We start from the raw sequence: 57014 nt of genomic DNA on the forward strand, positions 1-57014 counted from the left end.
GAAGGCCGTCACCGCCAGCACGGTCAGCCAGCGCAGCGGCCCCCAGATCCCGGCGATCGCCCCCAGGCCCAGGGCCTTGAAGGCGATCGGCGCGGCGATCAGCACGCCGGCCAGGATCGCCGCATAGACCAGGGCGCTGAAGGTGAAGACGTAGGTCAGGGCGGTCTTGGCGACGAAGTGGCGCTTCTCGTCCTCGTCATAGGCGATGTTCAACCCGTCGAAGAGCGCCTTCATGCTGGCGTTGGCGCTCCACACCGACAGCAGCAAGCTGATGGCGAAGGCCGCGCCCAGCTTGGTCTGTTCCTGGCTGGCCAGGCGCAGCATCTGCTCGCCGACGATCTGCACGACGCTGGCGGGGAAGACGTTGGACATCTCCTGAAGTTGCTTCTCGACCGCTCCGACGTCGGCGAACAGGCCGTACAGCGAGACGAAGGCGCCGATCGCCGGGAAGATCGCCAGCAGGGTGTAGAAGGTCACGCCGCCGGCCACGGCGGGCAGGCGATCGACGCTGACCTCGCGGCCGGTGCGCCAGAGGATGTCGCGCCAGCCGCGCCACGGGATGAAGTGCGGATGGCGGGCGGCGCGGCCGCGCTTGGGCTCGGCCTCGTCGAACTCGTGCGGCGGCATCGCCCGGTCCTCGCTCAGGCCGGGCGGATGCTCGATCGGGGTCTCGTGCGAGACCGGCGCGCGCCGGGGGAAGGCGAAGGGCGCCAGGGCCAGCAGCACGATCCAGGGCGCCAGGTGATAGGGCCGCGAGGCGATCCACGACCGTATGGGACGTCGTGGCGTATTGTCGGTCATGCGCGGTCTCCCGCATGGGAAATCCCGCAGCGGCGCCCTGGTTCCTAGAGGAGAATGGTCTTGGACTGAACCTCCCGCCCCAAAATTCCGTTTCCCCGGCGAAGGCCGGGGCCCAGATCGTAGGGCGGTGTGTTTCGGATAATCGTCCAATACGACGGCTGAACCTGGGCCCCGGCCTTCGCCGGGGAAACGGATCAAAACGGCGCTTCAGCTGTCAGTCGTTACGCTCGAGAAGGGCAAGTTGTTCGCCGCCGAGCCTTGCTTTGGCCTGCGTCCTCGCCGACCTTGCGGGCATGCAATCCCAGGTCACCGCCCTCTATCGCCACCCCGTGAAGGGGTTCACGCCCGAGCGGCTGGACCAGGTCCAGCTGAGCGCCGGGGCCTGTTTCCCCTGCGACCGGCTCTACGCCGTCGAGGACGGGCCCAGCGGCTTCGATCCGGACGCGCCGGCCCATATCTCGAAGATGAAGTTCACGGTGCTGGCCAAGATCCCGCGGGTCGCCAAGGCCCGCACCGCCTATGACGAGGCGACCGGCGTGCTGACCGCCGCGGCCGAGGGGCAGCCCGATTTCGCCGGCGACCTGCGTGGCGCGGCCGGCCGGCGCGGCTTCGAGGCCTGGCTGGCCGGCCTGCTGGGCGACGAGGCGTCGGGCCCGCTGCGCGTGGTCGAGGGGCCGGGCGACTACCGGTTCATGGACAGCCGGTCGGGCTATGTTTCAATCGTCAACCTGGCCAGCGTCCGCGACCTGGCGGCCAGGCTGGGCCGTCCCGTCGATCCTCTGCGCTTCCGCGCCAACCTTTATGTCGAGGGCTGGCCCGCCTGGGTCGAGAACGACTGGACCGGGCGGGCGATGCGGGTGGGCCAGGCCCGGGCCGAGGTGCTGAAACCCATCGTCCGCTGCGCCGCCACCCACGTCGACCCGGTGACCGCCGAGCGCGACATCGAAGTGGTCAAGGCGCTGTTCGAGCACTACGGCCACATGCTCTGCGGCATCTACCTGAACGTGGAAGAGGGCGGGGCGGTGCGCGAGGGGGACGGGGTGGCGGTGGTTTAGGTCGGTGGCAGGCGGCTCGTGGCGTCCATGTTCTGGTGAAGGATGCGGACGATCTCCACCAGGCCGCCTTCCAACCGATAAAAGATGACGTGCGATCCGACCGGGCGTTTTCGAAAGGAGGCGTCCGGCCCGTCAAGCGCTCGCCCGATATCGGGACGTTCGGCGATCAGAACGATCGCGGCCTGCAGGTCACGAAGATAGCTGGCGGTTCGCCGCGCGCCCCACTGGCCTCGCGAATAGTCCCAGATGTCGTCGAGGTCTCGCCGAGCTTCATGGGCGAGCCTGTAGGGCCTCACTCCGATACGCCTTCGCCTTGCAGCTTCTCCTCGATGAAGGCGTCGAAGTCGAAGTCGTCGATGAAGCCGCTTTCCACGCCCTTGTTCAGCGCCGCCCTCAGCGCCGCCATCCGCGCCTCATGATTTTCCAGCAGCCGCAGGCCCGCCCGCACGACCTCGCTGGCCGAGCCGTAGCGCCCGTCTGCCATTTGCGCTTCAATGAAGGTCTGGAAGTGCTCGCTGAGAACGATCGAGGTATTCTTGCTCATCGGATCCTCCGATCCCGACGATACCAAAAACTGGTACCACACTCAATCTCGCCCCGACGGCGATGACGCGCTATGGGAGCGTTCATGACCCTGACCCTCGTCAAAGCCTGGACCGCCGCCAAGGAACGTCTGAAGGACGTCCAGATCGACCAGCCGGCGATCGACGCCCGCCTGTTGCTGGAAGTGGCCGCCGACGTCACCCGCACCGACATCATCGCCGACCCCTACCGGGTGCTGACCGACGCGCAGATGGCGACCCTGGAAAACTTCCTCGAGCGCCGCGCCGCGCGCGAGCCGGTCAGCCACATCATCGGCCGCAAGGGGTTCTGGAAGATCCTGCTGCAGGTCAACAAGAACGTCCTGACCCCGCGCCCCGAGACCGAGGTCATCGTCGACGAGGTGCTCAAGGCCTTCCCGGAGGCCATGAGCTTCAACATGCTCGACCTGGGCGTCGGCTCGGGCACGATCCTGCTGGCGGTGCTGGCCGAGCGGCCGGCCGCCAAGGGGCTGGGGATCGACGTCTCGGAAGAGGCCCTGGCCGTGGCCCGCGAGAACGCCGCCAACCTCGGCCTCGACAGTCGCGCGGCCCTGCTGCGCGGCGACTGGACCGCCGGCCTGGGCGACGACAGCTTCGACCTGGTGGTCTCCAACCCGCCCTATATCGCCACCCACGTGATCGAGACCCTGGAGCCGGAGGTGCGCGACCACGAGCCGCGCCTGGCCCTGGACGGCGGCCCCGACGGCCTGGACGCCTACCGCCTGCTGGCCGGCGAGATCCTGCGGGTGCTCAAGCCCGGCGCGATGTTCGCGGTCGAGATCGGCTACGACCAGTCCCAGGACGTCGAGGCGCTGTTCCGCGAAGCGGGCGCCCACGACGTGCGCACCGTCAAGGATCTGTCCGTGAACGACCGTGTTGTCACGGGGGTGAAAAATCCCTTGGAAACCCCGGCGTGAGGCGGTAGACGAATAGGGCCTCCTTCCAAATCGCCGGGTGAAGGGAACAGCGGTCATCCTCGATGATCGCGAGACTCCCCCGGCAGGCGCGAACGGCCGATCGGCTGATCGCCGCGCCCGAACCGGACGAAGGCTCTACGGAAACCAGCGTCTCAAGAACATCCAAGGCAGAACCGCAGGGTTCCACCCCGCTCAAGAGGCCAAACAGCCGGACGCGACAGTGATCGCCGCCGGACAGGTTCAGAAGAGAACATGAGAGATTTCAAGGGCATGAAGCGCCAGCGCGGCCGCAACAATCGCGGCGGCACGGGTAGCGGCGGCAAGCCTCAGCAGCACAACGCCAACCGGGCTTTCGATTCGAACGGTCCCGACGGCGTGAAGGTGCGCGGCGCGGCCCAGGGCGTTTACGAAAAGTACCAGCAACTGGCCCGCGACGCGACGTCGTCCGGCGACCGGGTCCTGGCCGAGAACTACCTGCAGCACGCCGAGCACTATTTCCGGGTCCTGCGCGCCATCCAGCCGAATCGGCCGGTCAGCGACATCATCGGCAAGGACGCCTATTCGGCCTACGAGATCGATTTCGAGGCCGAGCCGGAAGAGCAGCCCGAGGCTCCCGAAGTGGCCCAGGCCGAGACCCAGGGCGACGGCGACAACGCCGACGGCCAGAACGGCGAAGGCCGTCGCGACCGCTTCGAGAACCGCCAGCGCGACGACCGTCCTCGGGACGACAACCGTCCGCGCGAGGATCGCCAGCGCGACGACCGTCCCCGCGACAACAACCAGAACCGCGACCGTTTCGAAGGTCAGGGCCAGGGCGGCCAAGGCCAGCAGGGCCAAGGCCAGGGTCAGGGCCGCCGCGACCGTTGGCGCGACCGCGACGACCGTCCCCGTGACGACAACCGCCCGCGCGACGACCGCCCGCGCGAAGATCGGCCTCGTGACGACCGTCCGCGTGACGACCGCCCGAGAGACGACCGTCCCCGTGACGACCGTCCGCGCGAAGACCGTTTCCGTGACGAGCGCCCCCGCGAGGACCGCGTTCGCGAGGACCGTCCGGCGGTCGCCGCCGAGGCCGTCGAGTCCGCGCCGGTTGGGGCCGCGCCGGCCGAGGCCCCCCGCCGCGAGCGTCCGCGCCGCGAGCGCGCCCCCCGCGACCGTGATCCGCTGGCGGTGATCGAACCGCAGGCCACGCCGCTGACCGAATCCGCCGGCCAGGGCTCGCCCCTGTTGCGCGGCCAGGACGGCGACGTCAGCCACGCCCCGGCCTTCCTGGGCCGCAAGTCGCCGCGCGCCGAAGCCGCCCCCGACACCGGCCCGGTGTCCACTTCGTCGGTCTTGGCCGCCGAGGCCGAGGCCGCTCCCGCCAAGCCCAAGCGTCGCCGCGCCCCGCGCAGCTTCGAAGGCAATCCGGCTCCGGAGTCGGAAGAGGTCTAGGCTTCTTCTTCGGGTCCCCTATCCGTTGTCATCCCGGAAGCGCGTAGCGCTGTCCGGACCCAGGGGCGGTGCGCACGGCCCCTGGGTCCCGGCTCTTCGCTTCGCTACGGCCGGGATGACAACGGATTTGGGCCTACCTGAGCGCCGCCCCATTGCGCTCGACGCCGAACCCCGCCTAGCCTCGCCCCCTTACATCCCGGGGGCGACCATGCGCGGCAGATCCAAGACCATCCTGATGACGGCGGCGGCGATGTCCGCCCTGGCCCTGACCGGCGCCGCCCGCGCGCAAGGCGCGCCCCTGGCCGCTGATGAGACCGCCTTCCGCGGCCTCTACAAGGAGCTGGTCGAGATCAACACCACCGCTTCGGCCGGCAGTTGCACGGCGGCGGCGCAGGCCATGGGCGCGCGGCTGAAGGCGGCGGGGCTTCCCGAGGCCGACGTGCGCGTGCTGGCCCCGGCCGAGCATCCCAAGGCCGGCGCCCTGGTCGCCACCCTGCGCGGCAAGGACCCCAAGGCCGGCGCCATCCTGCTGATGGCCCACATCGACGTGGTCGAGGCCAAGCGCGAGGACTGGGTCCGCGATCCCTTCAAGCTGGTCGAGGAAGACGGCTATTTCTACGCGCGCGGAGCCAGCGACGACAAAGCCATGGCGGCGATCTTCACCGACAGCCTGGTGCGTTACAAGCAAGAGGGCTTTCAGCCCAAGCGTGACATCAAGCTGGCCCTGACCTGCGGCGAGGAGGGCGGCCAGTTCAACAGCGTGCCCTGGCTGCTGGAGAAACATCCCGAGACCATGAAGGCGACCTTCGCCCTCAACGAGGGCGACGACAGCCGCCTGGACGACAAGGGCCAGCCCAAGCTGCTGTCCATCCAGGTCGGCGAGAAGGTCTACATGGACTATGACCTGGAGGTGACCAATCCGGGCGGCCACTCCTCGCGGCCGACCAAGGACAACGCCATCTACCACCTGGCCAACGGCCTGGGGCGGCTGGGCGCCTACGACTTCCCGATCGCCCTGAACGACGCCACCAAGTCCTATTTCGAACAGAACGCCAGGATCGAGCCCGGCGCCGAGGTGGCCGGGGCGATGGCGGCCCTGGTCAAGAACCCTTCCGACGCCGCGGCCGCCGCCATCCTGGCCCGGGATCCCGCCCGCAACAGCATGATGCGCACCACCTGCGTGGCGACCATGGCCGAGGCCGGCCACGCGCCCAACGCCCTGCCGCAGCGCGCCAAGGCCAACGTCAATTGCCGCATCCTGCCGGGCAACGACCCCAAGGCCGTCCGCGATCAGCTGGAGCAGATCGTCGCCGACCCGGCCATCAAGATCACCCTGGCCGCCGAGCCCGACCCGGTCAGCCCGCCGCCGCCCCTGACGCCGCAGATCATGGGCCCGGCCACCAAGGTCGCGGCGAAGATCTGGCCGGGCGTGCCGTTCATCCCCGCCATGCTGACCGGCGCCACCGACGGCCGCTTCACCAATGCCGCCGGCACCGTGACCTACGGCCTGTCGGGCCTGATGGCCGGGCCGGACGGCGACAACATCCACGGCCTGAACGAGCGCATCCAGGTCAAGGCGCTGATGAACGGCCGGCGGTTCCTGTACGAGGTGGTCAAGCTGTACGCCGACGGGAAGTAGGGGGCGACGCGGGCCCCTATCGGAAAAGACAAGTCCATAGGCGCGTTGCAACTATAGGGGTATGGTCGAGTTTCGCAGGGGCGAAGTCGGCCATGACTGAACTGAAGGAAAAGAAACGCCGCGCCAAGATCGTCTCCCGAGCGCCGGGAGGAGTCGAAGCGCGGTACCGGGCTATCGTCGACACCGCGGTCGACGCGATCGTGGTGATCGACGAGATGGGGCAGGTCGAGGCCTTCAACCCCGCGGCCGAGCGGCTGTTCGGCCATCTGGCCGAGGAGGTGGTCGGTTGCAATATCCGCATGCTGATGCCCGAGCCCTACCACGGCGAGCACGACGGCTACCTGGACCGCTACCGCCAGACCGGCGAGCGCCGGATCATCGGCATCGGCCGCGAGGTCTCGGGCCTGAGGCGCGACGGCTCGACCTTTCCGCTGGAGCTGTCGATCGCCGAATGGCGGGAGGACGGCAAGCGCTTCTTCACCGGAGTGATGCGCGACATCACCGAGCGGCGGCGCGCCGAGGAACTGCAGCGCCTGCTCGTCAACGAGCTCAATCATCGCGTCAAGAACACCCTGGCCACCGTGCAGTCGGTCGCGGGCCAGACGCTGCGCAACGCCACGGACCTGGAGGGCGCGCGCGACTCGCTGACCACGCGGTTGCTGGCCTTGGCGCGGGCGCATGACATCCTGACGCTCGAGAGCTGGGACGGCGCCGAGCTGCGCGACGTGGTCGCTTCGCTGATCTCGTCCCACGGCGACGCGGAGCGGTTCGCGGTCGAGGGGCCCGCGTTCCGTCTGGCGCCCAAGGTGGCCTTGTCGCTTTCCCTGGCCCTGCATGAGCTGATGACCAACGCCACCAAGTACGGCGCGCTGTCCAACGAGGCGGGACGCGTGGCCCTGAGTTGGGCGCGGGTGAACGACACCGACATTGAACGGCTGGATCTGCGGTGGGAGGAAATCGATGGCCCTAGGGTCGCCACGCCAAGTCGCCAGGGTTTCGGTAGCCGCCTCATCACGGGAGGGCTGGCGCGGGAATTGGGCGGTGAGGTCCGGCTCGAATATCCCGAGACCGGAGTTGTCTGCACGATCAGTTCAGCGATCTCCAAGCCTGGAGAGCCCTCCCGCTTCATCCGAGGTTCCGCCTGAGCCGCTTCGGGTCCTGATCGTCGAGGACGAGCTGTTCGTCGCCATGCTGGTCGAGGACATGCTGGGCGATCTGGGCTGCGCCATCGCCGGATTCGCAACGTCGGCGGTCGAGGCCGAGAGCATCGCCCGGACCGCGCTGATCGATTTCGCGCTGCTGGACGTCAATCTCGACGGTGAGACGTCGTTCGCCGCCGCCGACGTCCTGCGCCATCGCGACATCCCCTTCGCCTTCGTCACCGGCTATGGCGAGCAGGGCGTGCGCGGCGACCTGCGCAATGCGCCCATCCTGTCGAAACCCATAGATCCGCGACATCTGGCCCGGGTGATCAACGCCGTCGGCCGGGACTGAGGTCAGGCGGCCCGGCTTGCCGCCCCATCCGGCCGCCCGATGGACAATCGGGTCTCCGATGCTTCACTGTAGCGGGCCAAGGTCATCCGCCTCGCCGGAGTTTCGATTTGCGTCCCGTTTTTCCGATCCTCGCGGCCTTGGCCCTGGGCGCGTGCGCCTACAATCCCGACCTGGGTCGCCAGCAGATGGCCATCGTCAACGACGCCGGCCTGTCCAAGGCCGGCGAGCAGGCCTGGAACCAGGCGCTGCGGACCCGCAAGGTCAGCAAGGATCCGGCGATGAACGCCCGGGTGCGCGCCGTGGGCCAGAAGGTGATCGCCGCCACCAACCTGTGGGACCGGCCCTGGGACTACGCGGTGTTCGAGGACACCGCCCCCAACGCCTTCGTGCTGCCCGGCGGCCATGTCGGGGTCACCTCGGGCCTGCTGAAGATCGTCGACAACGACGACCAGTTGGCCGCGGTGATCGGCCACGAGGCCGGCCACGTCGTCGCCCGCCACGCCGCCGAGCGGCAGTCGCAGACCGTCGCCTCCAGCCTGGTGCTTGGCGTGCTGGGCGCGGCGGCCGGCTCCAGCGACACGGCGCGGGCGATCTCCGACTATGGCGGGGCGGGGGCCAAGTACGGCTTCCTGCTGCCGTTCTCGCGCAAGCAGGAGCTGGAGGCCGACCGGCTGGGCGTCGACTACATGCGGCGAGCCGGCTACCGGCCGCGCGAGGCGGTGGTGCTGTGGCGGCACATGCAGGCCCAGGGCGGCTCCAGCACCCCGCAGTTCGCCTCGACCCACCCGTCGGACTCCACGCGGATCGTGGCGCTGGAAACCTATATCGCGACGCGCGGCTGGTGAGCCTTGTGTGGCGTATCGGCCACACCTACATCCCTGCCCAGGAACGTTCGTGCTTGATCAAGGCGAACGGGCCACATCCGCCTTTGGAGGGGATCCCGCATGAAAATTGACCTCTATTCCGACCGCGCCAAGCAGGCCGTGCAATCGGCTCAGAGCCTGGCGCTCGCTCGCGGCCACCAGCAGCTCGGTCCCGAACACCTGCTGAAAGTCCTGCTCGAGGAGAAGGACGGCCTCAGCCGCGCCCTGATCCAGAGCGCCGGCGGCCGGCCCGACGCCGCCGACGCGGCGACCGACGCCCTGCTGGCCAAGACCCCGCGCGTCGACGGGGCCGGCGGCCAGCTCTACATGAAGCCCGACACGGCTCGCGTCTTCGACGCGGCCGAGACTGGGGCGAAGAAGGCCGGCGACGCCTTCGTCACCACCGAGCGCCTGCTGATCGCCATCGCCAAGGAAGGCGGCGACGCGGCCAAGATCCTGAAGGACGCCGGCGTCTCGGCCCAGGCCCTGGAAACCGCCGCCGCCGCCGTCCGCAAGGGCCGCACCGCCGACAGCGCCAGCGCCGAGGAGGGCTATGACGCCCTCAAGCGCTACGCCCGCGACCTGACCCAGGCGGCCCGCGACGGCAAGATCGACCCGGTGATCGGCCGCGACGAGGAAATCCGCCGCACCATCCAGGTGCTGTCGCGACGCACCAAGAACAACCCGGTGCTGATCGGCGAGCCCGGCGTGGGCAAGACGGCGATCGTCGAGGGCCTGGCCCAGCGCATCGTCGAAGGCGACGTGCCCGAGAGCCTGAAGGACAAGAAGCTGCTGTCGCTGGACATGGGCAGCCTGATCGCCGGCGCGAAGTACCGCGGCGAGTTCGAGGAGCGGCTGAAGGCCGTGCTGGGCGAGGTCACGGCCGCCGAGGGCTCGATCATCCTGTTCATCGACGAGATGCACACCCTGGTCGGGGCCGGCAAGAGCGAGGGGGCGATGGACGCCTCCAACCTGCTCAAGCCCGCCCTGGCGCGGGGCGAGCTGCACTGCGTGGGCGCCACCACGCTGGACGAGTACCGCAAGCACGTCGAGAAGGACGCCGCCCTGGCCCGCCGCTTCCAGCCGGTGTTCGTCAGCGAGCCGACGGTGGAGGACACCGTCTCGATCCTGCGCGGCCTGAAGGAGAAGTACGAGGTGCACCACGGGGTGCGCATCTCGGATTCGGCCATCGTCGCCGCCGCCACGCTCAGCAACCGCTACATCGCCGACCGCTTCCTGCCCGACAAGGCCATCGACCTGATCGACGAGGCCGCCAGCCGGGTGCGGATGGCGATCGACTCCAAGCCGGAAGAGCTCGACGAGATCGACCGCCGCCTGGTGCAGCTGAAGATCGAGCGCGAGGCGCTGAGCAAGGAGACCGACGCGGCCTCCCGCCAGCGGCTGGAGAAGCTGGAAGACGAGATCGACGACCTGCAGGCCCAGTCCGACGCGATGACCGCCCGTTGGAAGGCCGAGAAGGACAAGGTCGGCGGCGCCGCCCAGGCCCGCGAGGCCCTGGACCGCCTGCGCGCCGACCTGGCCGCCGCCCAGCGGGCCGGCGACTTCGCCCGGGCCGGCCAGATCCAGTACGGCGAGATCCCGGCCCTGGAGCGCCGCCTGGCCGAAGCCGAGGCCGGCGAGAACGGCGGCGGCGCGGCCCAGAAGTCGCTGACCCCGGAAGTGGTCGACGCCGAGCAGATCGCCGCCGTGGTCAGCCGCTGGACCGGTGTGCCGGTCGAGAAGATGCTGGAAGGCGAGCGCGAGAAGCTGCTGCTGATGGAGGACGCCCTGCGCGGTCGCGTGGTCGGCCAGGACGAGGCGCTGGAGGCGGTGTCCGACGCGGTGCGCCGCGCGCGGGCCGGCCTGCACGACCCGTCCAAGCCGATCGGCAGCTTCCTGTTCCTGGGCCCGACGGGCGTGGGCAAGACCGAGCTGACCAAGGCCCTGGCCGAGTTCATGTTCGCCGACGAGCACGCCATCACCCGGATGGACATGAGCGAGTACATGGAGAAGCACTCGGTCAGCCGGATGATCGGCGCGCCCCCCGGCTATGTCGGCTACGACGAGGGCGGGGCGTTGACCGAGGCGGTGCGCCGGCGTCCCTATCAGGTGCTGCTGTTCGACGAGATCGAGAAGGCCCACCCGGACGTCTTCAACGTGCTGCTGCAAGTGCTGGATGACGGCCGCCTCACGGATGGGCAGGGCCGGACGGTCGATTTCAGGAACACCCTGATCATCATGACCTCGAACCTTGGCTCCGAATATCTGGCCAACCAGGACGACGGGGAAGATGTGGAGGCCGTGCGGCCGCTGGTGATGAACACGGTGCGCGGCCACTTCCGCCCCGAGTTCCTCAACCGTATCGACGAGATCATCCTGTTCAAGCGTCTCAGCCGCGCCAACATGGGCGACATCGTCCGCATCCAGCTGAAGCGGGTCGACAAGATGCTGGCCGAGCGCCGCATGACCCTGGCGCTCGACGCGCCGGCCCTGCAGTGGCTGGCCGACAAGGGCTATGACCCGGTCTATGGCGCGCGCCCGCTCAAGCGCGTGATCCAGAAGGACCTGATCGACCCGATCGCCAGGAAGCTGCTGGCCGGCGAGCTGGAGGACGGCGGGGTGATCTCGGTCGGGGCCGGCGACGGCGGTCTGGCGATCGGCAAGGCGACCCTTCAGTAGGGCGACGGGGCCGGCGAATCCGCAATGGGCGCGTCGTCAGGCGCGCCCATTTGGGATTGCATCGGTGGTAGTTTCGCGTAACTTCGAATTACTATTCACACCAAATATTGCAAATATTTCTCGGGAACCGTTGAACCATTTCCGCGTACGCGCGCGTTATTTTAAAGCGGCGCGAAGGCGGTTCCCGGTAGGGCTAAGTTCGTCAAGAACAGGCCCAGAATTCGCCTTTTTCGAATGTCGGTTTCAATTGCTGAAGCGCCGCTGCTTGTCCTGGAACGGTCAAGCTTGGTGTCTCTATGAAGAAACTGATGGAAGGGTGTCTTATGATCAGTGGCAAATATAAGATGTTGGCAGTGACCGCTCTGATCGCGAGTGGCCTGTCTCTCAGCGCTTGCGCGACCAAGGGCTTCGTCAAGGAACAGGTCGGCGTGGTCAACACGCGGGTCGACAGCACCGATACCAAGCTGGCCGAAGTCGACCGCACCAGCCAGGATGCGCTCAAGCGCGCCACCGACGCTGGCAAGTTGGCCGAGGGCAAGTTCCTCTATTCGGTGGTGTTGAGCGACGACAGCGTCAAGTTCCCGCTCAACAAGCACGAACTTTCGCCGGAAGCCCAACAGCGCCTGGCCGAGTTCGCCGGCAAGCTGAAGGAAGACAACAAGAACGTCTATCTGGAGGTCCAGGGCTTCACCGACGCTACCGGTGACACCACCTACAACGAAGAGTTGGGCGGCGCCCGGGCCGAGGCGGTGCGCAAGTTCCTGGCCAAGCAGGGCGTGCCCCTGAACCGGATCGCGACCATCTCGTATGGCGAGGATGATCCGGTGGCCCCGAACGACACGCCGGACGGTCGGGCTCAGAACCGCCGGGTGGTGATCCAGGTCCTGGCCTAGGTCAGACCTGGACTCCAAACGACGTCATCCCCCGCATGAAGCGGGGGATGACGATTTTTTGGTTGTGGCCGGAGCTCAGCCCTTGATGGCCGGGCTCAGCAGGTCTTCCAGGCCGATGCGGCGGTACATCTCGGTGCGCACCCGGTCGGCGACGCCGTTGACGACCTCGGCGCCGTCCTGCGAGGGGTCGATGTGGACCCGGAAGGGGCGCTTGCCGAACGGGGCGTCCACCACCGCGACCATGGCCCTGGCGACGTCGGCGACGTCGGCGTCGGCCGGTTCGAGCGCGGCCAGGCCGCCCAGCGCCTGCTCGGCGACGCCGGCATAGGGGCCGGTCTCGTATTCGGCGGCTCGGGCGGCGTCGGCCGGCTTGCCGGAGTGGGCGAAGTGGTTGGTGCCCTTGGTGAAGGCCCCGGGCACGATGATCGAGGTCTCGATCCCCCAGCGGGACAGCTCGGTCGAATAGCTCACCGCCAGGCTGTCCATCGCCGCCTTGGCCGCGAAATAGGGGCTCAGGTACGGAGGCGTGCCGCCACGCGTCGAGCTGCTCGACACCCAGATCACCAGGCCCTTGCCCTGTTTGCGCAGCCGCGGCAGCGCGGCGCGGTTCACCCTTTGGGTGGAGAGCACGTTGATGTCGTAGAGCTGGGCGAACTGTTCGGCGGTGAAGGCCTCGGCCGGACCAAAGCTCATGTGGCCGGCGTTGTGGACGACAATGTCGAGGCGGCCGTTGTCGGCGATGATCCGGGCGATGCCGGCCTCGACCGAGGCGTCGCTGGCGACGTCCAGCTCGACGGTGCGCAGGTCGACGCCGTTCTCCTTGGCGTAGGCGGCGACTTCGGCGACCTGCGGCGCGTTGCGGCCTTCGGTTTCGCGCATCGAGGCGTAGACGGTGTGGCCGGCATGGGCCAGGGCCTTGGCGCTGAGCAGGCCAAAGCCGCTGGAGGCGCCGGTGATGACGATGACTTGCTTTTCAGCTTGGGTGGTCATGACGATGTTCCTTTGAAGGGGTGCGTTCGAAGGTCGGGCGGGGGCCGGGATCAGATGATCCCGCCGTTGGCGCGCAGGGTCTGGCCGTTGATCCAGGCGCCGTCCGGGCCGACCAGGAAGGCGACGACGGCGGCGATGTCCTCGGGCTGGCCCAGGCGTTCCAGCGGGGCCAGCTTGGCCAGGCGGTCGATGACCTCCCGCGGCTTGCCGTCGAGGAACAGCTTTGTCGCCGTAGGCCCGGGGGCGATCGAATTGACCGTGATGGCCCGGCCGCGCAGTTCCTTGGTCAGGATGCTGGTCATGGCTTCGACGGCGGCCTTGGTGGCGGCGTAGACGCCGTAGCCAGGCTGCAGCAGGCCGGTGACGCTGGACGAGAAGTTGACGATCCGGCCGCCGTCCCGCAGCCGCCTGGCGGCTTCGCGCAGGGTGTTGAACGTGCCCTTCAGGTTGACGTTGATCTGGCGGTCGAACAGGGCGTCGTCGCTGTCGGCGATCGGGGCCAGCATCATGATCCCGGCGTTGTTGATCAGCACGTCCACGCCGCCGAAGGCCGTTTCGGCCGCGTCGAACATCTTGCGGACCGCTTCGGCGTCGCCGATGTCGGCCTGGTGGGCCAGGGCCTTGCCGCCGGCCGCCTCGATCTCGCGGACCAGGGCCTGCGCCGGTTCGACCTTGCCGGCGTAGTTGACGATGACGGTGAAGCCGTCCTTCGCCAGGCGTTGCGAAACCGCCGCGCCGATGCCGCCCGAGGCGCCGGTCACGATCGCTACCTTGTTGGACTGGTTGGTCATCTCGTCTCTCCAGGCCGACCCCGTGTCGGCGGTGATGACAAGATGCTCCTTGGCGATGAGCGGATAATCAGCGAAGATACGATAACATTATTCAGGTATTCGAATAATAGGAGGGCGCCCTTGGACCGCTTCGACGCCATGCGGCTGTTCGTCCGGATCGTGGAGCGCCGCAGCTTCAGCCAGGCGGCGCTGGACCTCAACCTGCCGGCCTCGACCGCCACCGAGGGGGTCAAGCAGCTGGAGGGGCGGCTGGGCGCGCGGCTGCTGCAGCGGACCACGCGCCATGTCAGCCCCACCCTGGACGGCGAGGCCTTCTATCGCCGCTGCCTGGCGATCCTGGCCGAGCTGGAGGACGCCGAGGCCGAATTCGGCAACGCCAAGCCGCGCGGCCTGCTGCGGGTGGACGTGCACGGCACGCTGGCGCGCCACTTCCTGCTGCCGGGTCTGCCGGCCTTCCTGGAGCGCTATCCCGACCTGAAGCTGCACCTGGGCGAGGGCGACCGGCTGGTTGACCTGGTGCGCGAGGGCGTCGACTGCGTGCTGCGGGTCGGCGACCTGAAGGACAGCGCCATGATCGCCCGCCGGGTCGGGATGCTGGACGAGGCCACCTGCGCCAGTCCGGCCTATCTGGCGAAGCACGGCGTCCCGGCCACGCCCGACGACCTGGCCAAGGAGGGGGCTGGCCACGAGATGATCGGCTTCGTCTCCTCGGCGACGGGCGAGTTCTTCCCGCTGGAGTTCATGGTCGACGGCGCCCCGCGCCACGTCACCTTGCCGGCCACCCTGTCGGTGGTCGGGGCCGAGACCAATGTCGTCGCCGCCCGCCTGGGCCTGGGGATCATCCAGGTCCCGCGCTACCACGTGGCGGCCGACCTGGCGGCGGGGACCCTGGTCGAGATCCTGGCCGGTTACCCGCCCAGCCAGACGCCGGTGTCGCTGCTGTATCCGCACAGCCGCCAGATCCCGCCGCGGGTGCGGGTGTTCATGGAGTGGTTGACGCGGGAGTTCGCGGCGCGCTCCTAAAACCCTCTCCCATAGGGAGAGGGAGGGGCCCGCGCCGAAGGCGTGGGAGGGTGAGGGGTTTAGACGTCCGACGGCGTGCCGGCAGGGCGTCGTGAGAAAACGGTGAGGGCGTCACCCCTCACCCTCCCAAGCTTCGCTTGGGCCCCTCCCTCTCCCCTCCGGGAGAGGGCGCTTAGGCCGGCTGCGCCGCCTTCGCCGCCGCGATCAGCGCGTCGTCGATCTCGGAGGCCCGCTTGGCCGCCGGGCGCTGGCTGATGCCGGCCCAGTAGGCCTCGAAGGCCGGGCGCTTCTCGATCGTGCCGAACATCATGCCCCAGCCGATCTGCGAGCCCACATAGACGTCGGCGGCCGAGAACTTGTCGCCCGCCAGGTACTGTTTGCCGGTCACCGCCTGCTCCAGGGCGTTGAGCACGTCCTCGATGCAGCCGTAGCCGGCCGACATCCGTCGCTCGGGCGGGACCTCGAAGCCCATGGACTTGTTGGTCACCGCCGCCTCGATCGGCCCGCAGGCGAACATCAGCCAGCGATAATAGACGCCGCGCTGCGGGTCGCTGGTGGCCGGCGCCAGGCCCGCCTCGGGGAAGGCGTCGGCCAGATAGGCGCAGATCGCCGCGCCCTCGGTGACCGCCACCCCGCGGTGGGTGATGGCCGGCACCTTGCCCATCGGATTGACCGCCAGATAGTCGGGCGCCTTCATCGTCGAAGCGTAGTCCAGCGTCACGGTGCGGTAGGGGACGCCGACCTCCTCCAGCATCCAACGGACGATCCGGCCGCGTGACATCGGGTTGGTGTAGAAGACGAGTTCGTCGCTCATGGCGGGCTCCCTGGAGCATCGTGCGGAAAAGTGGAGGCCGGTTTTCCGCGAAAACGATGCGAAAACCAAAGACCCAGAGCCAGTCGGGCGATTCCTATATCGCCCGACTGGCTCTGGAATTGGGCGCGATCCTAGCGCGCGCGACGGCGGGCGCAACCTTCGGCGACCGATGTTCTTCGATCAGGCCAGCGGTTCCAGGGCCCGGGCGGGCGACGCGGCCATGGCGCTGTTGAGGGCGCTGATTAGGCCGGCGGCGGTCATCGGCTTGGACACCGCGCCGTCGAAGATGTCGCCGGGGCCTTCGGGACGGGCGTCGGCCGAGAAGGCGATGATCGGCGTGCGGGCGTTGGGGCCGCCCTCGGCGCGGATGCGCAGGGCGGCCTGGGCGCCGTCCAGGCGGGGCATGCGCAGGTCCATCAGAATGGCGTCGAACGGCCGGGCCGTCGCGGCGGCCACGCCCTCCTCGCCGTCCGCGGCCTCGGCCACCTCGGCCCCCACGGCGGTCAGGATGGCGTTGACCAGCTCGCGGTTGGCCGGATTGTCGTCGACGATCAGCACGCGGCAGGCGGGCGGCAACAGCGGCAGGGCCACCGGCTCGGCGGGCGAGGCCGACGCATGTGCCGCCGAGCGGGCCAGGATGTCGAAGCTGAACTCGGCGCCCTGGCCGGCCAGGCTGGCCACCCCGATCTCGCCGCCCATCGCCTCGACCAGGCCCTTGCAGATGGCCAGGCCCAGGCCGGTGCCGCCATGCTTGCGGGTCAGGCCGGCGTCGACCTGCGAGAAACGCCGGAACAGCAGGTCGATGTCGTCCGGCGCGACGCCCGGGCCGGTGTCGGCGACCGACAGGCGCAGGCGTTCGCCGGCGACGTCATAGGCCGCCCGCACGGTGATCGACCCGGCCTCGGTGAACTTCACGGCGTTGCCGATCAGGTTCAGCAGCACCTGGCGCAGGCGTCCGCCGTCGATCAGCAGGTCGGCCGGCAGGGTCTCCAGGCCCTCGGCGCGCAGCGCCACGCTCCTGGCCTCGGTGTCGAGCGAGAACAGCTCCAGCGCCTCGCCGATCAGCTGGGCCGGCGCCGTCGGCTCCAGGTTCAGCTCCAGCTGCCCGGCCTCCAGCTTGGAGAAGTCGAGGATGTCGTTGATCGTGGTCAGCAGCGCCCTGCCGCCGCTCAGCACCCGGGCGATGAACCGGCGGGCGTCGGGCGACAGGTCGGGCTCGTCGTCGACCAGCCGGGCGAAGCCCAGCACCGAGGTCAGGGGCGTGCGCAGTTCGTGGCTCATATTGGCCAGGAACTCGCCCTTCACCGCGGCGGCGGCCTCGGCCTCGTTGCGCGCCTCGCGCAGCTGGCGCTCCATGGCCTTGTGGTCGGTGATGTCGCGGACGATGTCGGTGATGCCGGTGACCCGGCCGTTCAGCGGGTCACGCTGCAGGGCTGGACGGGACTCCAGCCAGATCACCACGCCGTCCTTGCGCAGGGCGCGGTACTCGACCCGGCTGGGGCCGCTGCGACGCCTGGCCATCAGTTCGGCCACCTCGTCGATGACCATGGCGCGCACGGCCTCGCGGTCGTCGGGATGCACGGTCAGCATGCCCTCACGGCCGACCAGTTCTTCGGGCATGTAGCCGAGCACCGCCAGGCAGGCGGGCGAGACGTACTGGATGATCCCCCGCATGTTGCTGTGGATGATCATGTCCTGGGCGTTCTCGGCCAGCTGGCGGAAGCGGGCCTCGCTGCGGGCCACGGCGGCGTTGGCCTGCGTCATGCTCTGCAGCATGTAGCGGCGGTGCCGCTGGATCGAGGCGACCGGCAGGCTGATGAAGATCGCCACCGCCAGGAACAGCTGCAGGACGATGGCCTGGTCCTGCGAACCGTTCGGCATCAGGGTGATCGGACCCTTGCCGGCCATGGTGAAGATCACCGCGACGATCGCCACCAGGGTCGCGCTCAGGGCCGCGCCCAGCACCTCCAGCCGCCAGGCGACCAGCAGCATCACCGGCGGGATGACGAACAGCAGCGGATAGCGGGTCTGCGAGAAGATCCCGACGGTGACCGCCAGAAGCACGACCAGGGAGGCGACGCCGCTGATCGACAGCGGCCGCTCGCGCAGGTAGCCGCGCGCTCGCACCAGGGCCAGCAGGCAGGGGGTAATGGTCATCAGGCCCAGGATGTCGCCCAGCGACCAGACGCCGATATTGGTCAGCAATTGGCCGCCGCGCATGGCCGTGTGGATGGTGGCGGCCAGCACGCCGGTGGCGATCGGGGCGGCCAGCCCGCAGATCAGGGCGAAGGCGATCATGTCGCGGGCCCGACCCAGGTCGACCTCTTCCCCGACGACCCGCCGCATGCTCCAGGCGCAGATGAAGATCTGGGCGATGTTGCAGCTGACCAGCACCAGATTGACCGGCACGAGGTCGCCGACATGGGCCCCGGCCGCCAGGCCGCCGGCCAGGCATCCCAGCAGCAGGGCGGGCCAGCGACGGCCCTTGGTCGACAGCAGGCAGGCCACGCCGAAGCCGTTGGACAGCCAGATCGGGGCCACCTGGCCGTAGTCGCGGGGAAACTCGACGCACAGATAGGCCAGCAGGGCGTAGCCCACCGTCGCGACCAGGGCATAGGTCGCCGTCTTCAGAATGTCGCCGCCCGACCAGGCGGGCGCGGAAGTCGTCGTGTGTGCCATCCACCCTGCCTTCGGGGCCGCCCGCCCGCCCGCAAGCTGAAGCTCGAGCTAGGACGTTCGCCCCGACACCACTAGGGCGAACGCCTTAAAGAACAGTGGCTTGGTGCGCGGCTCATCGCCGCGTGCGCCGTGCGTCCTTCGAGGCCCTCCCTTGAAGGGCGCCTCAGGATGAGGAACGTTGTGCTGAATTCCTCATCCTGAGGTGCGGAGCGTAGCGAAGCCTCGAAGGACGCAGGGCGCTCGCCGCCTAAGCTCCGAAGCCGCCCGCCACCACGATCCGCGCGACCTCGGCGATGACGGCGTCGCGCCCGGCCGAGTCGACCTTGGCCTGGGTCAGGTAGGCGGTGATCAGGATCGGCGCGCGGCCCGGCGGCCAGATCACGGCGATGTCGTTGGTGGTGTGCTCGCCGTCGCTGCCGGTCTTGTCGCCCACGCGCCAGCCCGTCGGCAGGCCGGCCCGCAGGCGGGCTCCGCCGGTCTGGTTGGCGACCAGCCACGCGACCAGCTGGGCGCGCGAGGCCGGCGACAGGGCCGCGCCCAGGGTCAGGGCCCGCAGGCTGCCCAGCATGGCGGTCGGCGTGGTGGTGTCGCGCGGGTCGCCAGGGCGGGCTTCGTTGAGTTCGGGCTCGCGGCGGTCCAGCCGGGTGGCCGGGTCGCCCAGGCCGCGCAGGAAGGCGGTCAGGGCCGGCGGGCCGCCGAAGCCGTCGAGCAACAGGTTGGCGGCGGCGTTGTCGCTGAGGGTGACGGTCGCCGCGCAGAGCGCGCCGATCGTCATGCCGTCGCCGACATGCCGCTCGGTGGCCGGCGAATGGGCGACCAGCGCTTGCTTGCCGTAGCGCAGGCGGCGATCCAGCCGCTCCTTGCCCTGGTCGACGCGGGCCAGGACCAGGCCGGCGACCAGGGCCTTGAAGGTGCTGCACATGGCGAAGCGCTGGTCGCCGCGATGGGCGAAGGTCGCGCCGGTCTGGGTGTCCAGCGCCGCCACGCCCAGACGGCCGCCGCTGCGCGCCTCCAGGGCGATGATACTCCGGCTCATGCCACTGGTCAGGCGAACGCTCTGGGCAGCGAGGCCGGCGCGCGGCGCGCCGAGCACGGGAAGGGCGGCGAAGGCGGTGATCAAAAGTCGTCTATCGAGCATGCGGGTCTCCAATGATCGGCAGAATGCGCGAACGGTGACCGCGTGATCAAACGATGATACTTCGCCGCTGACCCTAGGAAAATTTGGGTATTGGACATGAGCCGCGCGCAACTTCCGCTGAACGCCCTGCGAGCCTTCGAGGCCTCGGCCCGGCATCTGAGCTTCACCCGCGCGGCGATCGAGTTGTGCGTCACCCAGGCCGCCGTCAGCCACCAGGTCAAGGGGCTGGAGCAGCGCCTGGGGGCGAGCCTGTTCCGCCGCCTGCCGCGCGGCCTGGCCCTGACCGACGAGGGCCTGGCCCTGCTGCCGGTGCTGCGCGACAGCTTCGAGCGGATGGGCGAGGTGCTGGAGCGGTTCTCGGGCGGCCGGGTGATGGAGGTGCTCAGCGTCGGGGTGGTCGGCACCTTCGCCGTCGGCTGGCTGCTGCCGCGCCTGCCGGCCTTCCGCGAAGCCCATCCGTTCGTCGACCTGCGGCTGTTCACCAACAACAACCGCATCGACATCGCCGGCGAGGGGCTGGACTGCGCCGTGCGGTTCGGCGATGGGGCGTGGCACGGCACCGAGGCGGTCGCCCTGTTCGCCGCCCCGATGACGCCGCTGTGCGCCCCGGCGATGGCCGATCGGCTGAGGGAGCCCGGGGCCCTGAGTTCGGAGGTGCTGCTGCGCAGCTACCGCGCCGACGACTGGCCCGACTGGTTCGCCGCCGCCGGCCTGGCCCCGCCGCCGATCAGGGGGCCGGTGTTCGACAGCTCGTGGGTGATGGTCGAGGCGGCGATGCAGGGCGTCGGCGTGGCCCTGGCCCCCTCGATGATGTTCGCCCGCGACCTGGAGCAGGGCCGGCTGGTTCGACCGTTCCCGCTGGAGGTGTCGGCGGGGCGGTACTGGCTGACCTGGCTGAAGTCGCGCGCGCCGACGGCGGCTCTGGTGGCGTTCCGGGACTGGATGGAGGTGCAAGCCCTCTCCCRCSGGGAGAGGGTGTCTTCTACGCGATCAGCTCCGGATCGTTCCGCTTCAGCCAGGCCGCCGCATAGCCGCACAGCGGCACGATCTTCATGCCCTCGGCGCGGGCGGTCTCGGCGACCCTGGCCATCAGGCGGCCGGCCGCGCCCGTGCCGCGCAGGGCGGGGGCGGCCTCGACGTGGGGGATCACCAGGGTCTGGCCGCTGCGCTGGTAGTCGGCGAAGGCGATCAGGCCGTCGACCTCCAGTTCGTAGCGGCTGTGGGCGGGGTTGTGGCTGAAGGCGTCGGTCATGGTTCCGATATGGGCTGGACGCGCCGCCGCGCCAAGGCTCACAACTGGCGATTGGGGGCTAACGCGCGAGGGAGGTGGGCGATGCGGGCTTTGAGTGGAATTCTGGCCGCGGGGGTCCTGGCGGCCCTGGCCGGCTGCGGCGAGAAGCCGGCGACGAAGACCGAGGCCGGGGGCGCGGCCAAGCCGGCGGCGTCCGCCCCGTCGCCGCTGACCGCGGCGGGCTGGCCCAAGCGCAAGCCGGGCCTGTGGACCCAGACCGTGGAGATCAAGGATCGGGACTTCAGCCCCAGCTTCCGGTTCTGTATCGACGCGGCGACCGACGCCAAGCTGGGGCTCGATTCCCAGGGCATGGACACCCGGTGCGCGAAGGGCCAGATGACCCGCACGGCCGACGGCGGCTGGACGGTGACCTCGGCCTGCGACATGGGCCCGGCCGGCAAGGCTCAGAGCACGGTCCGCGTATCGGGCGATTTCAACAGCCGCTACCTGATGGAGATCGACAGCGTCACGACGGGCGCGACCCAGGCGGCGATGAACGGCCAGCACAGGATGACGATAACCGCCGAGTGGTCCGGCGCCTGCCCGGCGGACTGGGCCGCCGGCGACGTCGAGATGCCGGGCGGCCGAAGGATGAACCTGCTGACGAAGGCGGTTTCGGGGGGCGGGTAGGGGGCGACACCCTTTCAAGCTCCCCAATGGTTGTCATCCCGGAAGCCTCGCAGAGGCTGTCCGGGACCCAGGTGACTGGGCTAATGCGGTGCAGCCGCCCCTGGGTCCCGGACAAGCGCTACGCGCTTTCCGGGATGACAACGGTGGGGGTGTTGGAAGCGAACCCTAAACCAGCTCCACCGCCATCGCCGTGGCCTCGCCGCCGCCAATGCACAGGGAGGCCAGGCCCTTCTTGCCGCCCCGGGCCTGCAGGGCCGAGATCAGGGTGCAGAGGATGCGCGCGCCCGAGGCGCCGATCGGGTGGCCCAGGGCGCAGGCCCCGCCGTTGACGTTGAGCTTGTCCGGATCGATGCCCAGCTCCTGCTGGGCGATCATCGCGACCACGGCGAAGGCCTCGTTGACCTCGAACAGGTCGACGTCGGCGACGCTCCAACCGGCCTTGGCCAGGGCCTTCTTCATGGCCGGCACGGGAGCGGTGGTGAACAGACCCGGCTCGTGGGCGTGGGCGGCGTGGCTGACCACGCGGGCGACGATCGGCAGGCCCAGGCGCCTGGCGACGCTCTCGCGGGTCATGACCAGGGCGGCGGCCCCGTCGCTGATCGAGCTGGAATTGGCCGCCGTGATGCCGCCGTCGCGGCTGAAGGCCGGGCGCAGGGTGGGGATCTTGGCGGCGTCGGCCTTCAGCGGCTGCTCGTCCTGACTGATCGTCTCGACGCCCTTGCGGGTGGTGATGGTCACCGGGGTGATCTCGGCGGCGAAGGCCCCCGACGTCACCGCCTTCTGGGCCTTGGCCAGGCCGGCGATGGCGTAGGCGTCCATGGCGTCGCGGCCGAACTGGTAGGTGGCGGCGCTGTCTTCGGCGAAGGCCCCCATCAGCTTGCCGGGGGTGTAGGCGTCCTCCAGCCCGTCCAGGTACATGGAGTCCCACATCTGGTCGTGGCCGATGCGCGCGCCCGAGCGGTGCTTGGTCAGCAGGTAGGGGGCGTTGGTCATGCTCTCCATGCCGCCGGCCACGATGACGTCGGCGCTACCGGCCGCCAGGGCGTCATGGGCCATGATCGCCGCCTGCATGCCGCTGCCGCACATCTTGTTGACCGTGGTGGCCTCGACCGACAGCGGCAGGCCGGCGCCGACCGCCGCCTGGCGGGCCGGGGCCTGGCCCAGGCCGGCGGGCAGGACGCAGCCCATGAAGATCTGCTCGACCAGTTCGCCCGAGACCCCGGCCCGCTCGATCGCCGCCCTCACCGCCGTCGCGCCCAGTTCGGTCGCCTTGGCTCCGGCCAGCGCGCCCTGGAAACCGCCCATCGGCGTGCGGGCGAACGAGACGATGACGACAGGATCAGCGGGGGTGGACATGGATAGGCTCCAACCTGGGAAATTCGTGGCGGAATAAACCCCCTCCGGCGCGTCGGGCGCAAGGGCGCCGCGCAAAAAGCGCTGGCGGTGGGACGCGGATTTCCCGACCGCCAGCCACAGAAATTGGCGAGTAGCCAATTTCTGCTTCAAAAGTTGGAGCGCGATAACCGCCGAAACCGGCTTCCACTTTCGGCTATCGCGCTCCCAGTGCGCAACCGAGAGAGTCAATTGCTTTAGGAAACTTACGCCGTTCGTCTGCAAAAGCAACCCTTGCATTCCCTCGCGGAAGGCTTCACCTTCCGCCCATGGGACGCACCGCCGACTACACCAATGAACGCTGCGCCATCGCCGCCACCCTCGAGGTGGTCGGGGATCCCTGGACCCTGCTGATCCTGCGCGACGCCTTCCAGGGCGTGAAGCGGTTCGAGCAGTGGCAGGAACGCCTGGGCGTGGCCCGCAACGTCCTGGCCGCGCGGCTGAAAAGCCTGGTCGGCCACGGCGTGCTGGAGCCGAAGCGCTATTCCGAGCGGCCGCCGCGCCGGGAATATGTGCTGACCGCCAAGGGCCGGGCGCTGTCGCCGGTGCTGCTGACCATGGCCGAATGGGGCGACCAGCACGTCTACGGCCTGGGCAAGGGGCCTGTGCACTTCGTCCACAAGACCTGCGGCTGCGACTTTCACCCCAAGCTGGCCTGCGAGGCCTGCGGCGAGATCGTCGACGGCCGCGACCTGACCCGGGTGGTCCATGACCAGCCGTCCCTGACGGTCGGCGAGGCGCTGGAAGCCTCGATCGCCATCGCCGCCGAGTGAGCTACCGTTTCCATGTCCATCGCGCCCTGCCGGCCTTCCGGCTGGTGACGGCGGACGGGGCGGGGTTTCCGAGCGGCGCGGCGGAGGCCGACTGGCGCTTCACCCGGACCCGCGAGCGGGTCGACACCAATCCCGACGTGGCGCGGCTGGTCGACGAGGCCGGCTACTGCCTGTTCAAGATCGGCATGAGCTTCGACGAGATCGGCTGAGGGACGGCCGTGAACCTTCCGCTGGCTCGGCTTGGGTCCCGACTTTCGTCGGGATGAGCGGAGAGGGTGGATGCTTCGATGAGAAGCAAACACGCTTTAGCCCAGGACGAGCGCCAGGCCGCTGATCAGGGTCGCCCACAGCGCGAGGCTGGCGAGCACGACGCTCAGCTTGCTCCGCGAAAGGTGGCGTTCGTTTTGCCGTGACGCGTGGATGTAGGCGATGTTTTGCATGGTCTTCAGCTCGAATTGACAGATGTGCCAAAATTACTCAGGGTGGCGTACAGTCGTATACGCACTCCATGCCACAAAAGTTTCGTATGTCACTCGCCTTGTCAGCGAAAAATCGCGATTCAATGAGATTAATTTCGATTTTTGACGGGCGCGTCAGTATATTTTGACGCATTTGTCAAATATAGACTTATTCAGGCAGGTCTTGCCGATTTATTGAGCTGGAAAATGGCAAGGCGGCTCACGCTCACCCCGCGAACCAAGGTCGCGACCAAGGGCGCGGACTAGGTCGACAGGGATTCGCGGCGTGGCTCACGCCCATCTGCTTGGAGCCTGTTTGCTTCATCACAGAGGGCAAAAGAAAAGGGCCGGCTCCTTTCGGAGCCGGCCCTTTCCGTAGGTTCGCTCGGTTCAAACTAGAACTTGAAGCGGATGCCCGCCTTGAACGTCCGGCCGACCAGGCCGGCATAGTGGAAGGTGGTCAGGTAGTTCGGCGCGCTGGCATAGGCGCCCGGCGCGACCGGGGCGTTGGCGTTGAACACGTTGCCGACGTTGACATAGGCCGTGACCTCGTCCGTCACGTCCATCGAGCCGTTCAGGTCGACATTGACGAACTTCTTGATGTAGCAGAACCGGTCGCCGATCACCTTGTCGCCGGTCGCATATTGGTTGAACGCGACACAGTCGGTGTTCGCCCGTTGGTCGGCGGCGACCGACTTGATCTTTCCGACATAGTAGGCGGTGGCCGACAGGCTATAGCGGCCGAATTCGACCGTATTCTGCCAGTTGCCCTTCCAGTCCGGCGTGCCGTTGCCCGACGACAGCTGGTACGGGCCCAGCGTGCCGGCGTACTTCTGCACGCCGCTGGCGGTGTGCAGGTCGTACTGCAGCACGTGGGTGACTTCGATGCGGCTGGTGAACTTGCCGTCGAAGGGCAGGTTGGCGCGGGCCGTCGCCGAGAAGTCGATGCCCGAGGTCTTGGAGTAGTCGGCGTTCACGAACGGCGCGTTGATGATCAGCACGCGGGGCAGGGCGGTCGGGAACAGCGGGTCGATGGCGTCGGTCAGGTTGCACGAATAGCCCGGGCCGATGGCGGCGACGGCCGCGCAAGCGGACGTCACGTCGGCGCCGGTGTAGTAGGCGTTGCGCGCGTCGCCGAGGCGAGGACCGGCCACGATCAGGTCCGACTTCTTCACGTTGTAGTAGTCAACGGTCATGCTGAGCCACGGGGTCGGCTCGGCGATCACGCCCAGGGTGAAGCTGCGCGACTTCTCGGGCTTCAGGTCCGGGTTGCCGACATAGCCGCCGCCCAGCGAGTAGGCTTGGGCGTACGGGTTGGTGTTTCTGGTCGGCGCGCCCGTAAGGCCGCCGTGCGCCAGCTGGAACGAAGGCGGCGGGGTGAAGGTCGAGAAGCCGGCGTACTGGCTGCGCGCGCCCGATTCCGCGAAGGTCGGGGCCCGGAAGCCCTTCGAGAAGGTGCCGCGGAAGGCCAGTTGGCGGAGCGGCGTGTATTTCGCGCCGATCTTCGGCGAGAAGTGGCTGAAGCCTTCCGAATAGTGGTCGTAGCGGCCCGAGGCGTTGATCTCGAGGTTTTCCAGGACCGGGGCGAGCAGTTCGAAATAGCCGGCCGAGACCGTGTGCTCGCCGAACGCCGACGAGGTGGTCAGCGAGTAGGTGTCCAGCTTGGCGTTCTGGTTGTTGTTGACCAGCTTTTCCTTACGGACCTGACCGCCGACGGCCAGCTGCATGTCGCCGCCCGGCAGGGCCCACAGCGTCTTGGTGATCGACGCGTCGAGCGACAGCATCGTCGAATGCGACGGCGTGGTCACGGTCGGCGAGATGGAGTTGCGGACGGCGGCGGTGTTGTTGCCCGGGTTCACGAAGTCGTAGCTGCCGGTGTTGATCGCCTTCAGCAGGTTGGCGATGTTCAGGAAGCCGTATTGCTCGATCTTCAGCTCGTCCTTGGCGCCGACGGCTTCGACGCGCCAGTTCCAGTCGCCGCCGAAGTCGCCCTTCAGGCCGGCGGTGCCGCGGAACACTTCGTTGGTGCGATCGCTGCCGGCCGGCAGGTCGCCGAACAGGTAGTAGATACGGGCGGCGTTGTTGGCCGGATCGAGGCCGCCGGCGGCGGTGGCGTAGGGGTTGTTCGGGTTCAGGCGACGATCGGTGGCGGTGTTGCAGTTGGCGCCCGCCGAGCAGATCCAGACCGGCAGCACGATGCCCGGATTGGTCGAGGCCAGGGCCGGCGAACCGCCGAACGGCTGGGTGTTGCGCAGGGCGCGGGGCTGGTTCTTGATGCTGACGAAGTCACGCGAATAGCTGCCGGTGACGTAGCCCTCGACATTTTCGGCGAACTTGAAGCTCAGGCGACCATTGACCGCGTAACGCTCCTGCTTCGGCGCGATCTGGTTGTAGAGATCGACCAGGTCGTACTTGCAGCCGGTGCCGCGGGCGCCGCCCGTGGTGACGGTGTAGGTGCCGTTCAGGCAGGTGCCCAGGCCCAGGGCGGTGTAGTCGCTGTAGGCCGTGGAGCCGGTGCCGATGGTGAACGGCGACAGGCCGCCCGACAGCGGGTTGTTCAGGTCGCTCTGGGTGGTGCGCACGACGACTGCCGTGGGGGTCGCGGTGGTCAGGCTGCTGTCGGCGGTGTTGTTGTCCAGGCCGCCGATCGGGCGCAGGTCCTGGGTGTTGTAGGGGAAGCCGCGGCTGTGGTTGGTGACGCGGCCGTCCTTCTGGTATTCGCCGTTGACGTAGAGGTTCCAGCCCTTTTCGGCGTAGTCGCCGATGCCGAACGTCAGGTCGCCGCGGGTGTGGCGCGCGTCGCGTTCCTGGCTTTGGCCGAACTCGGCGCTGCCGGCGATGCCGGTGAACTGCTTCTTCAGGATCAGGTTGACGACGCCGCCGATGGCGTCGGCGCCGTAGGTCGACGAGGCGCCGTCCTTCAGCACTTCGACGCGGTCGATCAGGCTGAAGGGAATGCTGTTGAGGTCGACATAGGCGTTGTGGCCGTCGTCGTTGATCGGGAAGTTGGCCGAGCGGAGGCCGTCGACCAGGACCAGGGTCGAGGAGACGCCGAGGCCGCGCAGCGAGACGGCCGAGCCGCCGGCGCTGAAGCCGCTCTGGAAGCCGGTGCCGATCGAACCGGCGCCGTCGGCCGAGATCGAACGGATCGCGTCCGTGGCCGTGGTGATGCCGGCGCGCTGCAGGGTTTCCGAGGTCAGCACGGTGACGGGCGAAGGCGTTTCGGTGTCGGTACGGCGGAACAGCGAACCGGTGACGACGATTTCTTCGACCGCGGTCTCGTCCGGCGCGGCGGCCGGAGCGGCGGTCTGAGCCATGGCCTGGCTGGCGCCAAACAGGGCCACGGCCGCACCGCAGATCATCGTGGAGGCCAACAGGCGCTCCCGCACAGTGATAGTCTTCAAGGTCAAAATCCCCCAGTAGTCCCGGTGAGCCACACGGGACGACATCCATGGTCTCGGACGCTCAGATCTTTGAGCCCGATTGCCGCGGAGCTAGGGGAACAATCGACCTGCGGTCAATGAACATTGCGACATTGCAACTAAACGGCGCCAACATGTCGCATAACGGCCACATATTGTGGAGAAGACCCCTTGATCATTACAAAAGAGCAATAATCGACCGCTGGCTTATTGATCATCGATGACTTTGAAGGGGTTTTTACAATCCCACGTTAAGCGCAACCTTCCGTAGGGGCGTTTTGGTTGTGAGGTGAGGCGCTTCGGGGCGCCTAGAGCGCGTTTGCCTCACATTGAATCGCGTCCCTCTTTCCCCGTTTCCCCGGCGAAGGCCGGGGCCCAGGTGAAACCCACGAGCCGCTCTGGATGAATCTGGGTCCCGGCCTTCGCCGGGAAAACGGAAGTGGGAGCGGGACGCGTCCACCCAAGGCAAACGCGCTCTAGACGACCGCCCGCTGAGTCGCGACGATGAAGCCGCCGCCCAGCACGCGCTCGGGGTCGGCCGGGTCGTAGAGCACGCAGGCCTGGCCGGGCGCGACGCCCTCTTCCAGGATGTCGAACATCAGGTGCGGTTCGTCTCCCAAGGGACCTGGGACCAGGGCCAGGCGGCCCGGGACGGGTTCGCGGGTCGAGCGCACGCGGGCCAGCACCGGCGCGCCGCCGGCGGCGGCGGCTTCCAGGCTGTCCTCGCCGCCCAGCCAGTTGCCCTCTTTCAAGGACAGGCCCTGGGTCAGCAGGGCCTCGCGCGGGCCGACGATCACCTGGCGCTTGTCGGCGTCGATGCGGACCACGAACAAGGGGTCGCCGACCGCGATGTTCAGGCCCCGGCGCTGGCCGATGGTGTAGCGGGTGACGCCCTCGTGGCGGCCCAGTACCCGGCCGTCCATGTGCACCAGGTCGCCGGGCACGGCGCCCTGCGGCCGGATCCTGTCGATCACCGTGGTGTACTTGCCCTCGGGCACGAAGCAGATGTCCTGGCTGTCGGGCTTGTCGGCGATCGACAGGCCAAGCTCGGCCGCCACCCGGCGCACCTCGCTCTTTGGCAGGCCGCCCAGGGGGAAGCGCAGGAAGTCCAACTGCTCGGGCGTGGTGGCGAACAGGAAGTAGCTCTGGTCCTTGGACGGGTCGGCGGCTCTGCGCAGTTGGGGGCGATTGGCCCCCGCAGCGAAGCTGCGCTGCACGTAGTGGCCGGTGGCCATGGCCTCGGCGCCCAGGTCGCGGGCTACGTCCAGCAGGTCGCGGAACTTGACGGTCTGGTTGCAGCGCACGCAGGGGATCGGCGTCTCGCCGCGCAGATAGGCGTCGGCGAACTCCTCGATCACCTGCTCCTTGAAGCGGCTTTCGTAGTCGAGGACGTAGTGCGGAATGCCGATCCGCTCGGCCGCCATGCGGGCGTCCATGATGTCCTGGCCGGCGCAGCAGGCGCCCTTGCGCGAGATCGCCGCGCCGTGGTCGTAGAGCTGCAGGGTGACGCCCACCACGTCGTAGCCGGCCTTGTGCAGCAGGGCGGCGGTGACGGTGGAGTCGACCCCGCCCGACATCGCCGCGACGATCCGCGTGCCGACCGGCAGGCCGACGGCCTCGCGCGCGGCGAGCACCGCGCGGTCCGTGAGGGCGTGATCGAGGAGGGAGATGTCGGCGTCCATCGCGGCCATATAGCGACTTATCGGCGGTTTTGCGAGGTTGGGGCCATATGCGCTTTCCCTCCCCCTTGCGGGGAGGGTGGCCCCGAAGGGGTCGGGTGGGGCTTGCTGACTCAAGGCGCCCTGCACCGGCCCCCACCCGTCGGCTTTGCCGCCACCCTCCCCGCAAGGGGGAGGGACGATCCCGTGGGAAGGGGAGGGCCTCTACTTCAGCACGTTCAGCAGCGACGAGTTCTGCAGGCTGGCGAACACCTGGGCCGAGGCCTGGACCGCCAGCTTGGCCGACTCCAGGCGAGTGATGGCTTCGGCCATGTCGACGTCGGTGATGCCGCCGACCATGGTGCTCAGGGTGTCGGCCTGGTCCTTCAGGTCGGTTTGGGCGGTGTCGAAGCGCTTCTGGTTGAGGCCGTTCTTGGCCTGCTCGGTGACCAGGCCGGTCTTGACCGCGTCGAAGGTCGGCAGCAGGCCGGTGAGGAAGGTCGTCTGGGCCTGGGTCAGCTTGCCGGTGAACGGGCCGTTGGCGTCGACATAGGCCTGGACCTGCTTGAAGGCGTTGTAGGCGCCGGTGCCCAGCTTGTCGGCCAGCATGCCGGTATCGACCGAGGTGGTGTCGTCGATGCGGTTGCTGGTGACGTACTGGTCGTTCTGGAACAGCGAAGCGGTGGTGGCGGCGGCGGTCAGGCTGGCCATCGAGGTGGCGGTGGTCGGCAGGGTGTCGGACTTGGCCCCGGCGAACACATAGCGGCCGTTGGACTTGGCGTTCAGCCCCTGCAGCACGTCGCCGAACGCGCCGCCCAGCGCCTGCATCATGGTCTCGGCGCTGCCGGCGGCCACGGCGTTGGCGATCGCCTCACGGGCGGTCTGGACGGCGTCGGAGACCTGGCCGATGGCCACGTCCTGCACGTCCAGGCGGTTGGAGACCAGGGTGGTCTGGTCCAGGAAGCCGGCGACCTTGGCCTGGGAGGCTCGCATGGCCGTCAGGACCTCGGCGTTCTTGGCGTAGCCCTTCAGGTCGGTGGCGTTCTTCTGGCTGGAGACCTGTTCGCCAGCGGTGTTCTGCAGCACCTGGGCGCGCATCAGGTTGCTGGTCATCACGCCGAAATTGCCGGAGGTGGAGACGCGGGTCATGGCTTAACCTCAAACGATGTTGGTGAGGACATCGAACATGTCCTTCGTCGCCTGGATCAGGCGGGCGGAGGCGTTGAACGCCTGCTGGAAGGTGGTCAGGTTGACCAGTTCCTCGTCGAGGTTGACGCCTTCCTGCGACTGGCGCTGGGCGTTGACCTCGGTCTGGACCGACTCGGCGGCTTCCTTGCGGCTGGTGGCGGCGGCGGCCTTGCGGGCGATCGAGCCGCTGAAGTCGGCGCCGTAGTTGAGGACGCTCTTGCTGGCCCCGGCGACGTCGCCGGCGGCCGAGAAGCTGGTGGTGACGTCGCCGGCCTTGGCCAGGGCCAGGGCCCCGCGACCGTCGCCGACCGCCAGGGCCGCCGTGCCGGCCGCCGCGGCCAGGTTCAGCTTGGCGAAGGGCAGTTTCGAGGGATCGGCGGCCATGGCCGGATCCACCTTGAACAAGCCGGCGCGGGTGCTGCGCTCGCTCAGGCCCACGCCGAACAGCTGGCTGAGCGAGGGGCCGGAAACGCCGCGCTGGGTGGTGTCGGCCACCACCGACAGGCTGACGGGCGAGGCGCTGTTGGAGGTGAAGGACAGCTCGCCCTTCGGCCCCAGGGCGAAAGAGCCGAACAGGCCGACGCCGTTGTTGCGCGAGTTCAGCGCGTCGATCGTCTCCTGCATCGTGCCCGTGCCGGCGGGAATGGTCACCTGCACGTCGCGGATGCGGGTGCCGTCGGCGTCGGTCAGGCGCAGGGTCAGGGTCTGGCCGGGCGTGAAGCCGCTGGGGTCGGCGGCGGTCATGCCGGTCTCGTAGGGCGAATAGCCGTCCGAGCGGATCACGTCGTTGAGGCCGAAGAACTGGCTGAAGCCCTTGCCGGCCTTGGTCGAGGGCGTGGTGGCGTCGTCGACGATGGCGATGCCGTTGGTCGCGACGGCGGTGTTCAGGCTCAGCGCGCCGTTGGCGAAGTTGGCGGTGGCCGTGCCGCCCAGGGCGGTGTTCAGCTGGGCGGTGAAGTTGGCGTTGGTGAAGGCCGGGCCGGGCAGGCCGTCGACGGTCATGGTCCCGGCGGTGAAGTCGATGTCGACGCGCTTCTGGATCACGCCGGCGGCGTTGGTGATGGCGATGGTGGTCTTGCCGGTGAAGTTCTTGAACGCCGTGGCGGCGTCCAGGCCGGTGTCCTTGCCGTTCATCACGGCCGGGGCCGGCACCGCGCTGGAGGCGTTGGAGGCGCGGTTCATCTCCTCGGCCGCGCGGGTCACGAACTCGCCCAGCTGGTCCGACAGATAGGGCAATTCCTTGTTGCGCAGCTCCAGCAGGCCCTGGAGCTCGCCGTTGGCCACGTAGAGCGGCATGACCTCGCCGCCGCTGTTGGCGGTGGTGACGGTCAGGTAGCCGTTGGCCGGACCCGACTGCACATAGGTCAGGGTCGCCGCGCCGGTGCCGGCCAGGCTGACGCCCTCGGCCGAGCGGACGGTGACGCCGCCGTTGGCGCGGTCGCTGACCTGCACGTTCATATAGGTGGACAACTCGTCGATCAGGCCGCTCTGGATGTTCTCCGAGCCGGTGCCGTCGGCGCCCGTCATCTTGGCGCGGGTGATGTCGGCGTTCAGGTCGTCGATCTGCTTGAGCAGGACATTGACCCGGTCGACGTCGGCCGAGAGGCGGTTGTCGGTGTCCTTGATCTGGCCCGACAGCGACGAGGTGATGCGCTTGCTCTCGCCGAGGAAGTCCTGGAGCTTGGTGGTGGCCGAGCTGCGCAGCAGGGTGGAGGAGGGATCGTCCACCGCCAGCGAAAAGGCCGCGTAGACGTCGTTCAGCGTCGAGAAGTAGTTGGTCTTGGCGCTGGGGTCGCCGAACAGCTTCTGGGCGTTGTCCATCGCGGTGGCGATGGCGTTGGCCTTGCCGGCGCTGGAGGCGCCGTTCAGGCTGGCGGCGGCCATGAACTTGTCGGTGGCCCGCTTGATGGCGTCGATATTGACGCCCACCCCCATGCCGTTCGACACGAGGTTGGACTGCGCCATCGTCTTGCGGACGTAGCCGGGGGTGTTGATGTTGGCGATGTTGTCGGAAACGACGCGCAGGCCCGTCTGGGCCGCCATCATGCCCGAGGTCGCGACGTTGAGGATGGTGTTCAGCGACATCTGCTATTCTCCAGCCCGCTCGGCAAAGCAGGAACGGCACGGCGCGGCCTTGCCCGGCGAAAACTGCCGGGCGTGGCGGGGGTTGCCCCCTTCGGTAATGTGCAAGCCATTGAATTTCATGGCGTTTGGTTCCTGGCGTCGAGCAAGCGACAGGACCCTATGCGCAAGGAGGGCGCCAACTGGGGGTGGGGCGCGACGACGCGGCAACAGGGGCTGCTTTTACCGCGTTTGGCTCGGCAAAAAGCGCCGTGGTCGGCCTATCCGAAGTCGTAAATTCTTCTTTAATATCAACAAAAACAATGGCTTAATAGCTATTCGCGAGTTGGCCCGGCGGTTGCTGTGAGAAGGGCGGATCAAGGCGTTCCTCTTCGGGCCGCCATCCGCCGTGGACTTTCTCGCCGCATGACCGCGATCGCCGCCCCCGCTTCCGCCGCTCCGTCGACCCCGGCTCCCGCCGCGGGTTTCGACAAGGACGCGGCCGAAGGGTTCGGCGCGCTGCTGGCCCAGGCCGGAAGCGCGACCGCCGCCAACGACAAGACCTCCACGCGGGACGCCCGGGCCCAGGACAGCCGGGCCGCGACGGCCAAGGCCGCCGATCGGGCTTCCGACGCCAAGGCCGCCGATCGCGCCTCGGACGTGAAGGCCGACAAGGCGACCGACAAGGCCGACAAGATCAAGACGGCCTCCGCCAAGGACGCCGACGGCGAGGTCCAGGACAGCAAGGACCCCGCCGCTGACGCGGCCCCTGTTAAAGAAGTCGTCGCCGCCGACGCGACCGCCGGCCAGACCGACGCCGCGACCCTGGCCGCCGCCGCCCTGATCGCCGCCATGCAGGCCCCGACGGTCGAGACGCCCCAGCCGGTGGCCGACGCCGCCGCGCCGCAAGCCGTCCCGGCCGCCGCCGTGGCGACCGACGCCGCCGCCTTCGCCCCGGTCGCGCCGGAAGCCGAGACCGCCACGCCCGCCGCCGCCGCGCCGGTCCTGGACCTGCCGCAGGCGCCGACCGCCCCGGCCGCCGACCTCGCCGCCGCCGCGGCAGCCGCCGCCAACACCAAGAAGACCGACGCTCCGGTCGCCAAGGCCGAGACCGCCGCCGCGCCAGCCGCGACGCCGGCCGCCGCCCCGACCCTCGACGCCGTCAATGTGGCCCTGGCCGCCGCCGCGCCGGCCACCGACACGGCCGAACCGCCCGTTGCCGCCCAGACTGCCGCCGCGCAGACCGCCGCCGTCCAGGTCGTCGCGCCCGAAGTGGCGTCGGTGACCGGCAAGGTGGTCAAGCCCGCCGAACAGAAGACCACTGCCACCGCCGCCGCCGCCGTCGCGGCCAATGTCGCCGACGCCGCCGCCGAGCCGGTCGCCGCCGACGCCGTGCAGTCGGCCCATGCCGCCACCACCGGCGAGGGCAGGGCGGAAGGCCAGGGCGACGGCAGCGGCTCGCAAGGCGCCCAGACGGCCCAGGCCGCGCCGGTCGCCGCCGACGCCTCCACCACCACCTTCGTCGCGCCTGGCACGACCGCCGCCCCGGCCCCGATCGTCGCGGCCAACCTCCCGGTCAAGGCCGCGCCCGAGACGGTCGCCCACCTGACCACCGAGATCGCCAGCAAGGCCCAGGTCGGCAAGACCAGCCGCTTCGACGTCGTCCTGCAGCCGGAAGGCCTGGGTCGCGTCGACGTGCGCATCGAGATCGCCAAGGACGGCAAGCTGACCGCCGCCCTGAACTTCGACAACCCGCAGGCCGCCGCCGACCTGCGCGGCAAGTCGGGCGAACTGCGCCAGGCCCTGGCCGACGCCGGCTTCAACGTCGCCGACAACGCCCTGAGCTTCGACAGCTCGCGGCAGAACGGCGGCCAGAACCCGAACGCTTTCTTCAACTTCCAGGGCGGCGAACACGGCCGCCAGGCCTTCAACGGCCGAGCCTTCCAGTCGGCCCTGGCCGAAGACGCCCCCGTCCTTTCCCCGTCCGCCCTGTTGCCCGGCCTGCGTGTGGCCGAGCGCAGCGGCGTCGACGTGAAGATCTAGGAGATCACGACATGGCATCCGCGGTTACCGGCACGTCGATCCTCGACAAGATCAACAATTCGCGAAACTCGTTGGCCACCAACGAGCAGACCTTCCTGAAGCTGCTGACCACCCAGCTGAAGAACCAGGATCCGCTGGCGCCCACCGACACGGCCCAGATGACCAGCCAGATCACCCAGATGACCGGCGTCGAGCAGCAACTGGTCACCAACGACCTGCTGGCCGCCCTGGTCGGGATGAACGACGGCGGCGGCATCAGCCAAGGCGTCAACCTGATGGGCAAGCAGGTGACCGCCGAGACCGACAAGTCGGTGCTGAAGAACGGCGAGGCCAGCTGGAGCTACACCCAGAGCCGCTCGGCCACCGCCGTGAAGATCGAGGTCGTCGACAAGTTCGGCAAGACCATCGCCTCGATCCTGCCCGATGACATGGCCGGCGGCGACCACACCTTCAAGTGGGACGGCAAGAGCACCCCCGAGGGCGTCAAGCAGCCGGACGGCGGCGAGTACACCATCAAGGTGAGCGCCACCGACGCGGCCGGGACCAAGCTCACCACCACGGCCAAGGGCCGGATCGAGGGCGTCGTCACCAAGGTCACCAACGAAAGCGGCGTCAACATGGTCTGGATCGGCGACACCAAGGTGCCGCTCGACTCGGTCATCGGCGTCACCAACGCACCCGCCACGACCACCTGAGCCACACGCCATGAACGGGCGTCAGAATGACGCCGTCGCGGTCCCCGCCCCAACCGGCTTCCGGACCCAAACGCAAACCGCGCTGAACCCCTCAACCCCTTTGAACTTCATCGCAGGATCACAGTCATGAGCATCAACAGCGCCATGCTCTCGGGCGTCTCGGGCCTGATTTCGAATTCGTCGGCCCTGGCCGCGATCTCCGACAACATCGCCAACGTCAACACCGTCGGCTACAAGCGCAGCTCGGCCAACTTCTCGACCCTGGTCACCGCCCAGAGCAAGAACGCCACCTACAGCGCCGGCGGCGTCTCGGCCAAGACCCACCAGTTCATCAGCCAGCAGGGCCTGACCCAGTCGACCAGCTCGAACCTCGACCTGTCGATCGCCGGCTCGGGCTTCTTCGTCGGCACCGAGAAGCCGGAAGGCCTGACCGCCACCGACACCCGCTCGTTCACCCGCGCCGGGTCGTTCCAGCTGGACAACCTGGGCTACCTGAAGAACGACGCCGGCCTCTATCTGCAGGGCTGGCTGGCCGATCCGGTGACCGGCATGATCACCCCCGACCCGTCGGACCTGACCCAGCTGTCGTCGATCAACGTCGGCACCGTGGGCGGCACGGCCGAGAAGACCACCCGGATTGGCGTCAACGCCAACCTGCGTTCGGAACAGCCGGTCTCGGCGGCGGCCAACGCCCTGGTCAGCAAGACCGCCATCGTCGACAGCACCACCGCGACCAACAACTACTCGATCTACTACAGCCCGACCGGCACGGGTAACCAGTACAACGTCGAGATCCGCAAGGCCGGCGTGGCCGTCAGCACCGGCACGGCGACCTTCGATCCGACCACCGGCGCCCTGCTGTCGACCACCCTGCCGGGCACGCCGCCCAACCTCAATGTCGGCGGCGGCGCCACGGTCACCCAGACCCAGCTCGGCCTCAACACCAAGGCCGACGCCATCGCCAGCGGCGCCTACGACCCGACCACCCGCTCGATGTCGGACTACGCCAAGGACAACACCACGGGCGTCAAGCCGGACTTCGAGATCCAGATCCCGGTCTCGGACTCCAAGGGCGGCCAGCGCACGGTGACCCTGTCGCTGCTGAAGGGCCCGGGCCCCAACGAATGGTTCGCCGAACTGCGCGCCAAGCCGGGCGACCTGGACAACAACGCCAACGGCCAGATCGCCACCGGCAAGGTGACCTTCACCACCGACGGCAAGCTGGCCTCGGTCGGCAACCTGTTCGGCGGCGTCACCCCGACCTCGATCAGCATCGGCGCGTCCGACCCGCTGGCGACCGGCACGGCCCCGCGCTGGGCCGACGGCCTGGGCATCGACTCGCAGACCCTGCAAGTCGACCTGGCCAACGCGGCCGGCGGCCTGACCCAGTACAACAGCCAGTCGGTGGTCCAGTCGGTCAACACCAACGGCACGGCCTTCGGCAACCTCACCAACATCGAGGTCGACGACCAGGGCTATGTCTCGGCGATCTTCGACAACGGTGTGACCCGCCGCATCGCCCAGGTGGCGGTGGCGACCTTCTCGAACCCCAACGGGCTCAAGGGCATCAACGGAAACGCTTATCGGGTCACCAACGAAAGCGGCACCTTCAGCCTGAAGACTCCAGGCGGCGGCGGCGCGGGTTCGATTGCTCCGTCCACGCTGGAAGCTTCGACCGTCGACCTGTCGACTGAGTTCACCGGCCTGATCACGACGCAGAGAGCCTACTCGGCTTCTTCGAAAATCATCACTACAGCCGATCAGATGCTAGAAGAACTTCTGAGCATTAAGCGGTAATTACAGGTCTTAACCGACCTTAATTGCCCTGTGTCACATTGATACATCACGGGAGTGGAAAGAAAGTCCATGTTTCAGCCTTTCTTTACTATTGGAATTAAGCGCCTGTTATTTCCCGGCGCCTATATTGCTCTCCAACAGTGATGGTTGTGGGAAAGGCGTAAAGCCATGTTGCAGCAGCAGCGCACGAACAGCCGGGGTGAGAAGTACGTGATCGGTCCGACCGGCGCGCCTCTAACTCTCTCCGACTTGCCGCCTCCGGAAACCCAGCGTTGGGTGATCCGGCGCAAGGCCGAGGTGGTCGCCGCAGTCCGCGGTGGTCTGCTCTCGCTCGACGAGGCGTGCGATCGATACAAGTTGACCAACGAGGAGTTCCTCGCCTGGCAACAATCGATCGACCGGCACGGTCTGGCGGGTCTTCGAACCACGCGGCTCCAGCAGTACCGCTAGTCGCGGGACTGAAAAGTCATGGCGCGCGGGGGCTTACCTTCCCGCCGGGCCTCTACGAGACAGATCAGCGGCCGCGTCCCCCTGGGGCGCGGCCGCGACCTTTTGGCGCTTCCGAAAGTCCTTGGCGGCGCCGGATGTAAACGACCCGTTTACCTTGCACTGGGTAAATCCTGCCTAGCGACGGCGTGCTCCGGCGCGCGGCGGCTGGCGTCCCCTCGGGGCGTCGTTCAGGGGTAGGGCGTAGGTTGGACAAGTTCCTCAGCGCGATTCAGAGGTTTGGGGTCGGCCGTCTGGCCGCCCTGATCGGCGTCGCCGCCGGCGCGATCGCCGTGATCGCCGCCGTGGTGCTGATGATGGGCAAGCAGCCCAACGAGCTGCTGCTGTCCAACGTCGACCCCAAGGAATCGGCCGCGGCCACCGCGGCGCTCGACGCCGCCGGCATCAAGTACGAGACCAAGGGCGACGGCGCGACCATCCTGGTCCCCCGCGACAAGGTCAACACGGCCCGCCAGCTGATCTTCACCAAGGGCCTGGTGACCTCCGGGTCGGTCGGTTACGAGATCTTCGACACCGGCAGCGCCCTGGGCCAGACCGACTTCGTCCAGCAGCTGAACCGCCAGCGCGCCCTGCAGGGCGAGCTGGAGCGCACGATCACCGGCTGGGACGGCGTCAAGGCCGCCCGCGTCCACCTGGTCCTGCCCAAGCGCCAGCTCTTTGAAGAAGACGCCGAGAAGCCGACCGCCGCCGTCAGCATCAGCATGGGCCGCGAGCCCTCGGCCGACATCGTCCGCGCCATCCAGAACCTGGTGGCCGGCTCGGTGGCCGGCATGAAGCCCGACGCCGTCAACGTCATGGACCAGCACGGCAAGACCCTGTCGGCCGGCAGCGACGGCAGCCTGGCCGGCAAGATCGCCCAGGACGCCAAGAGCGAGTCCGAGGCCCGCATCGCCAAGACCGTCAAGGACATGATCGACGGCGTGCTGGGCCCCGGCAAGGCCCGCGTCAACGTCACCGCCGACCTCGACCTGAACCGCGTCACCACCCAGGAACGCAACTTCAACCCGGACGGCCAGGTCATCCGCTCGGAAAGCACCAACGAGAACAACGCCAGCGAGACCAAGGACGGCGACACCGGCGGCGTCACCTCGACCCAGAACATCCCCGGCGGCGCGCCCAACGGCTTCCAGCCCCTGGGCTCCAAGTCGGGCAGCAACGAGAGCGTCACCAACTACGAGATCTCGGAAAGCACCAAGACCACGGTCCAGGAGCCGGGCACGATCCGCAAGGTCGCCGTGGCGGTGGCCGTCGACGGCGTCGTCGCCCCGCCCGGCAAGGACGGCAAGCCGGGCGCCTACACCCCGCGCAGCGCCGAGGAGATGGCGCAGCTGGAGCAGCTGGTGAAGACCGCGGTCGGTTTCGACCAGGCCCGCGGCGACCAGGTCTCGGTGGTCAATGTCCGCTTCCCGCAACCCGAGGAGCAGGGCCTGGGCAAGACCGGCCTGATGGCCGCCCTCGACAAGAACGACATCATGCGTTTCGCCGAGCTGGGCGTGCTGGCGATCGTCGCCCTGCTGGTCCTGCTGTTCGCGGTGCGCCCGTTCCTCAAGAGCCTGATGAGCCCGCCGCCCACCCCGCTGGGCCTGGCCCTGAACGCCCCGCAGGTGACCCGCATGGTCACCCTGTCGGACGGCTCGGTCCAGGAGGTCATCGTCGACCAGATGGGCGAGCCCATGGCCCTGGCCGGTCCCGACATGGACCAGCGCATCGACATCGCCAAGATCGAGGGCCAGGTGAAGGCTTCGTCGATCAAGCGCGTGTCCGAGTTCGTGGACCGTCACCCCGAGGAATCGGTGGCGATCCTGCGCTCCTGGCTGCACGAGTCTGAGTGATGGCGATGAAAAGCTCCGTCACCGACGTCAAGCGCCTGGCCGGTCCCGAGAAGGCCGCGATCGTGCTGCTCGCCCTGGGCGAGGAGCACACCGCGATCTGGGAGGCCCTGGACGACGAGGAAATCAAGGAAGTCTCGCAGGCCATGGCCGGCCTCGGTTCGATCTCGGCCTCGGTCGTGGAAGAGCTGCTGGTCGAGTTCGTCTCGGGCATGAGCTCGACCGGCGCGATCATGGGCTCCTACGAGCAGACCCAGCGTCTGCTGTCGGCCTTCATGCCGCCGGAGAAGGTCGACCAGCTGATGGAGGAGATCCGCGGTCCGGCGGGTCGCACCATGTGGGACAAGCTGGGCAACGTGAACGAGGCGGTGCTCGCCAACTACCTGAAGAACGAATACCCGCAGACCGTCGCGGTGGTGCTGTCGAAGGTGAAGAGCGACCACGCCGCCCGGGTGCTGGCCTCCCTGCCGGAAGACTTCGCCCTGGAATGCGTCACCCGCATGCTGCGGATGGAGCCGGTGCAGCGCGAGATCCTCGACAAGATCGAGCAGACCCTGCGCACCGAATTCATGTCGAACCTGGCGCGCACCTCCAAGCGCGACAGCCACGAGATGATGGCCGAGATCTTCAACAACTTCGACCGCCAGACCGAGGCCCGGTTCATCGCGGCCCTGGAAGAGCGCAACCGCGAGGCCGCCGAGCGCATCCGCGCCCTGATGTTCGTGTTCGAGGACCTCAGCAAGCTCGACCCGGGCGGCGTCCAGACCCTGCTGCGCGCCACCGGCAAGGAACAGCTGGCCCTGGCCCTGAAGGGCGCCTCGGACAAGCTGCGCGAGATGTTCTTCTCCAACATGTCGGAGCGCGCTTCGAAGATCATGCGCGAGGACATGGAGAGCATGGGCCCGGTGCGCCTGAAGGACGTCGACCAGGCCCAGGTCGCCATGGTCCAGGTCGCCAAGGACCTGGCCGCCAAGGGCGAGATCATGCTGGCCGGGGCCGGCGCTGAAGACGAACTCATTTACTAGGGGGATGGCGCAATGACCGACATCGCCCACAAGCGCTTCACCTTCGACACCGTGTTCGACGACCACGGCGGCATGAGCGCGCCGCCGCGGGTGAAGAAGAGCTTCACCGTGGAGGAGCTGGAGCTGGCCAAGGCCGAGGCCTACGCGGCCGGCGAGCAGTCGGCCGTGGCCGAGGCCGAGCGCGAGGCCGTCCTGGCCTTGAACCAGGTCGGCCAGGCCATCCACAGCGCCTTCTCCACCCTGGCCGCCGTGGCCCACGAGCACCGCGAAGGCTCGGCGATGCTGGCCCTGGCCTGCGGCCGCGCGATCGCCGACGCGGCCCTGGACCAGTTCCCCGAGGCCCCGACCCAGGCGGCCCTGGTGGCCCTGGCCCGCGAGGTCGAGGCCAGCCCGAAACTGACCGTGCGGGTCGCCGCCCACCTGGTCGAGCGCACTCAGGCCGCCCTGGAGCAGACCGCCCAGGCCATCGGCTTCCCCGGCCAGATCCTGGCCCGCCCCGACGCCATGCCGGCCGCCGCCTTCCTCCTCGACTGGGGCGACGGGCGCGCGGCCTTCAATCCCGACGACGCGGCCGCCCGCGTCACCAAGGCCCTGGAAGCCGCGATCGCGGCCGAGGGGCTCCACGCCGAACCACTTCTTCCTAGCGAAGGCTGACCCCGATGTCCGATGACAACCTCACCCTGGACGAGTTCGGCGGCTCGATGCTGGCCTCCGAGATGCCCGTCGAGATGTCCGACAAGATCGCCTCGGACCTGGCCCCGGTCTTCGACGTTCCGGTCAACATCTCGGCCGTGCTGGGCCGGGCCCACATGTCGGTGGCGCAGCTGCTGCAGCTGTCGGCCGGCAGCATCCTCGAGCTGGACCGCAAGGTCGGCGAGGCGATCGACATCTATGTGAACAACCGCCTGGTGGCGCGCGGCGAGGTGGTCGTCGTCGACGAGCGCCTGGGCGTGACCATGACGGAAATCATCAAGGACGGCGACGCCGCCGGCTAACCGCCGCCCAAATGGCGCTCCTGAGCGTCGAGTGAAGCTTAAACAGTCGAACTACCGGGGCACGAAGGCCCCAACGGAGAGAAAACGATGCGCCTCCTGGTCGTCGGAAAACTGAACGGACAGCTCTCGGTCGCCGTGAAGATGGCGATGAACACCGGGGCCAAGGTCTCGCACGTCGAGACCATCGAGGCGGCGACGCACGCCTTGCGGGCCGGGCAGGGGGCCGACCTGCTGATGGTCGACTACGCGCTCGACATCGCGGGCCTGATCGCCGCCAACGAGTCCGAGCGCATCCGGGTGCCGGTGGTGGCCTGCGGCGTCGACGCCGACCCGATGCGGGCCGCCGCGGCGATCAAGGCCGGGGCCAAGGAATTCATCCCGCTGCCGCCGGACGCCGAGCTGATCGCCGCCGTGCTGGCCGCCGTCACCGACGACAACCGCCCGATGATCGTCCGCGATCCGGCCATGGGCGACGTCATGCGCCTGGCCGACCAGGTGGCGGCCTCGGAGGCCTCGATCCTGATCACCGGCGAAAGCGGTTCGGGCAAGGAGGTGATGGCCCGTTACGTCCACGCCAAGTCGCGTCGGGCCAAGCAGCCGTTCATCTCGGTCAACTGCGCCGCCATCCCCGAGAACCTGCTGGAAAGCGAGCTGTTCGGCCACGAGAAGGGCGCCTTCACCGGCGCCGTGGCCCGCCGCATCGGCAAGTTCGAGGAAGCCAACGGCGGCACCCTGCTGCTGGACGAAATCAGCGAGATGGACGCCCGCCTGCAGGCCAAGCTGCTGCGCGCCATCCAGGAGCGCGAGATCGACCGGGTCGGCGGCTCCAAGCCGGTCAAGGTCGACATCCGCATCCTGGCCACCTCCAACCGCGACCTGGCCGCGGCGGTGAAGGACGGCACGTTCCGCGAGGACCTGCTCTACCGCCTGAACGTCGTGAACCTGCGCCTGCCGCCGCTGCGCGACCGTCCGGGCGACGTCGTCACCCTGTGCGAGCACTTCGTGAAGAAGTACTCGGCCGCCAACGGCGTCGCCGAAAAGCCGATCTCGGCCGAGGCCAAGCGCCGGCTGATCGCCCACCGCTGGCCGGGCAACGTCCGCGAGCTGGAAAACGCCATGCACCGCGCGGTGCTGCTGTCGCCGGGCGCGGAGATCGAGGAATTCGCCATCCGCCTGCCCGACGGCCAGCCCCTGGCCCCGGCGCCGGACACCGCGGTCGCCCGCGGCGCCCAGATGGCGGCCGACGCCATCTCGCGCACCTTCGTCGGCTCGACGGTGGCCGAGGTCGAGCAGACCCTGATCATCGACACCCTGGAGCACTGCATGGGCAACCGCACCCACGCCGCCAACATCCTGGGCATCTCGATCCGCACCCTGCGCAACAAGCTGAAGGAATATTCCGAAGCCGGCGTCGCCGTGCCCGCCCCGCAAGGCGGCGTGACGAACGCGGCGTGACCCGTGATGGGGCCGCGACCATCGGTCCGGCGCCCGACATGGCTAATTTCCATTAAGCACGTGGTGGTCCCGCGCAAATCGCTTCATGCGCGAAGGGGCCTCCACCGGATCCAGGGTTCGCATGACTGACGCCGCCGTCCCCAAGGCCGCCTCGTCCCTCCCCAGCGCCAGTTCGCTGTGGGCCGGGATACTGCGCGGCGAAATGGGCCTGGCGGTCGGCGTGGTCGGCATCATCGTCCTGCTGATCATCCCGGTCCCGCCGATGCTGCTGGACCTGCTGCTGGCCATCTCGCTGACCGGCTCGGTGCTGATCCTGATGACGGCGGTGCTGATCAAGAAGCCGCTGGAATTCACCTCGTTCCCGACCGTCCTGCTGGTCGCCACCCTTTATCGTCTGGGCCTGAACGTGGCCTCGACGCGCCTGATCCTCGGCCATGGCCAGGAAGGCTCGCACGGGGCCGGCGCCGTCATCGCCGCGTTCGGCAACCTGATGATGCAGGGCAATTTCGTCATCGGGGTGATCGTCTTCATCATCCTGGTGGTGGTGAACTTCATGGTCGTCACCAAGGGTTCGGGCCGGATCGCCGAAGTCGCCGCCCGCTTCACCCTGGACGCCATGCCCGGCAAGCAGATGGCCATCGACGCCGACCTGTCCACCGGCCTGATCGACCAGGACACCGCCAAGCAGCGCCGCAAGGACCTGGAGCAGGAATCGACCTTCTTCGGGGCCATGGACGGGGCGTCCAAGTTCGTGAAGGGCGACGCCGTCGCCGGCCTGATCATCACCGCCATCAACATCGTCGGCGGCATCCTGATCGGCGTCGTCCAGCACAAGATGCCGCTCGGCGAGGCTTCGGCCAGCTACACCCTGATGACCATCGGCGACGGCCTGGTCAGCCAGATCCCGGCCCTGATCATCTCGATCGCCGCCGGCCTGGTGGTGTCCAAGGCCGGGGTCGAGGGCAGCGCCAACGCGGCCCTGACCACCCAGCTGGCCATGAACCCGGTCGCCCTGGGCATGGTCTCGGCCTCGTCCGGCGTCATCGCCCTGATCCCCGGCATGCCGATCGTGCCCTTTGCCGCGCTTGCCGTGGGCTCGGGATACCTGGCCTATCGCCGCGCCCTGAAGGCCAGGGAGCCCAAGCCGCTGGACGCCGCCGCCCTGGCCGCCCTGGCCGAGGCCTCGGCCGAGCCGGAGGAGGAGCCGATCAGCGCCTCCCTGGCCATCGACGACGTCAAGATCGAGCTGGGCTACGGCCTGCTGACCCTGATCAACGACCTGGACGGCCGCAAGCTGACCGACCAGATCCGCGCCCTGCGCAAGACCCTGGCCACCGAGTTCGGCTTCGTCATGCCGCCGGTCCGCATCCTCGACAACATGCGCCTGGCCAACCAGGGCTACGCGATCCGCATCAAGGAGATGGAAGCCGGGGCCGGCGAGGTCCGCCTGGGCTGCCTGATGGCCATGGACCCGCGCGGCGGCCAGGTGGAGCTGCCCGGTGAGCACGTGCGCGAACCGGCCTTCGGCCTGCCCGCCACCTGGGTGGAGGAGGCCCTGCGCGAGGAAGCCACGTTCCGCGGCTACACCATCGTCGATCCGGCCACCGTGCTGACCACGCACCTGACCGAGATCCTCAAGGAGAACATGGCCGACCTGCTCTCCTACGCCGAGGTGCAGAAGCTGCTGAAGGACCTGCCCGAGGGCCAGAAGAAGCTGGTCGACGACCTGATCCCCTCGGTGGTCAGCGCCACCACCGTCCAGCGCGTGCTGCAGGCCCTGCTCAAGGAGCGCGTCTCGATCCGCGACCTGCCGCAGATCCTGGAAGGCGTCGGCGAGGCCGCGCCGCACACCGCCTCGGTGGTGCAGCTGGTCGAGCAGGTCCGGGCCCGCCTGGGTCGCCAGCTGTGCTGGTCCAATCGCGGCGAGGACGGCGCCCTGCCGATCATCACCCTGTCGGCCGAATGGGAGCAGGCCTTCGCCGAGGCCCTGGTCGGTCCGGGCGAGGACAAGCAGCTGGCCCTGGCTCCCTCGCGCCTGCAGGACTTCATCCGCGGCGTGCGCGACGCCTTCGAGAACGCCGCCCTGCAGGGCGATTCCGCCGTGCTGCTGACCAGCCCGGGCGTGCGGCCCTATGTGCGCTCGATCATCGAGCGCTTCCGCGGCCAGACCGTGGTGATGAGCCAGAACGAGATCCACCCCCGGGCCCGCCTGCGCACGGTGGGCATGGTCTAGGGCGGATCGACATTCGGGGGTGATCTCCCAATTCGCCGTCATTCCCGCCCAAGATCATGGGGATGCCGTTGCCGGCAGACCCTCGCCCTAAGCGGCTCAGGGCGCGATCATTCCTTGAGGTAAAGCCACTGCATGCCTTGCATCAGGCCGATCGGGAAGGTGGTCTCGTGGAAGCCGTCGTCGACGACCGTGGTCCTGATCCGCAGCCCGGGATAATTGCGGCCCTTCAAGACGGCCGCCAGCCGCGCCTGGTCGGCGACCATGTCGTTATCGCAGCCGGCGCATCCGCCAGAACCTGGATGTTCGCGTGACCCCGTCGCCAGATAGATCCTGGCCGGCAGGTCCTTGTGATTGGCCGCATAGGACGCCTCGGCCTTCAGGATCTCCCTCTGATCAAACCAGATCGAAGGACTGGTCAGGATGTAGTTGGCGAAAAGTTGCGGCTCGTGGAACGCTACCCACAACCCAAAGAGACCGCCGTAGGATTGCCCCGCCAGGGTCCGATTGGCGCGATCAATGCGGTAGCGCGCCTCCACCAGAGGCATCGCCTCCTGCTTCAGAAAAGCGAAATAGGCTTCGCCGCCGCCGGTGACCCCATTGATCTCGGGATCGCGCCACGGCGTGAGGTCGCGCCGGCGGCTATTGGCGGGAGCATCGCCGCCAGCCCAGGAAAAGCCAACGATGATGAATTCGTGGAAGCGTTCCTGGCTGAACGGCACGCGGGAAAGGCCCGACGCGACCTGGAAGGTGTATGGCCCGTCGGTGAGATAGAGGACCGGATACCGACGGCCCGCGTTTTCCGGCTTGTCGTACCCAGGCGGCGTCTTGACGTAGATCTCGTAGCCTCGCCCCACGGCCTTCGAATGAATTGGGATCACCGCGCTGTTTTCGATCACGAAACCAGCCTTCGTGGTCGGCTCGCTCATGGGTGTCGCGCCGGTAGGTCCCTCGGCATGATTCGACGGTTGCGGATCGGCGCACGCGCTCAAGGCGATGGCGACCGCGAAGACCGGCCACGGCTTGGGAAATCGCATGAGCTGCTCCACTGCAAAGCCACGGACAGGTACAGTCTCTTGGACCAGAAGCCAGATGTCCGAGAGGTTCTATCCCCAGATGTTTCCTCGGCGCCGTCAGGCTCCGATCGGAAGGACGACGAGCCCGCCAAAGAGGCGCGGCAATGGTTTGGGGAGTCCGCTCGGGGCGCTCCGCGACGGCGCTGTATCGTGCGGGCAGGCCCAACCTGAAGCATTCATGAACATCGACTAAAGCTCCGCTTCAGCTCACGACCCCAAGTTGGCCTTGTGGCGCTGGAGATGTGGCATGGCGTGGAATCGGCGGCAGGGATTGATCGGTCTGACGGGCTTGGCCGTGCTTGGCGCCCGAGCAGCCCACGCCCAGGGTTCGGGGGCTCTTGTCGGCGTCTGGTCAGGGGCGGCGGTCGAAGACGGCCAGATGTCGCGTTTCCGGCTACAGGTGCTCGCCGACGGCCATGCGACGCTAGTCTTGGTCGACAGTGGCGAACTGCCCTTGGGTGCGACCGAGGTGTCGCTGCGGGCGCCGGACATTCATTTGGCCTGGCCCGAATACGGACTGCGTCTTGACGGCCGCCTGGATGGGGCTGACGCCATTGAGGCCGTGCTTGATCAAGGCGGCCTCAAGCACCCCGTGCGCTTCACGCGCGGCGACCGTTATCCTCGCAAGGTTCTCGCTCCACCGGCGGCGCGGCCGATGAGTCCGGCCGCGCTGGATGACCTGCTGCGCTTTTCCGAGGCGCCGGCGATGGGGGTGGCGTGGGCGCGTCCCGGTGGGGGACGGAGTGTGCTCGTCGAGGGTCTGCGTTCGGCCGACGCCGTGATCGCGGTGGGGCCCGGCGACAAGTGGCGAATAGGGTCCTGCGGCAAGTCGATGAACGCCTTGCTGATCGCCCATCTGGTCGAAGCCGGATCGCTGGCCTGGACGACGACCGTGGGCCAGATGCTGGGCAAGGCGGTTTCGGACATGCGGCCGGCTTATCGCGACATCAATCTCCTGCACTTGCTTTCGCATCACGCGGGCTTGCCGCGTGACCCACCCATCGGAGAGCTGGTGAAATTCTCGCCAGAAGCGCAGGCCGATCCGCGTCCCGAGCGGTTGCGGTATGCGCGGATGGTGTTGGCCATGGAGCCGGTCGCCGCCCCCGGCGCCAAGATGCAGTACAGCAATGCCGGTCACATCGTGGCCGCCGCGATGGCCGAGGCGGCGACCGGAACGCCTTGGGAGGTGCTGATGGCGCGGCGCGTCTTCCAACCCCTGGGTTTGAAAAGCGCGGGTTTCGGCTTGCCCACGCGTCTTGGAAGGCTTGATCAGCCATCGGGCCACCAATTGGGCGTCGATGGCCGTCTTCATCCGCCTTCGACGCTCAAGCAGGCCAATGTTCCCGCCGTCATGATGCCGGCCGGCGGAACGCACTTCAGCCTCGGCGATCTATTGACCTATCTGGAAGCGACGCGTGATCGGCCAGCCCAGGTGCTGTCGGCGATCAATTGGGCGACATTGCAGACACCTCCCTTCGGCGACGGCATGGCGCTCGGCTGGGGCGTCACCGCCGAAGGTGGCCTGACCCATGATGGCGGCGATGGCTTGTGGCTGGCCAGGTTGTCGGTCGATCGCCCCTCGGGTCTGGTGACCGCGATCGCCTTCAACGGCGTCACGCCAGCGATCGGGATGGCGATGGAGCAGACCCAGGCGGCGCTACGGCTGGCAAGCTGAAGCCGTGTCGCTCCGGTGCGGGATGGGAACGTACGCAACCCACCCCGCACAGGCGATTGGAAGGTCCGTTGTCGACGCCGGCGACGGACATGGTCTTCGCCGGCCAGGCCCTGAGCGGAAGCGTCGGTTAAGTTGAAAAAGGCTCCAACGTCTCGTCGTCTCGCCGCGAGACGGCAAGCTAGAGTTATTGAAAAACTTGGCCGTAGATTATCCCCGTTTCAATCTTCACCTTATCGGGTTGATGCAGGGGATAAGCTGCGCTTTACGGCAGCTTCGCCGTATTTCGCCCCGAAATGGTCACGAACTGTTGCCGAATATTTCGGAACCGTGGCTGATAGGTCGCGTTGATTGGCCAAGGCGGGGGCCCCTTCACGACGGAGCGCAACACATGAAGACCAAGATCGCTTACCTCGCCGCCGCCGCGACCCTTTCGCTGGCCGGCGTCGCTTTCGCCCAGACCACCGGTTCGACCGGAGCCCCGGACCCCGCCGCCACCACGCCGTCGGGTCAGACCATGCCGTCCGCCCAGACCACCCCGTCTGGCACGACTTCGGCCACGCCCGCGTCGCCGTCGACCGGCATGCCGGCTTCTCCGGCCACCCCGGCCAGCCCCGCCACCGGCGCGGCCCCGTCCACCGGGACCACCGGCACGGCGGCCGACGCCGACGCCGCGGGGACCCCCTCCTCGGCCAATGTCGCCCTGGACCTCAAGGTCGGCTCGGAAGTGAAGGATCCCTCCGGCGCCGTGGTCGGCACGATCGCCGGGACCTCGGCCGGGGCCGACGGTTCGACCAACGTGGTCGTGACCAGCGGCGACAAGAAGTTCGCCCTGCCCAAGGCCAGCTTCAGCCTCGGCGCCGACGGCGCCCTGGCGACCACCGCCACCAAGGCCCAGATCGACGCCACCCTGGCCGGCGCCAAGCCGCAATAATCACCAGACCACGTCGGAACGACCAGAAGCCCGCTCGGCATTGCCGAGCGGGCTTCGCGCTGCTAGCGATGGGGCCAGTACCCGGCGGAGCTCCCGCTGACATGAGGAGTGTCGGATGGCTTCGGCCAACAAATCCAAGCCGCGCGGCTCGAGTGGCCTGTTCTGGGACCTGCTGACGTTCGATCGGCTGGTCACGGGGCCGGTGATTCACCTGATCTACTGGTCCGGCCTGGGCGTCGTCGCCCTGTTCGCCTTTTCCGTGGTCGGCGCGGCCGTCGGCCTGGCGCTGAAGGAGCCCGGCCTGCAATCGCTGCTGCTGGCCTTGCCCGTGCTGGTGGCCGGCCTGCTGGTTTCCGCGGCCATGGTGCTGCTGTGGCGGGCGTTCTGCGAGTTCTACGTCGCCATCTTCCGCATCAGCGAGGATCTGCGCGCCCTGCGCCAGGCCAGCGACGCCGACCATGCGGTGGCGGCCGTGACGCGTCCCCCAGCTCAGGCCCCAGCTCAGGCCCCGGTTCAAAAGCCGACCGCCTGAGGCCTTTCGCCGGCGATCGGCGACCTGCGACCGAATGGCACAGCTTGCGGATAATGCGCCTTTATCCTTGAGGGGGCGGGCGTTTGTCGGCGTCTATGCGGCAGGAGACACGTCGCGTCTCCCGCCGGAGACGTCCCTTGGCCGCCGATCAAGAACCCCATCTCGTCGATATCCACGTCGGCGCCCGCATGCGGATGCGGCGCAAGGCGATGGGCCTGAGCCAGACCCAACTGGCCGAGAGCGTGGGCATCACCTTCCAGCAACTCCAGAAGTATGAACGCGGCGCCAACCGTGTCAGCGCCTCCAAGCTCTACGGCATGGCGGTGACCCTGCAGACCTCGGTGGCCTGGTTCTTCGACGGCCTGTCGCCCGACCTCGGCGGCCTGGCCGACCCGACTGACGAGCGGCGCACGCGGGCGTTGCAGCGTTTCATGCTGTCGAGCGAGGGCATCGAGCTGGCGATCCTGTTCCCGCAGGTCCCCGAGAAACAGCGCCGGCAGGTCCTGGCCCTGGCCCGGACGCTGAGCGACATCGGCGGCGAGGACGACGAGGAGGGGTGAGGGCGCGCCAGCCGAAGGATCGATCGGCAACGGCGACTTCGCCCGGCGTCGCGGCGCGGGTAAGGATCGAGCGCTTAATCTTTGGTTGTGGATTGGTTAATTATCAATGTATGGTTAAGTTCCACGGATCACCGGGAACGAAGCGCCATGACAGTCTTGCGATTGGGAGTGCTTACGCCGGCCATCCTTGGCCTGGCTCTATTCGCTAGTCCGCCCGTCAACGCCCAGCCTCGAGCGACGAGGCCGGCGGTCGTCCGGCCGATCGTGCGGCCGCTGCCGGTCAGGCGGCAGGTGGCGTCCGACGATGTTCCCGCGGCGCTGTCGCAAAGGGCGCGCGACCTGACCGAGCGGGCGGCCGCGCCCCGGCGGCTGCTGGAAGGCCGGACGATCTACATCACCACGGAAAAGCTGCGGGTGAAGGCCGACAACGGCGAGGAGGGACGCCCGCTCTACCAGGTGACCCACTACCGCTACGTCGACGACACCGCCATCGTCAGCGTGGTCGATCTCGAACGCGGCGCGGTGTTGAACCAGCGCGAAGTCCCGCACCTGCCGGTCATGCTCACCGCCGAGGAACTGGCCCAGGCTCGGGAACTGGCCCTGGCCCAGCCGCCGGTGCGCGAGGCGCTGGCCCGCTATCCGAACGTCACGGTCGAGCCCCTGCTCGTCCGGGTCGGCAATGACCGCGACCCCTGGTTCGGACACCGCGTCGTGCGCCTGCTGTTCCGGGTCGACCGGGACTACCTCACCCGTCCGATCGTCTATGTCGACCTGACCACCCGCCGGGTGCAGATCGGCGAGGAGGCTCACCAACATGACTGAGACCAACGCCCCGGCGCGCCGGATCAAGGCCGCGCTGTCGAGCCTGCTCGCCCCGCTGGCGGTGGCCGGTCTGCTGGCCGGCGGGGCGCTGCTCGCCCCCCGGTCGGCGCTCGCCCAGCCCTGTCCGACGTTCACCGCCACGCCCGGCCTGCCGGCCGACACCGTGGAGCAGCAGTTTCCGGCGAGTGGCCCGATGCGCACCGCCTGGCGGGTGCGCTTCGCCCACGCCACCGGCAAGGGGCTGTACGTCACGGGGGCCTGGTTCAAGAAGTCGCCCAACGCGCCCTGGATGCGGGTGCTGTGGGACGCCCGCCTGGCCGACATCTTCGTGCCCTACCACCCGGGCACGCCGCGCTACTACGACCTGACCAATTTCAACTTCCCGCTGGTGCCCGCCACCGCCCAGGACGCCGGCCCGTGCGGCAAGATCATCGACGGCAAGGTGATCCACGAGGTGGCCTCGACCGGCGTGCTGTGGAAGGACGACCAGGCCGTCGCCTACGGCCAGGAACTGGCCCTGTGGGCCACCCTGGACTCGGCCAACTACAACTACATCATGCGCTATGGCTTCCGCGACGACGGCACCATCGCCCTGCGCCTGGGCGCCACGTCGCGCAACCTGCCGGGCCACGAATATATGGGCCACATGCACAACGGCCTGTGGCGCATCGACATGGACCTGAACGGCGCGCCGGCCGATTCCGCCTTCGAATACTCCCACGTCGAGAACACCGGCAGCGTCGTGGCCACCGACGGTGTGGCGCCCTTCAACGGCGGCAAGGAGGGCGGCATAGACGTCAACCCCTTGAAGTTCACGGAGGTGCACGTTCGCGACGCCTCCACCAACGCCGCGGGCAAACCGATCAGCTACGAGTTCCGCCCTGTCCGGTTCGGCGCGCCCCGCCACGAGGAGCCGTTCGCCCACCACGACTTCTGGGTGACCCGCTATCACGGCTCCGAGCTGCTCTACGATCTCCCCGCCCTGGCCAACGGCGAGTCGGTGACCAATGGCGACCTCGTCGTCTGGCACATCAGCCCGCTGCACCACGACCCGCGCGACGAGGACGGCCATTTCGAGGGGCCGTTGTGGAAGGGCGTGGCGCTGTTGATGTGGGGCGGCGTCGACATCCGGCCGCGCAACCTCTTCGACGGAACGCCGATGTTCCCGTAGGGGGGGCTAGCTGACCCAGGCGCCGCGAGCGTTTGTTCAACTCAAAAACTCCGTCATCCCCCGCTTCATGCGGGGGACCCAAGCGGCGCCGGACATGGCGTCAGACCCAGCTTGGGTCCCCCGAACAAGTCGGGGGATGACGAATGGAGGTGGGCGCTCGAAAACGCTCTACCCCCGGAACGCCTCGACCAGCGCCGCCGCGCCGGCCTTGGGGCGGCCGGCGTCGTCGAACGGGGCCGGGGCGTCGGCGGCGTTTTCCTTCTTCAGCCAGGAGTCCTGGTCGCGCAGGCCCCACAGGGTGAAGGCGAAGCGCTGGCTGGCCGGCAGGTCCATGAGCGCCTCGGCGGCCTCGGCATAGACGGCGGCCTGGCGGCGCCGCAGCTCGTCGCGGGACAGGAGCTTGTTCTGCGACCGGGTCAGGGAGACGTCGAGCTCCGAGACGTGGACGGGCAGGCCCAGGCTGGCCAGCTCGCGGATCGACCGGCCGATCTCGCCCGGCGCGATGTCGGCCGCCACGTGCATCTGGGTGCCCAGGCCGGTCAGCGGCGCGCCCGAGGCCAGCAGCCGCTCGGCCAGCTTCAGGAAGGTGGCCCGTTTCCTGGGGTAGTATTCGAGATTGTAGTCGTTGAGCAGCAGGGCCGCGTGCGGGTCGGCCTCGCGGGCCGTGCGATAGGCCAGGGCGATGTGCTCGAAGGCCCCCAGGCGTTGCGACCACAGGCTGTCGCGCCAGCCGTCGCCGTCCTCGGCCACCGCCTCGTTGACCACGTCCCAGCCGACCACCTGGCCGCGATAGCGCCCGGCCACGGCCAGGATGTAGTTGCGATAGGCGTCGACGAAGCTGATCCGGCCCTCGTCCAGCCTGGCGAAGGCGTCGGGGGCCTGGGCGTACCAGACCAGGGTGTGGCCCAGCAGGGCCATGCCGTGGGCGCGGGCGAAGGCGGCGATGCGGTCGGGGGCGTCGAAGCGGAAGGAGCCGTCCGGCTGGACGACATATTCCATCTTCATCTCCCACTCGGGGGTCAGCTGGCTGACCTCGCGGGTCAGCAGGGCCGACAGGGCGGGATCGCCCAGATGCAGGGCCTGGACGCAGGCTCCGACCCGGACCGGGGCGACGGCCTTGAGCGGCGGCAGGTCGGCGGGAACCGGCTGGCCCTGGGCCTTGGGACCGCAGGCGGCGACGGCGAGGGCTCCGGCCACGACCGTCCTTCGGCTGAATTTCGAACCCATCCCACGCTCGTCATCCCCCGCTTTATGCGGGGGACCCAAGCTGGGTTGGCCGACATGGCTTGGGTCCCCCGAACAAGTCGGGGGATGACGATCTGAATAGATCGAGAGCGGAGGCCTACCGCCCACCGGCCGCCGCCCGGCGCAGGCCCAGCTCGTCCAGGGCGGCGATCTCCAGCTTGCCGACCAGCTTGGCCCGGGCGACCTTGGCGGCCTCGGCGACGTGCTCGTACTTCTTGAGGCTCTCGAAGGCCATGGCCAGGGCGTCGCGGGCCCCGGCCTCCTCGATCAGGGTCTGGTCGATCTCCAGCAGGGCCTGGTCGCGGCGGATCTTGGAGCCCTGGCGAAAGCCGATCATGTACCAGCCGGCCTGGACGTCGCCCTGGGCCTGGAGGGCCTCGGCCTCGGACTCGGCGTCCAGCATGGCCACCTTCATCTCGGCGGCCTGGCGGCGGTCGACGATCTCGGCCAAGCGCTTCTGCAGCGTCTCGACCTCGTGGTTCGAGATGCGGATCAGCGAGGCGGCCCAGTTGCTGGCCATCAGGCGGCGTCACTCTGCAGGATGTGGGCGAGGTAGCCGAAGCTGTCGTCGAGGCTGGTGGCCTCGTCCTTGTCCTGGCCCAGGAAGGCTTCGACGGCGGGGTTCAGGCGGATGGCGCGGTCGATCACCGGGTCGGCCCCGGCGCGATAGGCGCCGATGCGGATCAGCTCTTCCATGTTGGCGTAGGCGGCCATGGTCTGGCGGGCCATCTTGACGACCTCGCGCTCTTCCATCGTCTGGCAGCCGGGCATGGTCCGGCTGATGGACTTGAGGACGTTGATCGCCGGGAAGCGGCCGCGCTCGGCGATGGCCCGCTCCATGACGATGTGGCCGTCCAGGATGCCCCGGGTGGCGTCGGCGATCGGCTCGTTGTGGTCGTCGCCGTCGACCAGCACCGTGAACAGGGCGGTGATCGGCCCGGCCGTGGTGCCATCGGCGCGGATCGGCCCGGGACCGGCCCGCTCCAGCAGCTTGGGCAGTTCGGTGAAGACGGTGGGGGTGTAGCCCTTGGTGGTCGGCGGCTCGCCGGCGGCCAGGCCGATCTCGCGCTGGGCCATGGCGAAGCGGGTCACCGAGTCCATCAGGCAAAGCACTTCTTGATCCTGGTCGCGCAGGTATTCGCAGATCGCCAGGGTCATGTAGGCGGCCTGGCGGCGGGTCAGGGCCGGCTCGTCCGAGGTGGCGACCACGACGATGGCGCGCTTGAGGCCCTCCTCGCCGAGGGTCTCCTCGATGAATTCGCGGACCTCGCGGCCCCGCTCGCCGATCAGGCCGACGACGACGGCGTCGCAGGTGGCTTCTTTCGCGAGCATCGACAGCAGCACCGACTTGCCGACCCCCGAGCCTGCGAAGATGCCCAGGCGCTGGCCCCGGCAGGTGGTGGTGAAGACGTTCATCGATCGCACGCCCAGGTCCAGGCGCTCGCCCACCCGGCCACGGGCATGGGCCGGCGGCGGGGGGGCCTTCAGCGGGTAGGGGACCTCGCCCTGCGGCAGCGGCCCCAGGCCGTCGATCGGCTCGCCGAAGGCGTTGATGATCCGGCCCAGCCAGGCCTTGGTCGGGCGCACGGTGGCGCCCTCGGGCATGATGCGGATCTCGGCCCCGGGGGCGACGCCTTCGACCGGGCCGAACGGCATCAGCAGGGCGCGGGTTTCGCGGAAGCCGACCACCTCGGCCGGCAAGACCGGCAGGCCCAACCGGTCGATCTCGACCCGCGCGCCGATCGCCAGGCGCGTCAGCCCGCCGCGGGCCTCGATCAGGAGGCCGTTCACGGCGGCGACGCGACCGGAAATGGTCAGCGGGTCGATACGTTCGACGGCGGCGATCAGGCTGCGCAAGCAGAGTACCCCAGCAACTCAACGCCAAGCTTTGGGCCCTCGGCGTTAATGGGCAGTGAAGTAGACCGACATGGTTAATTGGCTGTTGAGGTTTGCGGTTAAGCGAGGGGGCTGCGTCCTTGTGTCCTGGGCCACTACCCTCCGCTCATCCCGGCGAAAGTCGGGATGAGCGGATCGCGGCTATGGCTTGTTGCTTCTCGTTGAAACGCAGCTCTCCCACCGCCGTTTTCCCGGCGAAGGCCGGGACCCAGATTCATCCAGAGCGGCTCGTGGGCTTCACCTGGGCCCCGGCCTTCGCCGGGGAAACGGAGAGGGCGACGACGATTCAGAAACGAAAAACCGCATTCTTAAGGCGCCAGCTCCCGGGTGAAGAACCCCACCACCTTGGCGTCGAAATCGCGGTGGAACGCCGCCCGGTCGAACCCCGGCGCGCTGGAGCAGATGAAGGCCGCCGACACCTGGTTGGCGTCGTTGCACGGGGTGAGGAAGTCGAAGTGCCCGGCCTTGGCCACCAGGTGGTAATCGGGGGCCTTGGGCAGGTGGGCGCGCACCGCCGTGGCGTAGTCCGGATCGGGCAGGATCTTGTCGTCGGCGGCTCGCCACAGCTGGAGGGGCAGGGTCACCCGGCTGACGTCCAGGGTGTAGCCCATGGCCGGGGCGGCGGAGACCACGGCCCTGATGCGGGCGTCGTGGACCCAGGTCGCGCTCAGGGCGTCGGCGGGCGGCGGACGATCCTTGGTCAGCTTGCAGTCGAAATAGTCCGGGTGCGCCTGGCAGTGGGGCGCGACCTTGGTCAGGTCGGGGGTGGCCCCGGCCGCCACCAGCACGGTGAAGCCGCCGGACGAGAAGCCGAAGGCCCCGACCCGGTCCGGATCGATGGCGGCCTTCATCGGCGCGGCGGTCAGCATGTAGTCGATCAGCAGCGACAGCTGGCGCGGCCGGTTGGCCATGTCGGTGGCCCGGCTCTGGTCCTGGTAGTTGTCGCCGACATGGGTCAGGGCGGCGACCACGAAACCGGCCTGGGCCAGGGCCTGGGCGGTGTCGGCATGGCCGCCGAAGAAGCCGCCGTTGCCGTGCGACATGACGACCAGCGGCAGGTGGTCGCCGACCAGCGGCGCGCCCCGGGCCACGGTCTGCGCCCCGATGCCCAGGGTCATAGGCGCGGCCGGGGCGTCGGTCGGGTACCAGACGCCGACGGTGATCGGCGGGCCTCGCGGGTCGGGGACCTGGACCACGGTGAAGCCGGCGTTCGCGGCCAGGGCCGGCGACGCCAGGGCCAGGGCCGCCAGCGGGGCCAGGAGAAGAGAGCGGATCGACATGGACGTCCTCTGCGGGTGAAACACCGGCAAGGGATGAGGCGGCGCGCGGCGCGGCGCCACGCCGTCTTCGCGAACGGGCGAACGGGTTCGCGAACCGGCGAACCCGCGTTATAGCAAAGCCATGACCGCCACGGCCGAACCGCTGCTGGGAACCGCCCGTGAATGGGCCATCGATCTGGCCGTCGGCGCGGCGATCGGCGTGTTCATGGCGCTGGTCGGGCCGTATGGCAGCTACTTCAACGGACCGCTGCCGCCGCGCATCTTCCACTTCGTCGCCTGTTTCTGGGTGGGAACCCTGATCTTCGGCGTGCTGCAGCGCTTGGCCGTCACCTGGGCGACCCGCGTGGGGGTCCCGGTGTGGCTGGCCGTGGGCGCGGCCTTGCTGGTGGGATGTGTTCCGCTGGCGGCCTTCGTCGGCTGGCTGGCCACCACCCTGTGGCCGTTCCTGCACGGCAAGATCACGCCGCTGGAGTGGTACGGCCAGTGCCTGGTGCTGTCCGGCCCGGTCCTGACCTTCGTGATCCTCCGCCGCAAGCTGGCGGCGCATGCTTCGCCGTCGCGGGTCCCTGTCGTTCGCCCGCCCGTC

At 68.5% G+C, this 57014-nt stretch carries 50 protein-coding genes and 2 pseudogenes (2 of these 52 only partly in view); 31 read left to right on the top strand and 21 right to left on the bottom strand.

Annotated features, from left to right (window positions below; all coding sequences use genetic code 11):
- A protein-coding gene (locus ASD79_RS06110; protein ID WP_056720155.1) for a YihY/virulence factor BrkB family protein crosses the window boundary here: on the bottom strand, window positions 1-801 show its 5' portion. 453 nt of this gene lie to the left of the window's left edge; only the first 801 of its 1254 coding nucleotides appear in the window; it begins with the start codon at window positions 799-801; the stop codon falls past the left edge of the window.
- Between the two features lie 293 nt (window positions 802-1094).
- Between ASD79_RS06110 and ASD79_RS06115 the strand changes: the two genes are divergently transcribed.
- Complete coding sequence (locus tag ASD79_RS06115; protein ID WP_056720220.1) at window positions 1095-1856, top strand: MOSC domain-containing protein; 762 nt, start codon at window positions 1095-1097, stop codon at window positions 1854-1856.
- Here ASD79_RS06115 and ASD79_RS06120 read toward each other — a convergent pair.
- Window positions 1853-2152: a type II toxin-antitoxin system RelE/ParE family toxin gene (locus ASD79_RS06120; RefSeq protein ID WP_056720156.1), complete on the bottom strand. Its 300-nt coding sequence runs from the start codon at window positions 2150-2152 to the stop codon at window positions 1853-1855. The genes ASD79_RS06115 and ASD79_RS06120 overlap by 4 nt on opposite strands.
- Window positions 2149-2400, bottom strand: coding sequence for a type II toxin-antitoxin system ParD family antitoxin (locus ASD79_RS06125; RefSeq protein ID WP_056720157.1), 252 nt, complete (start codon window positions 2398-2400; stop codon window positions 2149-2151). Before ASD79_RS06125 ends, ASD79_RS06120 begins: the two co-directional genes overlap by 4 nt.
- Before the next feature lie 84 nt (window positions 2401-2484).
- Here ASD79_RS06125 and prmC point away from each other — a divergent pair, with 84 nt between their 5' ends.
- From prmC to ASD79_RS06165, 8 genes are all read left to right on the top strand, one after another.
- Window positions 2485-3354: a peptide chain release factor N(5)-glutamine methyltransferase gene (gene prmC / locus ASD79_RS06130; protein ID WP_056720221.1), complete on the top strand. Its 870-nt coding sequence runs from the start codon at window positions 2485-2487 to the stop codon at window positions 3352-3354.
- 252 nt (window positions 3355-3606) lie between these two features.
- Window positions 3607-4788 (top strand): DUF4167 domain-containing protein, encoded by a 1182-nt coding sequence (locus ASD79_RS06135; protein WP_056720158.1) that lies wholly within the window; start codon window positions 3607-3609, stop codon window positions 4786-4788.
- A gap of 208 nt (window positions 4789-4996) precedes the next feature.
- On the top strand, window positions 4997-6427 hold the full coding sequence (locus ASD79_RS06140; protein WP_056720159.1) for a M20/M25/M40 family metallo-hydrolase: 1431 nt from the start codon (window positions 4997-4999) through the stop codon (window positions 6425-6427).
- 92 nt (window positions 6428-6519) lie between these two features.
- Window positions 6520-7572, top strand: coding sequence for a sensor histidine kinase (locus ASD79_RS25400; protein WP_056720160.1), 1053 nt, complete (start codon window positions 6520-6522; stop codon window positions 7570-7572).
- A 13-nt stretch (window positions 7573-7585) separates the two neighbouring features.
- Complete coding sequence (locus ASD79_RS06150) at window positions 7586-7921, top strand: response regulator (RefSeq protein WP_255356964.1); 336 nt, start codon at window positions 7586-7588, stop codon at window positions 7919-7921.
- A 107-nt stretch (window positions 7922-8028) separates the two neighbouring features.
- Window positions 8029-8766, top strand: coding sequence for a M48 family metallopeptidase (locus ASD79_RS06155; protein WP_056720162.1), 738 nt, complete (start codon window positions 8029-8031; stop codon window positions 8764-8766).
- A 99-nt stretch (window positions 8767-8865) separates the two neighbouring features.
- On the top strand, window positions 8866-11463 hold the full coding sequence (clpB, locus tag ASD79_RS06160; RefSeq protein ID WP_056720163.1) for an ATP-dependent chaperone ClpB: 2598 nt from the start codon (window positions 8866-8868) through the stop codon (window positions 11461-11463).
- Window positions 11464-11786: 323 nt separating this feature from the next.
- Window positions 11787-12356 (top strand): OmpA family protein, encoded by a 570-nt coding sequence (locus tag ASD79_RS06165; protein WP_056720164.1) that lies wholly within the window; start codon window positions 11787-11789, stop codon window positions 12354-12356.
- Between the two features lie 75 nt (window positions 12357-12431).
- Here ASD79_RS06165 and ASD79_RS06170 read toward each other — a convergent pair whose 3' ends face one another.
- Both ASD79_RS06170 and ASD79_RS06175 read right to left on the bottom strand, forming a co-directional pair.
- The gene (locus tag ASD79_RS06170; RefSeq protein ID WP_056720165.1) at window positions 12432-13346 is read right to left on the bottom strand and encodes an SDR family oxidoreductase; all 915 of its coding nucleotides are present in this window, start codon (window positions 13344-13346) and stop codon (window positions 12432-12434) included.
- Window positions 13347-13396: 50 nt separating this feature from the next.
- Window positions 13397-14137, bottom strand: a complete 741-nt coding sequence (locus tag ASD79_RS06175; RefSeq protein WP_056720166.1) for an SDR family oxidoreductase — start codon at window positions 14135-14137, stop codon at window positions 13397-13399.
- Window positions 14138-14257: 120 nt separating this feature from the next.
- Between ASD79_RS06175 and ASD79_RS06180 the strand changes: the two genes are divergently transcribed.
- Complete coding sequence (locus ASD79_RS06180; RefSeq protein ID WP_056720167.1) at window positions 14258-15160, top strand: LysR family transcriptional regulator; 903 nt, start codon at window positions 14258-14260, stop codon at window positions 15158-15160.
- A 172-nt stretch (window positions 15161-15332) separates the two neighbouring features.
- On the opposite strand, the gene ASD79_RS06185 is transcribed toward ASD79_RS06180, so the two are convergent.
- The 4 genes and pseudogenes from ASD79_RS06185 to bla form a co-directional block, all read right to left on the bottom strand.
- Window positions 15333-15974 carry a glutathione S-transferase family protein gene (locus ASD79_RS06185; RefSeq protein ID WP_056720168.1) on the bottom strand — a complete coding sequence of 214 codons (642 nt, stop codon included), beginning with the start codon at window positions 15972-15974 and terminating at the stop codon, window positions 15333-15335.
- 180 nt (window positions 15975-16154) lie between these two features.
- A complete protein-coding gene (locus ASD79_RS06190) occupies window positions 16155-18653 on the bottom strand; it encodes an MASE1 domain-containing protein (protein ID WP_056720169.1) in 2499 nt (832 codons plus the stop codon).
- Window positions 18654-18803: 150 nt separating this feature from the next.
- Window positions 18804-18895, bottom strand: a pseudogene (locus ASD79_RS24220) (hypothetical protein); the annotation flags it as partial.
- 5 nt (window positions 18896-18900) lie between these two features.
- Window positions 18901-19791: a class A beta-lactamase gene (bla, locus tag ASD79_RS06195; RefSeq protein ID WP_056720170.1), complete on the bottom strand. Its 891-nt coding sequence runs from the start codon at window positions 19789-19791 to the stop codon at window positions 18901-18903.
- A 96-nt stretch (window positions 19792-19887) separates the two neighbouring features.
- Here bla and ASD79_RS23150 point away from each other — a divergent pair.
- Window positions 19888-20736: pseudogene (locus ASD79_RS23150) on the top strand (LysR substrate-binding domain-containing protein); the annotation flags it as partial.
- 37 nt (window positions 20737-20773) lie between these two features.
- On the opposite strand, the gene ASD79_RS06200 reads toward ASD79_RS23150, so the two are convergent.
- Complete coding sequence (locus ASD79_RS06200) at window positions 20774-21043, bottom strand: GNAT family N-acetyltransferase (protein ID WP_056720171.1); 270 nt, start codon at window positions 21041-21043, stop codon at window positions 20774-20776.
- 81 nt (window positions 21044-21124) lie between these two features.
- On the opposite strand from ASD79_RS06200, the gene ASD79_RS06205 reads away from it, so the two are divergent.
- A complete protein-coding gene (locus tag ASD79_RS06205) occupies window positions 21125-21712 on the top strand; it encodes a DUF3617 family protein (RefSeq protein ID WP_056720172.1) in 588 nt (195 codons plus the stop codon).
- A 165-nt stretch (window positions 21713-21877) separates the two neighbouring features.
- Here the strand turns inward: ASD79_RS06205 and ASD79_RS06210 are convergent, their stop codons facing one another.
- Window positions 21878-23068 (bottom strand): acetyl-CoA C-acyltransferase, encoded by a 1191-nt coding sequence (locus tag ASD79_RS06210; protein WP_056720173.1) that lies wholly within the window; start codon window positions 23066-23068, stop codon window positions 21878-21880.
- A 305-nt stretch (window positions 23069-23373) separates the two neighbouring features.
- On the opposite strand from ASD79_RS06210, the gene ASD79_RS06215 reads away from it, so the two are divergent.
- Both ASD79_RS06215 and ASD79_RS06220 read left to right on the top strand, forming a co-directional pair.
- Window positions 23374-23877: a helix-turn-helix domain-containing protein gene (locus ASD79_RS06215; RefSeq protein ID WP_056720174.1), complete on the top strand. Its 504-nt coding sequence runs from the start codon at window positions 23374-23376 to the stop codon at window positions 23875-23877.
- Window positions 23874-24086 carry a hypothetical protein gene (locus ASD79_RS06220; protein WP_056720175.1) on the top strand — a complete coding sequence of 71 codons (213 nt, stop codon included), beginning with the start codon at window positions 23874-23876 and terminating at the stop codon, window positions 24084-24086. Before ASD79_RS06215 ends, ASD79_RS06220 begins: the two co-directional genes overlap by 4 nt.
- Window positions 24087-24182: 96 nt before the next feature.
- On the opposite strand, the gene ASD79_RS25290 is transcribed toward ASD79_RS06220, so the two are convergent.
- From ASD79_RS25290 to flgK, 5 genes are all read right to left on the bottom strand, one after another.
- Entirely contained in the window at window positions 24183-24317 is a 135-nt protein-coding gene (locus ASD79_RS25290; RefSeq protein ID WP_255356963.1) for a hypothetical protein, read from the bottom strand.
- Between the two features lie 413 nt (window positions 24318-24730).
- On the bottom strand, window positions 24731-27739 hold the full coding sequence (locus tag ASD79_RS06225) for a TonB-dependent receptor (RefSeq protein WP_235524339.1): 3009 nt from the start codon (window positions 27737-27739) through the stop codon (window positions 24731-24733).
- A 494-nt stretch (window positions 27740-28233) separates the two neighbouring features.
- Window positions 28234-29448: a tRNA 2-thiouridine(34) synthase MnmA gene (mnmA, locus tag ASD79_RS06230; protein WP_056720177.1), complete on the bottom strand. Its 1215-nt coding sequence runs from the start codon at window positions 29446-29448 to the stop codon at window positions 28234-28236.
- A 192-nt stretch (window positions 29449-29640) separates the two neighbouring features.
- A complete protein-coding gene (locus ASD79_RS06235) occupies window positions 29641-30564 on the bottom strand; it encodes a flagellin (RefSeq protein WP_056720178.1) in 924 nt (307 codons plus the stop codon).
- Window positions 30565-30573: 9 nt separating this feature from the next.
- Window positions 30574-32688: a flagellar hook-associated protein FlgK gene (flgK, locus tag ASD79_RS06240; protein ID WP_056720179.1), complete on the bottom strand. Its 2115-nt coding sequence runs from the start codon at window positions 32686-32688 to the stop codon at window positions 30574-30576.
- Window positions 32689-33090: 402 nt separating this feature from the next.
- Here flgK and ASD79_RS25405 point away from each other — a divergent pair, with 402 nt between their 5' ends.
- The 10 genes from ASD79_RS25405 to flhA all read left to right on the top strand — a co-directional run bounded on the left by ASD79_RS25405 (window position 33091) and on the right by flhA (window position 45243).
- Window positions 33091-34707 carry a flagellar hook-length control protein FliK gene (locus ASD79_RS25405; protein ID WP_056720180.1) on the top strand — a complete coding sequence of 539 codons (1617 nt, stop codon included), beginning with the start codon at window positions 33091-33093 and terminating at the stop codon, window positions 34705-34707.
- 11 nt (window positions 34708-34718) lie between these two features.
- Entirely contained in the window at window positions 34719-35402 is a 684-nt protein-coding gene (locus ASD79_RS06250; protein ID WP_056720181.1) for a flagellar hook assembly protein FlgD, read from the top strand.
- Window positions 35403-35528: 126 nt separating this feature from the next.
- Window positions 35529-37199 carry a flagellar hook protein FlgE gene (gene flgE / locus ASD79_RS06255; protein ID WP_056720182.1) on the top strand — a complete coding sequence of 557 codons (1671 nt, stop codon included), beginning with the start codon at window positions 35529-35531 and terminating at the stop codon, window positions 37197-37199.
- A gap of 168 nt (window positions 37200-37367) precedes the next feature.
- Complete coding sequence (sciP, locus tag ASD79_RS06260; RefSeq protein WP_007675208.1) at window positions 37368-37649, top strand: CtrA inhibitor SciP; 282 nt, start codon at window positions 37368-37370, stop codon at window positions 37647-37649.
- A gap of 245 nt (window positions 37650-37894) precedes the next feature.
- Window positions 37895-39538, top strand: coding sequence for a flagellar basal-body MS-ring/collar protein FliF (gene fliF / locus ASD79_RS06265; RefSeq protein WP_056720183.1), 1644 nt, complete (start codon window positions 37895-37897; stop codon window positions 39536-39538).
- Window positions 39538-40560 carry a flagellar motor switch protein FliG gene (fliG, locus tag ASD79_RS06270; protein WP_056720184.1) on the top strand — a complete coding sequence of 341 codons (1023 nt, stop codon included), beginning with the start codon at window positions 39538-39540 and terminating at the stop codon, window positions 40558-40560. Before fliF ends, fliG begins: the two co-directional genes overlap by 1 nt.
- Before the next feature lie 12 nt (window positions 40561-40572).
- Window positions 40573-41214, top strand: a complete 642-nt coding sequence (locus tag ASD79_RS06275) for a flagellar assembly protein FliH (RefSeq protein ID WP_056720185.1) — start codon at window positions 40573-40575, stop codon at window positions 41212-41214.
- 5 nt (window positions 41215-41219) lie between these two features.
- On the top strand, window positions 41220-41555 hold the full coding sequence (fliN, locus tag ASD79_RS06280) for a flagellar motor switch protein FliN (RefSeq protein ID WP_056720186.1): 336 nt from the start codon (window positions 41220-41222) through the stop codon (window positions 41553-41555).
- An 87-nt stretch (window positions 41556-41642) separates the two neighbouring features.
- On the top strand, window positions 41643-43010 hold the full coding sequence (locus ASD79_RS06285) for a sigma-54-dependent Fis family transcriptional regulator (protein ID WP_056720187.1): 1368 nt from the start codon (window positions 41643-41645) through the stop codon (window positions 43008-43010).
- A gap of 121 nt (window positions 43011-43131) precedes the next feature.
- Entirely contained in the window at window positions 43132-45243 is a 2112-nt protein-coding gene (gene flhA / locus ASD79_RS06290) for a flagellar biosynthesis protein FlhA (RefSeq protein WP_056720188.1), read from the top strand.
- A gap of 107 nt (window positions 45244-45350) precedes the next feature.
- Here flhA and ASD79_RS06295 read toward each other — a convergent pair whose 3' ends face one another.
- On the bottom strand, window positions 45351-46277 hold the full coding sequence (locus ASD79_RS06295) for an alpha/beta hydrolase (protein ID WP_082584826.1): 927 nt from the start codon (window positions 46275-46277) through the stop codon (window positions 45351-45353).
- A 286-nt stretch (window positions 46278-46563) separates the two neighbouring features.
- On the opposite strand from ASD79_RS06295, the gene ASD79_RS06300 reads away from it, so the two are divergent.
- From ASD79_RS06300 to ASD79_RS06325, 6 genes are all read left to right on the top strand, one after another.
- The gene (locus ASD79_RS06300; protein ID WP_056720190.1) at window positions 46564-47991 is read left to right on the top strand and encodes a serine hydrolase; all 1428 of its coding nucleotides are present in this window, start codon (window positions 46564-46566) and stop codon (window positions 47989-47991) included.
- Between the two features lie 388 nt (window positions 47992-48379).
- Window positions 48380-48922 (top strand): hypothetical protein, encoded by a 543-nt coding sequence (locus ASD79_RS06305; protein WP_056720191.1) that lies wholly within the window; start codon window positions 48380-48382, stop codon window positions 48920-48922.
- Between the two features lie 115 nt (window positions 48923-49037).
- Entirely contained in the window at window positions 49038-49454 is a 417-nt protein-coding gene (locus ASD79_RS06310; RefSeq protein ID WP_056720192.1) for a DUF4282 domain-containing protein, read from the top strand.
- A 137-nt stretch (window positions 49455-49591) separates the two neighbouring features.
- Window positions 49592-50014 (top strand): helix-turn-helix domain-containing protein, encoded by a 423-nt coding sequence (locus ASD79_RS06315; protein WP_082584827.1) that lies wholly within the window; start codon window positions 49592-49594, stop codon window positions 50012-50014.
- A 291-nt stretch (window positions 50015-50305) separates the two neighbouring features.
- Window positions 50306-50836, top strand: a complete 531-nt coding sequence (locus ASD79_RS06320) for a hypothetical protein (RefSeq protein ID WP_156400392.1) — start codon at window positions 50306-50308, stop codon at window positions 50834-50836.
- Window positions 50829-52007, top strand: a complete 1179-nt coding sequence (locus ASD79_RS06325; RefSeq protein ID WP_056720195.1) for a hypothetical protein — start codon at window positions 50829-50831, stop codon at window positions 52005-52007. Before ASD79_RS06320 ends, ASD79_RS06325 begins: the two co-directional genes overlap by 8 nt.
- A 168-nt stretch (window positions 52008-52175) precedes the next feature.
- Here ASD79_RS06325 and ASD79_RS06330 read toward each other — a convergent pair whose 3' ends face one another.
- From ASD79_RS06330 to ASD79_RS06345, 4 genes are all read right to left on the bottom strand, one after another.
- Entirely contained in the window at window positions 52176-53204 is a 1029-nt protein-coding gene (locus ASD79_RS06330) for an endo-1,4-beta-xylanase (protein WP_368664860.1), read from the bottom strand.
- Between the two features lie 145 nt (window positions 53205-53349).
- Window positions 53350-53772, bottom strand: coding sequence for a hypothetical protein (locus ASD79_RS06335; protein WP_056720197.1), 423 nt, complete (start codon window positions 53770-53772; stop codon window positions 53350-53352).
- On the bottom strand, window positions 53772-55109 hold the full coding sequence (fliI, locus tag ASD79_RS06340) for a flagellar protein export ATPase FliI (RefSeq protein ID WP_056720198.1): 1338 nt from the start codon (window positions 55107-55109) through the stop codon (window positions 53772-53774). Before fliI ends, ASD79_RS06335 begins: the two co-directional genes overlap by 1 nt.
- 347 nt (window positions 55110-55456) lie before the next feature.
- Window positions 55457-56428, bottom strand: a complete 972-nt coding sequence (locus tag ASD79_RS06345; RefSeq protein ID WP_056720199.1) for a prolyl oligopeptidase family serine peptidase — start codon at window positions 56426-56428, stop codon at window positions 55457-55459.
- Between the two features lie 121 nt (window positions 56429-56549).
- Here ASD79_RS06345 and ASD79_RS06350 point away from each other — a divergent pair, with 121 nt between their 5' ends.
- Window positions 56550-57014: the 5' portion of a LytTR family DNA-binding domain-containing protein gene (locus tag ASD79_RS06350; protein ID WP_056720200.1), read on the top strand. 306 nt of this gene lie beyond the right edge of the window; the window shows 465 of its 771 coding nt (coding positions 1-465); it begins with the start codon at window positions 56550-56552; its stop codon lies beyond the right edge, outside the window.

This window comes from Caulobacter sp. Root655 (assembly GCF_001427665.1).
GTDB lineage: Bacteria > Pseudomonadota > Alphaproteobacteria > Caulobacterales > Caulobacteraceae > Caulobacter.

Bases quoted from the DNA above. Each gene is read 5' to 3' on its own strand.
- ASD79_RS06115 (WP_056720220.1), top strand. From the start codon at position 1,095: ATGCAATCCCAGGTCACCGCCCTCTATCGCCACCCCGTGAAGGGGTTC.
- ASD79_RS06125 (WP_056720157.1), bottom strand. From the start codon at position 2,400: ATGAGCAAGAATACCTCGATCGTTCTCAGCGAGCACTTCCAGACCTTC.
- prmC (WP_056720221.1), top strand. From the start codon at position 2,485: ATGACCCTGACCCTCGTCAAAGCCTGGACCGCCGCCAAGGAACGTCTG.
- ASD79_RS06135 (WP_056720158.1), top strand. From the start codon at position 3,607: ATGAGAGATTTCAAGGGCATGAAGCGCCAGCGCGGCCGCAACAATCGC.
- ASD79_RS06140 (WP_056720159.1), top strand. From the start codon at position 4,997: ATGCGCGGCAGATCCAAGACCATCCTGATGACGGCGGCGGCGATGTCC.
- ASD79_RS25400 (WP_056720160.1), top strand. From the start codon at position 6,520: ATGACTGAACTGAAGGAAAAGAAACGCCGCGCCAAGATCGTCTCCCGA.
- clpB (WP_056720163.1), top strand. From the start codon at position 8,866: ATGAAAATTGACCTCTATTCCGACCGCGCCAAGCAGGCCGTGCAATCG.
- ASD79_RS06165 (WP_056720164.1), top strand. From the start codon at position 11,787: ATGATCAGTGGCAAATATAAGATGTTGGCAGTGACCGCTCTGATCGCG.
- ASD79_RS06170 (WP_056720165.1), bottom strand. From the start codon at position 13,346: ATGACCACCCAAGCTGAAAAGCAAGTCATCGTCATCACCGGCGCCTCC.
- ASD79_RS06175 (WP_056720166.1), bottom strand. From the start codon at position 14,137: ATGACCAACCAGTCCAACAAGGTAGCGATCGTGACCGGCGCCTCGGGC.
- ASD79_RS06185 (WP_056720168.1), bottom strand. From the start codon at position 15,974: ATGAGCGACGAACTCGTCTTCTACACCAACCCGATGTCACGCGGCCGG.
- ASD79_RS06190 (WP_056720169.1), bottom strand. From the start codon at position 18,653: ATGGCACACACGACGACTTCCGCGCCCGCCTGGTCGGGCGGCGACATT.
- bla (WP_056720170.1), bottom strand. From the start codon at position 19,791: ATGCTCGATAGACGACTTTTGATCACCGCCTTCGCCGCCCTTCCCGTG.
- ASD79_RS06200 (WP_056720171.1), bottom strand. From the start codon at position 21,043: ATGACCGACGCCTTCAGCCACAACCCCGCCCACAGCCGCTACGAACTG.
- ASD79_RS06205 (WP_056720172.1), top strand. From the start codon at position 21,125: ATGCGGGCTTTGAGTGGAATTCTGGCCGCGGGGGTCCTGGCGGCCCTG.
- ASD79_RS06210 (WP_056720173.1), bottom strand. From the start codon at position 23,068: ATGTCCACCCCCGCTGATCCTGTCGTCATCGTCTCGTTCGCCCGCACG.
- ASD79_RS06215 (WP_056720174.1), top strand. From the start codon at position 23,374: ATGGGACGCACCGCCGACTACACCAATGAACGCTGCGCCATCGCCGCC.
- ASD79_RS25290 (WP_255356963.1), bottom strand. From the start codon at position 24,317: ATGCAAAACATCGCCTACATCCACGCGTCACGGCAAAACGAACGCCAC.
- mnmA (WP_056720177.1), bottom strand. From the start codon at position 29,448: ATGGCCGCGATGGACGCCGACATCTCCCTCCTCGATCACGCCCTCACG.
- ASD79_RS06235 (WP_056720178.1), bottom strand. From the start codon at position 30,564: ATGACCCGCGTCTCCACCTCCGGCAATTTCGGCGTGATGACCAGCAAC.
- flgK (WP_056720179.1), bottom strand. From the start codon at position 32,688: ATGTCGCTGAACACCATCCTCAACGTCGCGACCTCGGGCATGATGGCG.
- ASD79_RS25405 (WP_056720180.1), top strand. From the start codon at position 33,091: ATGACCGCGATCGCCGCCCCCGCTTCCGCCGCTCCGTCGACCCCGGCT.
- ASD79_RS06250 (WP_056720181.1), top strand. From the start codon at position 34,719: ATGGCATCCGCGGTTACCGGCACGTCGATCCTCGACAAGATCAACAAT.
- flgE (WP_056720182.1), top strand. From the start codon at position 35,529: ATGAGCATCAACAGCGCCATGCTCTCGGGCGTCTCGGGCCTGATTTCG.
- sciP (WP_007675208.1), top strand. From the start codon at position 37,368: ATGTTGCAGCAGCAGCGCACGAACAGCCGGGGTGAGAAGTACGTGATC.
- fliG (WP_056720184.1), top strand. From the start codon at position 39,538: ATGGCGATGAAAAGCTCCGTCACCGACGTCAAGCGCCTGGCCGGTCCC.
- ASD79_RS06275 (WP_056720185.1), top strand. From the start codon at position 40,573: ATGACCGACATCGCCCACAAGCGCTTCACCTTCGACACCGTGTTCGAC.
- fliN (WP_056720186.1), top strand. From the start codon at position 41,220: ATGTCCGATGACAACCTCACCCTGGACGAGTTCGGCGGCTCGATGCTG.
- ASD79_RS06285 (WP_056720187.1), top strand. From the start codon at position 41,643: ATGCGCCTCCTGGTCGTCGGAAAACTGAACGGACAGCTCTCGGTCGCC.
- flhA (WP_056720188.1), top strand. From the start codon at position 43,132: ATGACTGACGCCGCCGTCCCCAAGGCCGCCTCGTCCCTCCCCAGCGCC.
- ASD79_RS06295 (WP_082584826.1), bottom strand. From the start codon at position 46,277: ATGCGATTTCCCAAGCCGTGGCCGGTCTTCGCGGTCGCCATCGCCTTG.
- ASD79_RS06300 (WP_056720190.1), top strand. From the start codon at position 46,564: ATGGCGTGGAATCGGCGGCAGGGATTGATCGGTCTGACGGGCTTGGCC.
- ASD79_RS06305 (WP_056720191.1), top strand. From the start codon at position 48,380: ATGAAGACCAAGATCGCTTACCTCGCCGCCGCCGCGACCCTTTCGCTG.
- ASD79_RS06310 (WP_056720192.1), top strand. From the start codon at position 49,038: ATGGCTTCGGCCAACAAATCCAAGCCGCGCGGCTCGAGTGGCCTGTTC.
- ASD79_RS06325 (WP_056720195.1), top strand. From the start codon at position 50,829: ATGACTGAGACCAACGCCCCGGCGCGCCGGATCAAGGCCGCGCTGTCG.
- ASD79_RS06335 (WP_056720197.1), bottom strand. From the start codon at position 53,772: ATGGCCAGCAACTGGGCCGCCTCGCTGATCCGCATCTCGAACCACGAG.
- ASD79_RS06345 (WP_056720199.1), bottom strand. From the start codon at position 56,428: ATGTCGATCCGCTCTCTTCTCCTGGCCCCGCTGGCGGCCCTGGCCCTG.